This window comes from Acidovorax lacteus, from assembly GCF_039540375.1.
GTDB lineage: Bacteria > Pseudomonadota > Gammaproteobacteria > Burkholderiales > Burkholderiaceae_C > Acidovorax_G > Acidovorax_G lacteus.
In genome coordinates this window covers 231,336-282,551 of record NZ_BAABEX010000013.1, presented here as the reverse complement: position 1 = coordinate 282,551, position 51,216 = coordinate 231,336, and the positions used below count along the sequence as shown (strand labels likewise).

51 protein-coding genes and 3 pseudogenes are annotated in these 51,216 nt (G+C 68.8%); 31 read left to right on the top strand and 23 right to left on the bottom strand.

Features of this window, described 5'->3' with window-relative positions:
* Positions 1-950 precede the first annotated feature (950 nt).
* Positions 951-2,933 carry a transglycosylase SLT domain-containing protein gene (locus ABD866_RS10675; RefSeq protein ID WP_345064464.1) on the bottom strand — a complete coding sequence of 661 codons (1,983 nt, stop codon included), beginning with the start codon at positions 2,931-2,933 and terminating at the stop codon, positions 951-953.
* A gap of 14 nt (positions 2,934-2,947) precedes the next feature.
* Between ABD866_RS10675 and ABD866_RS10670 the strand changes: the two genes are divergently transcribed.
* The 3 genes from ABD866_RS10670 to ABD866_RS10660 all read left to right on the top strand — a co-directional run bounded on the left by ABD866_RS10670 (position 2,948) and on the right by ABD866_RS10660 (position 4,690).
* Positions 2,948-3,520 (top strand): 5-formyltetrahydrofolate cyclo-ligase, encoded by a 573-nt coding sequence (locus ABD866_RS10670; RefSeq protein WP_345064461.1) that lies wholly within the window; start codon positions 2,948-2,950, stop codon positions 3,518-3,520.
* 167 nt (positions 3,521-3,687) lie between these two features.
* Positions 3,688-4,374 (top strand): glutathione S-transferase family protein, encoded by a 687-nt coding sequence (locus tag ABD866_RS10665; RefSeq protein ID WP_345064459.1) that lies wholly within the window; start codon positions 3,688-3,690, stop codon positions 4,372-4,374.
* Between the two features lie 7 nt (positions 4,375-4,381).
* A complete protein-coding gene (locus ABD866_RS10660; RefSeq protein ID WP_345064456.1) occupies positions 4,382-4,690 on the top strand; it encodes an NIPSNAP family protein in 309 nt (102 codons plus the stop codon).
* Between the two features lie 13 nt (positions 4,691-4,703).
* On the opposite strand, the gene ABD866_RS10655 is transcribed toward ABD866_RS10660, so the two are convergent.
* Positions 4,704-5,231 (bottom strand): hypothetical protein, encoded by a 528-nt coding sequence (locus ABD866_RS10655; RefSeq protein WP_345064453.1) that lies wholly within the window; start codon positions 5,229-5,231, stop codon positions 4,704-4,706.
* Between the two features lie 100 nt (positions 5,232-5,331).
* Here ABD866_RS10655 and ABD866_RS10650 point away from each other — a divergent pair, with 100 nt between their 5' ends.
* Complete coding sequence (locus ABD866_RS10650; RefSeq protein ID WP_345064450.1) at positions 5,332-6,582, top strand: multifunctional CCA addition/repair protein; 1,251 nt, start codon at positions 5,332-5,334, stop codon at positions 6,580-6,582.
* Between the two features lie 52 nt (positions 6,583-6,634).
* Here ABD866_RS10650 and ABD866_RS10645 read toward each other — a convergent pair whose 3' ends face one another.
* Positions 6,635-7,276, bottom strand: a complete 642-nt coding sequence (locus ABD866_RS10645) for an NrsF family protein (protein WP_345064447.1) — start codon at positions 7,274-7,276, stop codon at positions 6,635-6,637.
* The gene (locus tag ABD866_RS10640) at positions 7,273-7,815 is read right to left on the bottom strand and encodes a sigma-70 family RNA polymerase sigma factor (protein WP_345064445.1); all 543 of its coding nucleotides are present in this window, start codon (positions 7,813-7,815) and stop codon (positions 7,273-7,275) included. Before ABD866_RS10640 ends, ABD866_RS10645 begins: the two co-directional genes overlap by 4 nt.
* Before the next feature lie 185 nt (positions 7,816-8,000).
* Here ABD866_RS10640 and ABD866_RS10635 point away from each other — a divergent pair, with 185 nt between their 5' ends.
* Genes ABD866_RS10635 through ABD866_RS10620 form a run of 4 tightly spaced genes read left to right on the top strand, consistent with a single transcriptional unit; the run spans position 8,001 to position 10,410 of the window.
* Complete coding sequence (locus ABD866_RS10635; RefSeq protein ID WP_345064443.1) at positions 8,001-8,291, top strand: BufA1 family periplasmic bufferin-type metallophore; 291 nt, start codon at positions 8,001-8,003, stop codon at positions 8,289-8,291.
* Between the two features lie 4 nt (positions 8,292-8,295).
* A complete protein-coding gene (gene bufB, locus ABD866_RS10630; RefSeq protein WP_345064440.1) occupies positions 8,296-9,186 on the top strand; it encodes an MNIO family bufferin maturase in 891 nt (296 codons plus the stop codon).
* Positions 9,177-9,941, top strand: a complete 765-nt coding sequence (locus ABD866_RS10625) for an HvfC/BufC N-terminal domain-containing protein (RefSeq protein WP_345064437.1) — start codon at positions 9,177-9,179, stop codon at positions 9,939-9,941. The genes bufB and ABD866_RS10625 overlap by 10 nt, the downstream gene beginning before the upstream one ends.
* A gap of 22 nt (positions 9,942-9,963) precedes the next feature.
* Positions 9,964-10,410 (top strand): DoxX family protein, encoded by a 447-nt coding sequence (locus ABD866_RS10620; protein WP_345064434.1) that lies wholly within the window; start codon positions 9,964-9,966, stop codon positions 10,408-10,410.
* A 21-nt stretch (positions 10,411-10,431) separates the two neighbouring features.
* Here ABD866_RS10620 and ABD866_RS10615 read toward each other — a convergent pair whose 3' ends face one another.
* From ABD866_RS10615 to ABD866_RS10600, 4 genes are all read right to left on the bottom strand, one after another.
* Positions 10,432-11,268: a MipA/OmpV family protein gene (locus ABD866_RS10615; protein ID WP_345064431.1), complete on the bottom strand. Its 837-nt coding sequence runs from the start codon at positions 11,266-11,268 to the stop codon at positions 10,432-10,434.
* Positions 11,269-11,378: 110 nt separating this feature from the next.
* On the bottom strand, positions 11,379-11,813 hold the full coding sequence (gene trxC / locus ABD866_RS10610; RefSeq protein WP_345064428.1) for a thioredoxin TrxC: 435 nt from the start codon (positions 11,811-11,813) through the stop codon (positions 11,379-11,381).
* 230 nt (positions 11,814-12,043) lie between these two features.
* Positions 12,044-12,238, bottom strand: a complete 195-nt coding sequence (locus ABD866_RS10605) for a DUF2905 family protein (RefSeq protein ID WP_345064425.1) — start codon at positions 12,236-12,238, stop codon at positions 12,044-12,046.
* A gap of 11 nt (positions 12,239-12,249) precedes the next feature.
* Positions 12,250-13,368, bottom strand: a complete 1,119-nt coding sequence (locus ABD866_RS10600) for a class I SAM-dependent methyltransferase (RefSeq protein ID WP_345064422.1) — start codon at positions 13,366-13,368, stop codon at positions 12,250-12,252.
* Between ABD866_RS10600 and ABD866_RS10595 the strand changes: the two genes are divergently transcribed.
* From ABD866_RS10595 to ABD866_RS10565, 7 genes are all read left to right on the top strand, one after another.
* Positions 13,367-14,149, top strand: a complete 783-nt coding sequence (locus ABD866_RS10595; protein WP_345064419.1) for an SDR family oxidoreductase — start codon at positions 13,367-13,369, stop codon at positions 14,147-14,149. The genes ABD866_RS10600 and ABD866_RS10595 overlap by 2 nt on opposite strands.
* Positions 14,150-14,178: 29 nt before the next feature.
* Entirely contained in the window at positions 14,179-14,550 is a 372-nt protein-coding gene (locus tag ABD866_RS10590; protein ID WP_345064417.1) for a dihydroneopterin aldolase, read from the top strand.
* 73 nt (positions 14,551-14,623) lie between these two features.
* A complete protein-coding gene (gene ttcA / locus ABD866_RS10585) occupies positions 14,624-15,553 on the top strand; it encodes a tRNA 2-thiocytidine(32) synthetase TtcA (protein WP_345064414.1) in 930 nt (309 codons plus the stop codon).
* A gap of 60 nt (positions 15,554-15,613) precedes the next feature.
* Positions 15,614-16,300, top strand: coding sequence for a DUF4136 domain-containing protein (locus ABD866_RS10580; protein ID WP_425549580.1), 687 nt, complete (start codon positions 15,614-15,616; stop codon positions 16,298-16,300).
* Positions 16,301-16,315: 15 nt separating this feature from the next.
* A complete protein-coding gene (locus ABD866_RS10575; RefSeq protein ID WP_345064408.1) occupies positions 16,316-16,954 on the top strand; it encodes a histidine phosphatase family protein in 639 nt (212 codons plus the stop codon).
* On the top strand, positions 16,938-18,107 hold the full coding sequence (locus ABD866_RS10570; protein WP_345064406.1) for a DSD1 family PLP-dependent enzyme: 1,170 nt from the start codon (positions 16,938-16,940) through the stop codon (positions 18,105-18,107). The genes ABD866_RS10575 and ABD866_RS10570 overlap by 17 nt, the downstream gene beginning before the upstream one ends.
* Positions 18,108-18,188: 81 nt before the next feature.
* Positions 18,189-19,988, top strand: coding sequence for a lysoplasmalogenase family protein (locus tag ABD866_RS10565; RefSeq protein ID WP_345064403.1), 1,800 nt, complete (start codon positions 18,189-18,191; stop codon positions 19,986-19,988).
* Here the strand turns inward: ABD866_RS10565 and ABD866_RS10560 are convergent.
* The 6 genes from ABD866_RS10560 to ruvA all read right to left on the bottom strand — a co-directional run bounded on the left by ABD866_RS10560 (position 19,963) and on the right by ruvA (position 26,977).
* Positions 19,963-20,670 (bottom strand): ABC transporter ATP-binding protein, encoded by a 708-nt coding sequence (locus ABD866_RS10560; RefSeq protein ID WP_345064400.1) that lies wholly within the window; start codon positions 20,668-20,670, stop codon positions 19,963-19,965. The genes ABD866_RS10565 and ABD866_RS10560 overlap by 26 nt on opposite strands.
* Before the next feature lie 100 nt (positions 20,671-20,770).
* Positions 20,771-21,997 (bottom strand): ABC transporter permease, encoded by a 1,227-nt coding sequence (locus tag ABD866_RS10555; protein ID WP_345064397.1) that lies wholly within the window; start codon positions 21,995-21,997, stop codon positions 20,771-20,773.
* A 14-nt stretch (positions 21,998-22,011) separates the two neighbouring features.
* Complete coding sequence (locus ABD866_RS10550) at positions 22,012-23,319, bottom strand: efflux RND transporter periplasmic adaptor subunit (RefSeq protein WP_345064394.1); 1,308 nt, start codon at positions 23,317-23,319, stop codon at positions 22,012-22,014.
* An 8-nt stretch (positions 23,320-23,327) separates the two neighbouring features.
* On the bottom strand, positions 23,328-24,386 hold the full coding sequence (gene ruvB, locus ABD866_RS10545) for a Holliday junction branch migration DNA helicase RuvB (protein ID WP_345064391.1): 1,059 nt from the start codon (positions 24,384-24,386) through the stop codon (positions 23,328-23,330).
* Positions 24,387-24,411: 25 nt separating this feature from the next.
* Positions 24,412-26,328: a trypsin-like peptidase domain-containing protein gene (locus ABD866_RS10540; protein ID WP_345064388.1), complete on the bottom strand. Its 1,917-nt coding sequence runs from the start codon at positions 26,326-26,328 to the stop codon at positions 24,412-24,414.
* A 76-nt stretch (positions 26,329-26,404) separates the two neighbouring features.
* Entirely contained in the window at positions 26,405-26,977 is a 573-nt protein-coding gene (ruvA, locus tag ABD866_RS10535; RefSeq protein ID WP_345064385.1) for a Holliday junction branch migration protein RuvA, read from the bottom strand.
* 75 nt (positions 26,978-27,052) lie between these two features.
* On the opposite strand from ruvA, the gene ABD866_RS10530 reads away from it, so the two are divergent.
* The 3 genes from ABD866_RS10530 to ABD866_RS10520 all read left to right on the top strand — a co-directional run bounded on the left by ABD866_RS10530 (position 27,053) and on the right by ABD866_RS10520 (position 29,549).
* Positions 27,053-27,994 (top strand): PhoH family protein, encoded by a 942-nt coding sequence (locus ABD866_RS10530; RefSeq protein ID WP_345064383.1) that lies wholly within the window; start codon positions 27,053-27,055, stop codon positions 27,992-27,994.
* 202 nt (positions 27,995-28,196) lie between these two features.
* Positions 28,197-28,667 (top strand): rRNA maturation RNase YbeY, encoded by a 471-nt coding sequence (gene ybeY / locus ABD866_RS10525; RefSeq protein ID WP_345064380.1) that lies wholly within the window; start codon positions 28,197-28,199, stop codon positions 28,665-28,667.
* Between the two features lie 138 nt (positions 28,668-28,805).
* Positions 28,806-29,549 carry a sulfite exporter TauE/SafE family protein gene (locus ABD866_RS10520; RefSeq protein ID WP_345064375.1) on the top strand — a complete coding sequence of 248 codons (744 nt, stop codon included), beginning with the start codon at positions 28,806-28,808 and terminating at the stop codon, positions 29,547-29,549.
* An 82-nt stretch (positions 29,550-29,631) separates the two neighbouring features.
* On the opposite strand, the gene dtd is transcribed toward ABD866_RS10520, so the two are convergent.
* Together dtd and ABD866_RS10510 are read right to left on the bottom strand one after the other, a co-directional pair.
* Positions 29,632-30,099, bottom strand: coding sequence for a D-aminoacyl-tRNA deacylase (gene dtd / locus ABD866_RS10515; RefSeq protein WP_345064372.1), 468 nt, complete (start codon positions 30,097-30,099; stop codon positions 29,632-29,634).
* Positions 30,096-31,049 carry a cation diffusion facilitator family transporter gene (locus ABD866_RS10510; protein ID WP_345064369.1) on the bottom strand — a complete coding sequence of 318 codons (954 nt, stop codon included), beginning with the start codon at positions 31,047-31,049 and terminating at the stop codon, positions 30,096-30,098. The genes dtd and ABD866_RS10510 overlap by 4 nt, the downstream gene beginning before the upstream one ends.
* 74 nt (positions 31,050-31,123) lie before the next feature.
* Here ABD866_RS10510 and ABD866_RS10505 point away from each other — a divergent pair, with 74 nt between their 5' ends.
* The 9 genes and pseudogenes from ABD866_RS10505 (at position 31,124) to ABD866_RS10465 (ending at position 40,988) form a co-directional block, all read left to right on the top strand.
* Positions 31,124-32,644, top strand: a complete 1,521-nt coding sequence (locus ABD866_RS10505) for a sensor histidine kinase (protein ID WP_345064364.1) — start codon at positions 31,124-31,126, stop codon at positions 32,642-32,644.
* Positions 32,645-32,661: 17 nt separating this feature from the next.
* Positions 32,662-33,306, top strand: coding sequence for a response regulator transcription factor (locus tag ABD866_RS10500; protein ID WP_345064361.1), 645 nt, complete (start codon positions 32,662-32,664; stop codon positions 33,304-33,306).
* A gap of 150 nt (positions 33,307-33,456) precedes the next feature.
* Positions 33,457-33,960, top strand: coding sequence for a GlcG/HbpS family heme-binding protein (locus tag ABD866_RS10495; RefSeq protein WP_345064358.1), 504 nt, complete (start codon positions 33,457-33,459; stop codon positions 33,958-33,960).
* Positions 33,961-33,988: 28 nt separating this feature from the next.
* Positions 33,989-34,507 (top strand): annotated as a pseudogene (locus ABD866_RS10490) (ankyrin repeat domain-containing protein); the annotation flags it as partial.
* A gap of 234 nt (positions 34,508-34,741) precedes the next feature.
* Positions 34,742-34,957, top strand: a pseudogene (locus ABD866_RS10485) (ankyrin repeat domain-containing protein); the annotation flags it as partial.
* A gap of 233 nt (positions 34,958-35,190) precedes the next feature.
* Positions 35,191-37,338: a putative bifunctional diguanylate cyclase/phosphodiesterase gene (locus ABD866_RS10480; RefSeq protein WP_345064356.1), complete on the top strand. Its 2,148-nt coding sequence runs from the start codon at positions 35,191-35,193 to the stop codon at positions 37,336-37,338.
* 4 nt (positions 37,339-37,342) lie between these two features.
* The gene (locus ABD866_RS10475; RefSeq protein WP_345064353.1) at positions 37,343-38,824 is read left to right on the top strand and encodes an AMP nucleosidase; all 1,482 of its coding nucleotides are present in this window, start codon (positions 37,343-37,345) and stop codon (positions 38,822-38,824) included.
* A gap of 37 nt (positions 38,825-38,861) precedes the next feature.
* Positions 38,862-39,995: a GGDEF domain-containing protein gene (locus tag ABD866_RS10470; protein WP_345064351.1), complete on the top strand. Its 1,134-nt coding sequence runs from the start codon at positions 38,862-38,864 to the stop codon at positions 39,993-39,995.
* Between the two features lie 51 nt (positions 39,996-40,046).
* A complete protein-coding gene (locus ABD866_RS10465; RefSeq protein WP_345064349.1) occupies positions 40,047-40,988 on the top strand; it encodes an ATP-binding cassette domain-containing protein in 942 nt (313 codons plus the stop codon).
* A 19-nt stretch (positions 40,989-41,007) separates the two neighbouring features.
* Here the strand turns inward: ABD866_RS10465 and cynS are convergent, their stop codons facing one another.
* From cynS to ABD866_RS10435, 6 genes are all read right to left on the bottom strand, one after another.
* Positions 41,008-41,451 (bottom strand): cyanase, encoded by a 444-nt coding sequence (gene cynS, locus ABD866_RS10460; RefSeq protein ID WP_345064346.1) that lies wholly within the window; start codon positions 41,449-41,451, stop codon positions 41,008-41,010.
* 102 nt (positions 41,452-41,553) lie between these two features.
* On the bottom strand, positions 41,554-42,417 hold the full coding sequence (locus ABD866_RS10455) for an ABC transporter ATP-binding protein (RefSeq protein ID WP_425549576.1): 864 nt from the start codon (positions 42,415-42,417) through the stop codon (positions 41,554-41,556).
* On the bottom strand, positions 42,407-43,270 hold the full coding sequence (gene ntrB / locus ABD866_RS10450) for a nitrate ABC transporter permease (protein ID WP_345064340.1): 864 nt from the start codon (positions 43,268-43,270) through the stop codon (positions 42,407-42,409). Before ntrB ends, ABD866_RS10455 begins: the two co-directional genes overlap by 11 nt.
* 3 nt (positions 43,271-43,273) lie before the next feature.
* On the bottom strand, positions 43,274-44,698 hold the full coding sequence (locus tag ABD866_RS10445; protein WP_345064337.1) for a CmpA/NrtA family ABC transporter substrate-binding protein: 1,425 nt from the start codon (positions 44,696-44,698) through the stop codon (positions 43,274-43,276).
* Positions 44,699-44,835: 137 nt separating this feature from the next.
* Entirely contained in the window at positions 44,836-45,522 is a 687-nt protein-coding gene (locus ABD866_RS10440) for a response regulator (protein ID WP_345064334.1), read from the bottom strand.
* A gap of 10 nt (positions 45,523-45,532) precedes the next feature.
* Positions 45,533-46,741: a sensor histidine kinase gene (locus ABD866_RS10435; protein ID WP_345064331.1), complete on the bottom strand. Its 1,209-nt coding sequence runs from the start codon at positions 46,739-46,741 to the stop codon at positions 45,533-45,535.
* Positions 46,742-46,826: 85 nt separating this feature from the next.
* Here ABD866_RS10435 and ABD866_RS10430 point away from each other — a divergent pair, with 85 nt between their 5' ends.
* Positions 46,827-47,657, top strand: coding sequence for an ABC transporter permease (locus ABD866_RS10430; RefSeq protein WP_345064328.1), 831 nt, complete (start codon positions 46,827-46,829; stop codon positions 47,655-47,657).
* Here the strand turns inward: ABD866_RS10430 and ABD866_RS10425 are convergent, their stop codons facing one another.
* Positions 47,658-49,271: a GMC family oxidoreductase gene (locus ABD866_RS10425; protein WP_345064325.1), complete on the bottom strand. Its 1,614-nt coding sequence runs from the start codon at positions 49,269-49,271 to the stop codon at positions 47,658-47,660. It lies immediately after the preceding gene.
* A 115-nt stretch (positions 49,272-49,386) separates the two neighbouring features.
* Between ABD866_RS10425 and ABD866_RS10420 the strand changes: the two genes are divergently transcribed.
* From ABD866_RS10420 to ABD866_RS10410, 3 genes and pseudogenes are all read left to right on the top strand, one after another.
* Entirely contained in the window at positions 49,387-50,235 is an 849-nt protein-coding gene (locus ABD866_RS10420) for a 3-hydroxybutyryl-CoA dehydrogenase (RefSeq protein ID WP_345064322.1), read from the top strand.
* A 321-nt stretch (positions 50,236-50,556) separates the two neighbouring features.
* Positions 50,557-51,084 (top strand): MarR family winged helix-turn-helix transcriptional regulator, encoded by a 528-nt coding sequence (locus tag ABD866_RS10415; protein WP_345064318.1) that lies wholly within the window; start codon positions 50,557-50,559, stop codon positions 51,082-51,084.
* Between the two features lie 11 nt (positions 51,085-51,095).
* A pseudogene (locus tag ABD866_RS10410) lies at positions 51,096-51,216 on the top strand (organic hydroperoxide resistance protein); the annotation flags it as partial.

Genomic DNA, 51,216 nt, shown 5'->3' with positions numbered 1-51,216 from the left:
GGGATGACTGGGGGGCGGCCTGTCTTGGCCATGGCTTTGCTCCTGCTGCGGGGATGCAGCAGGAGCAAAGTTTATTTCTTCTACACCCTCCAAAAGAAAGAAGGCAAAGAAAAGGCGACCCCACGTCTGCGTCCCTGCGCTTCGCTTCGGGCACCCTGCGGTGCTCGGGCGCGGGGCGTGCTGCGGAACTCGCTGCGCGCTTGCAGCGCTCCACTCGGACAACCGCAGCAAGCATGAGCACGATGCGGGTGTGTCCTGCGGCACACCCGCTCGCCCCGCGCCCTGTGCTCCTCGTCGCAGCCGAGGGGAGCGAGCCCAGTCGGCTGCTGCTGCGCAGTGACGCCGACTCCCTGGCGGCACTGCCGCCCACGCCAGTGGAACCGCTCGAGGCGGTGGTGGCCCACGCCGGGCCGAGCGCAGCGATGGCCCGTCCCCACCCCCTTCAGGATGCGCCGAGGAGCGCAGCGACTGGGGTGGCCTGCGTGCCGTAGGACACGCAGGCTTCGTCCTCTAGCTCGCCGCATTTGTCCGAACGCAGCGCCGCAGGCGCGAAGTGAGTTATGCGGCGCACCCCAGGCGCGAGCACCGCAGGTTGCCCCAGGCGCACGTCAGTGCGCGTGGGGACGCAGCCTGTAGGGGCGCCTTTCTTTTGCCTCCTTTTCTTTGGCGACGCAAAGAAAAGGAGGTCGGCCGCCGGGCCGAGACCCGGCCCCGGAACACAACACACCCCAGCGGCACACTACCGCCAAACACAGAATGCTATGAATTCCATAGCTGCTCGTGCTTAACAAACAAGCACGAGCAGCTCAAAACACGCCAAACCGCCGGCACCCACGCAACGATCACAGCATGCACCCGTGGGTCACCATCCCGCACCAAAAATCACCAAAACCACCCGCCCGGGCTTACCAATCAAGCACGAGCAGCTACCAAATCCATAGCAAACCAGATCAAGGCAAATCCCGGTTCGGCTCCGGCGCCGCCGCATCGCGCGGCCCCACGGTGCCCAGCCGGGCCTTGAGCGACTGCGGTTGCCCCGTGAGGATGGCCGCGTAGTTGGTGGTGTTGGCCAGCACCTTCTTCACGTAGTCGCGCGTTTCAGAAAACGGCACGTTCTCGGCCCAGATCGCGCCTTCGAGCACCGGGCCGTTGCGCCAGTTGCGCGGGCGGCCCGGGCCAGCGTTGTAAGCCGCAGCGGCCAGCGGCATCGAGCCCGCAAAGTCGTCCAGCGCGAGCTTGAGGTAGGCCGTGCCGATGGCGATGTTGGTATCGCGGTCGTTGATCTGGTCGGGCGTGAAGTTGGTCAGGCCGATCTTCTTGGCCGTCCAGCGCGCGGTGGCGGGCATCACCTGCATGAGGCCCGAGGCGCCGACGTGCGAGCGCGCATCCATGATGAAGCGGCTCTCCTGGCGGATCAGGCCGTACACGTAGGCCGGGTCGAGCCCGATGGCCTGCGAGCGCTCGACCACCGCGGCGCGGAAGGGCATGGGAAAGCGCTGGGTCACGTCGATCACGCCGCGCGTGCGCTCGCTGGTGTTGATGCAGCGGTCCCACACCTCGCGCTGGCAGGCGAAGTCGGCCGCGGCCAGCAGTTCACGGTCGGCCATGCCGCCGGGCGTGTGCAGGTTGGTGCTGTAGTTCCATTCGCGCACGCCCTCGGCGCGCAGGCCCATGAGGATGGCGTACAGCCCGCGGTTGAGCCCCGGGTTGGCGCGCGCGGCGGCCTTTTCTTCGGCCGTGAGCGGCGCGGGCGCGGGCGGCGTGCTGATGCGCTGGCCCAGCTCTTCGAGCGCGAGCTGTTCGTAAAAACCGCGCGTGCCCGCAATCGATTCAAACGCCTGCTGCGCCTGGGCGCGGTCGGCTTCGGTGGGCCGGCCGGCCAGCAGCGCGCGGGCGCGCCAGTACACCCAGGTGGGGTCGTTGCGGGCTTCGTCGCTCATGGCCTCGACCGCGCGGCGCACCACGCGCCACTGCCCCGCGCGCAGCGCGGCGCGCACCTGCCAGGCCAGCAGGTCGTCGCTGAGGTCGGCCTCGCGCGTCACGTTGCCGTAGTAGCTGAGCGCATCGGGCGACAGGCGCTGCGCGGCCTGCTTGCCGATCACGCCCCAGACCCAGTTGCGCTCCTCCACCGACAGGTGCACGCCCCATTTGCCGTCGAGCTGCGCGGCCGCGGCGTCGGCGTCGGTGGCGGCCATGCGGATGAGCGCCAGCACCACCAGCTCCTGCCGCGCCTTGCCGCGCGCGCTTGAATGTGCGGCCAGGTGTTTGGCCGGGCTGTCGAGCACTTCGCGCAGCCTGCCCAGGGCGTCGGGCGCGACGATTTCCACCGCGTTGCGCACCACGCGCGGGCGGTTGGCCTCGGCCCCCATGCGCGCCTTGCGCCAGATGTCGAGCGCCGTGAGCTTGCGGCTGGCGAACAGCTCAGACGCAGCGTGTGTGCAGCCGTCGTCGGCCTCGCGCTGGGCGTACCACTGGCGGCGCACGTCGTCGGCCAGCGCACTGCTGCCCGTGCCCTTGATGTCCTCGATCAGCGCGGCGTAGCAACGCACCTCGCGGTCGTCGCCCATGCGGTAGGCGGGGTGCGCCTCGGCAAAGCGCGCCCAGTCGCGCCGCTGGCCCAGCAGCAGCAGCCAGTCGTTGCGCAGCCGGTCTTCGTAGTAGCTGCCCGCGTAGCGCTGCAAAAAGGCCTGCACCTCGGCCGGCGAGGCCTCGGCCAGGCGGGCGCGCAGCTCCCAGTAGGCGGCCAGGGGCTCCAGCGCGTGGCCGCGCGCCTGGGGCAGCAGTTGCTCCAGCCGTTTGCGGTCGCCCTTGCGGAAGGCCTGCTGCATCTCGAGCAGCACGTCATCGCCACGGGGCTGGGCCTGAACGGCCGGGGCCGCCAGGGCGATCATCAGGCTGCCGAGCAGCGGTGTCAGAATCTTGTGCCATTGCATGGGGGAATTATCAGATGGACAAAGCAGCCCTTCGGCGAGCCCTGATTGACCAACGCCTGAACCTGCCCGACCGCCTGCAGCGCGCAGCGGCCCTGCAGCAGGTGATGCGGATCTGGCTCGTGGACCGCGAGGACACCGTGATTGGCGCGTACTGGCCCATCAAGGGCGAATTCGACCCCCTGCCCGCGCTGCACCGCTGGAAGGAAGACGGCGAACTCATCGACCAGCCCCTGCGCCGCCGCATCGGGCTGCCCGTGGTGAACAAGGCGCACAAGACCCTGACCTTCCACGCCTGGTATCCGGGCTGCCCCATGGAAGAAGACGCCTACGGCATTCCCAAGCCCAAGGACACCGAGGTCATCGTGCCCACGCTGCTGTTTGTGCCCTGCGTGGGCTACGGCCCCGGCGGCTACCGCCTGGGCTACGGCGGCGGCTTTTACGACCGTACGCTGGCCACCCTGCAGCCCCGGCCCTTCACCGTGGGCCTGGGCTTCACGAACGGCTTTATCGAGGACTTCGAGCCCGAGTCCTTCGACGAACCGCTGGACGCCATCCTCAACGACAACGGCGTGGTCTGGCCGGTGTGAGGCCGCCGGGCGCAGCGCGCGCCTGGCGCCATTGATGCGCAACACGCATCATTCGCCACCACCGATGGCAACGATCGCGCGCAGCCGCCGCGCTATCGTGGCACCTGCGCTGGCCGCCACCAGGCGCGCCGCCCGCATCGCCTGTTCACCGCACAAGGAAGCGTTCCATGCTCAAGCTCTACATCGGTAACAAGAATTACTCGTCCTGGTCCATGCGCCCCTGGGTGCTCTTGCGCCAGGCGGGCATCGCGTTTGAAGAAGTCATGGTCCGCTTTGACAGCTTCGACGCCCAATCAGACTTCAAGCGCACGCTGGGCCCGGTCAGCCCCACCGGCAAGGTGCCAGTGCTGGTGGACGGCGACCTGGTCGTCTGGGACACGCTGGCCATTGCCGAATACGTGGCCGAGCAACACCCTGAACACCGCCTGTGGCCCGCAGACCGCGCCGCCCGCGCCCGTGCGCGCAGCGTGTGCGCCGAAATGCACAGCGGCTTCACGGCCCTGCGCAGCCACTGCCCCATGAACATCGAGGCCCACCTGCCCGACACGGGCGCGCTGATCTGGCGCGACAAGCCCGCCGTGCGCGCCGACGTGGCACGCCTGGTGGCCATGTGGAGCGAACTGCTGCAGGCCCACGGCGGCCCGCTGCTGTTTGGCGACTTCAGCGTGGCCGACGCCTACTACGCGCCGGTGTGCATGCGCCTGGCCACCTATGGCCTGCCGGTGCCCCCGCACATTGCCGAGTACGTGCAGCGCGTGCAGCAACTGCCCAGCGTCAAGGCCTGGATCGACGGCGCGCTGGCCGAGCAGGACTTCCTCGACTTCGAGGAGCCCTACCGCCTGCACCGCGGCTGAGACGACCATGGCTGTCACCGTCACGCTGCGCTACGTGCTCAACCCGCGCAAGCTCGTCGAATTCGAGCACTACGCCCGCCTGTGGATCCCGCTCGTCGAAAAATTCGGCGGCCGGCACCACGGCTACTTTCTTCCCAGCGAAGGCGCCAACAATATCGCGCTGGCGCTGTTCAGCTTTGACAGCCTGGCCGCCTACGAGGTGTACCGCCAGCGGTCGCTGCAAGACCCCGACTGCCTGGCGGCCTTCCGATACGCCGACGAGACCGACTGCATCGTGAGCTACGAGCGCAGCTTCTTCCGCCCGGTGTTCGGCTGAGGCGCGCGCCGACTCAACCCTGGCGGAACTGCTTGCGCAGCGCGGCCTTGTGCCGCGCGATGTGCGCCAGCTGCGCTTTAGAGACCGAACCGCCCAGGTCTTCGTCCTCTACATTGAGCACACGGTTCGCGTACTCCATCGCACGCCGCACCACCTCGGCCTCGCTCACGCCCTGTTGTGCGGCCAGGTCCATGGCCACGCGGCGCATGGCCCGCTGCGACAGCACCCACATCGCGCCGAACGCATCCCAGGCCTTGGCCGCGTCGCGGAAGCGGTCGCGCTCGTCGAGGATCTCGGACAGCGGGCGGTTGAGCACTTCCTGCAGCGCATCGAGCTGTTCCTTGAGCGCCTCGACCCGCGCCTCCAGTGCCGCCACCTCGGGGCCGGGCGCCTGCTCGGCCTGCAGCGCCGCCACCGCCGCGGCCACCGGGTCGGCCGCGGGGGGCGCGGGCACGGCGATGCTGCCGTCGGCCTGCGGCTGCACGATGAGCAGCGAGGCCGCGAGTGGGGACGACGGGGCAGGAGCGGGCGGACGGTTCATGGCGGTTCCAGCAGCAGGACAGCGGCCACCAGGGCCGTGTGGGGGCGCACTATAAGCCCGGCACGCCCAACCAGCCAGCGCCCTCCCCTACACTGCCCGCATGCAGATCTACATGGTGGGGGGTGCCGTGCGCGACCAGTTGCTCGGCCGCCCCGTGAACGACCACGACTGGGTGGTGGTGGGCGCCACGCCCGAGCAGATGGAGGCCGCCGGGTACCTGCCCGTGGGGCGGGATTTCCCGGTCTTTTTGCACCCCGACACGCGCGAGGAGTACGCCCTGGCCCGTACCGAGCGCAAAAGCGGCCGCGGCTACCGCGGCTTTGTGGTGCAAAGCAGCCCCGACGTGACGCTGGAGCAAGACTTGGCCCGCCGCGATCTCACTATCAATTCGATAGCTGCTCCTTCAGCCTGGACAAGCACAACCGAGCTTTTTGATCCCTATGGCGGGGTGCGAGATCTGCAGGCCCGCATGCTGCGCCACGTGACCGACGCCTTCCGCGAAGACCCGGTGCGCATCCTGCGCGTGGCCCGCTTTGCCGCGCGCTTCACCGACTTTGCCGTAGCCCCCGAGACCCTGGCGCTGATGCGCGAGATGGTGGCGCACGGCGAAGCCGACCACCTGGTGCCAGAGCGCGTGTGGCAAGAGCTTGCCCGCGGGCTGATGGAGGCGCAGCCCTCGCGCATGTTCGAGGTGCTGCGCGCCTGCGGCGCCCTGCGTGTGCTACTGCCCGAGGTGGACCGGCTCTGGGGCGTGCCCCAGCGCGCCGAGTACCACCCCGAGGTGGACACCGGCGTACACCTGATGATGGTGCTGGACATGGCGGCGCAGCTAGAGGCGCCGCTGGCGGTGCGTTTTGCCTGCCTCACGCACGACCTGGGCAAGGGCACCACCCCGGCCGACGTGCTGCCGCGCCACATTGGCCACGAGCAGCGCAGCGCGCGCCTGCTGCAGGGCGTGTGCGAACGCCTGCGCATACCGGTGGACTGCCGCGAACTGGCCGACGTGGTGGCGCGCGAGCACGGCAACATCCACCGCAGCGCCGAGCTGTCGGCCGCCGCGCTGGTGCGGCTGCTCGAGCGCTGCGACGCGCTGCGCAAACCCGCACGCTTTGCCGACGTGCTGCTCGCCTGCGAATGCGACGCCCGCGGCCGCCTGGGCTTTGAAGACCGCCCCTACCCGCAGCGCCCCCGGCTGTGGGCTGCGCTGCAGGCTGCGCTGGCCGTGGCCACGGCCCCGATTGCGGCCGAAGCCGCCGCGCAGGGCCTGCGTGGGCCGCAGGTGGGCGAGCGCGTCCACGCCGCACGTGTGGCTGCGATTGCGCAGGCCCTGCCCACGCTGCCACCGGCCTGAACCGACTGAAGCGCTGCGGCCCGCCGCGCGCCACCCGCGCAGCCGCCGCGCCTTACCAGCGCAGCAGCCGCGGCCCCAGCCAGCCACCCAGCACCGTGGGCACGGCCATGCCCATGAGGTACCACACGAGCAGGAACGGCGCCTGCAGCTCCGGGCAGTGCAGCGCATAGGCCAGCGCCCCCAGCGCCCCGGCCAGCAGACCCGCCGCCGCCCCGGCTGCCGCCAGGCGCGTGGGCGCCGCGCCGCGCAAAGCCCACAGCGCCGCGCCCAGCGCCGGCAGCGACAACAGGGCGATGTTGAACGGACAGGTGCGCCAGGTGCTGCCCAGCACCAGCGCCATGCGCTCGCCCGGAAGGGCCTGCCACAGCGTGGCAAGCGCCGCCAAGGCCATCAGGCCCACCGGCAGCACCAGCGCCCACGGCACCGAGCCCACGCGCGCACCCGGGCGACCGAGCCGCCACAGCAGCGCCACGCCCACCGCGGCCACCGCGGCCGCATAGGCCAGCTTGCCCCAGAACATGGGCTCGGCGGCCATGCGGGCCAGCTCGGGCCGCAGGCCGAACACGGCGGCCATCAGCGCGGCCGCGCCCGCAAGCCCAAGCGCCACGCCCGCCCCCAGGCGGCGCGGCACGGCGCTCCGCGGCACGGGCGGTGCGTCGTGGGCCAGCAGGTCGATCAGGTCATCGGTTTTCATCGCATCCCCTGGATCCGGGCGCTCAAGGCCTTGAGCCCCCGGTGTATGCCCACCTTCACGGCGGACTCGGTCATGCCCGTTCGCTGGGCGGTTTCGGCCACCGACAGCCCTTCGAGCTTCACGTGCACGATGGGCAGCCGCTGGCGCTCGGGCAGCGTTTGCAGCAGTTGCGCCAGATCCCGCTGGGCCTCGCGCGCCTCGGTGTCGGTGGCGGCAAACAGCTCCTGCACGTCGTCCAGCGGCACATGCAGCGCCTGCTTGCCCGCATGGGCCCGCCACCAATCCACCAGCTTGTAGCGGGCGATCGCATGGGCCCAGGCGGTCACGGGCAGGGCCGGGTCGTAGGTGTGCCGCTGGTGGTGCACGGCCAGCAACACCTCCTGCACCAGGTCTTCCGCCACATCGGGCCATTGCGCCAGCCGCCGCCGCACAAAGGCGCGCAAGTGGGCGCTCAGCAGCTTCAGAAACTGCTGGTACGCCGCCGCTTCGCCGGCCAGCCCGCGCTGCATCAGGTCCTTGAGCCGCTCTTCGGTCTCCATGCACTCTCCACGCCAGCTAGTTCGGCACAGGGGGCGTACGGGTTACAGCCACCACCCAAAAAAATTTTCTGCGCACACCGTAACCGGCGGCGTTCCCGCAGCGAATTACACCCCAGACGCGGCGCATGGGGTGCCGCTGTCATCCCCCTGGCGCCAGTTGTGCGCCGCCTTACAGGAGTTTCACCATGACCACCACCACTGCTTCGCTCGGCGCCCTGGCCCTGGCAGCCCTGGCTTCGGCCGCCGTCTTCACCCCCAGCGCACATGCCCAGGACGCGGCCAAGCCTGCGATGGAGAAGTGCTACGGCGTCTCGCTGGCCGGCAAGAACGACTGCGCCGCCGGCCCGGGCACCACCTGCGCGGGCACCTCGAAGGTGGACTACCAGGGCAACGCCTGGAAGTACGTGCCCGCCGGCACCTGCGCGAGCATCAAGACGCCCAAGGGCACAGGCTCGCTCTCGCCCATCAAGGCCTGAGCCCATGCACGCCCACCCCCCGCACGGGCCTGCAGCCCCGCACCGCCTGGCCCAGGCCACGGCGGGGTTGTCGCTCAAGCCCCAGCACTATGCCGAGGCCCTGGCCTGCAACGCCCCGGGCCTGTGGTGGGAAGTGCACCCCGAAAACTATCTGGCCGATGGCGGACCGCGCCTCGCATGGCTCGAAGCCATCCGGACGCGCCATCCGGTGTCGCTGCACGGGGTGTCGCTGTCCCTCGGCGCCGATGCGCCGGTGGACGCCGCGCACCTCGCGCGCCTGGCGGCGCTGGTCCGCCGCATCGAACCGATGTGCGTGTCGGAGCATCTGGCCTGGTCGGCATGGCGGGGCGTGTACCACCCCGACCTGCTGCCGCTGCCCCGCACGCATGCAGCGCTGCAGCGCGTGGCCGACAACATCGACCGCACGCAGACCGCGCTGGGCCGCACCATCGCCATTGAGAACCCGGCCCACTACCTGCCGCTTGAAGGGCACGACTGGAGCGAGCCCGACTTCCTGGCCGAACTGGTGCGCCGCACGGGTTGCACCTTGCTGCTGGATTTGAACAACGTGGCCGTGGCCAGCCACAACCTGGGCACCAGCGCGCAGGCCTATCTGGAGGCGTATCCGCTGCAGGCCGTGAGCGAGCTCCACCTGGCTGGCCACCATGCCGACCCGGCGCTGGGCGAGGCGCTGTGGATCGACAGCCACGATGCGCCGGTGAGCGCCGCCGTATGGGCGCTGCTGGCCGAGGTGCTGGCCCGTACGGGCCCGGTGCCCGTGCTGATCGAACGCGACGAGAACATACCGCCGCTGCTCGACCTGCTACAGGAACGCGAACCTGCCCACCGCCTGCTGCAAAGCGCACGTACCGAGGAGACCGCCGCATGCACCTGAGCGCCTTTCAAGACGCCTGGGCGGCCGCCCTGCGGCCCGAACCGCCGCTACCCGCCGCCACGCCCGAGGCCGCACTGGTGGAGTACCTGCGGCAACACCCGGGCTTTGCCGTGTACCGCAACACCGTGCTCAAGGGCTGCAGCGATGCGCTGGTGGCCCAGTACCCGACCGTGGCGCAGATGGTGGGCGACGACTGGCTGCGCGCCGCTGCGCTGGTGTTCGTGCAGACGCATCCGCCCCGCGACGGTCGGCTCATGGCGTACGGCGCGGGCTTTGCCGACTTTCTGGACGGCTTTGCGCCCGCCCAAGACCTGCCCTACCTGAGCGCTGTGGCACGGTGGGACCGGTGCTGGACCGAATCGCACCTGGCAGCCGATGCCACACCCGTGCCGGCCGACTGGCTGGCCCGGCAACCGGCCGGACAGTGGGCGGGGTTGCACCTGCGGCCCCATCCGGCGGCGCGCTGGGGGGCCTGCGCCGACCTCCCGGCCTTTGCGCTGTGGCGCTGCCACCGGGAGGGCCATGCATGGAGCGACCAGCACCCATGGCACGGCGACGCCGGGCTGTTGACGCGCCCCGCAGATGCCGTGGTCTGGCAGGCCTTACCGCTGGCCGGTTGTGCGCTGCTCGACCGCTGCGCCGCTGGCGACCCGCTGGAGTCAGCGGTCACCGCCGCGCTGCAGGCCGACCCTGCGGTGGACTTTTTGGCGCTTTGGCACAGCCTGGTCGGCGCCGGAGCCCTGTGCGAACCCTGAACCCCGAGACTGGAGTGCTTTCATGCCTGTGAGCCTGTCATCCCCATTGTTGGCCTGGGCCGCGCGGCTGACCCCGCACGCGCTGCTGGCGCTGGTCCACCGCATCGCCGTGGCTGCCATCTTCTGGCAATCGGGCCGCACCAAGGTCGAGGGTGCGTTCCACATCACCGACGGCACCTACCAGCTGTTCCGCGAGGAATACCGGGTGCCGCTGCTGTCGCCTGAACTGGCCGCACAGATGGCCACGGTGGCCGAGCATGTGTTCCCGGTGCTGCTGGTGCTGGGGCTGGCCACGCGGCTGTCGGCGCTGGCGCTGCTGGGCATGACGGCCGTGATCCAGCTGTTTGTGTACCCGGACGCCTGGCCCACCCACTTGGCGTGGGCGGGGCTGCTGCTGTACCTGGTGGGGCGCGGCGCGGGCCCGGTGTCACTGGACCATGCCTGGGCGCGTGCCACGCACCCGCACTGAAGCACCGCGCCGCGCGCCGCCTTAGAAGCGGTAACTCACGGCCACCACGCCGCCCAGCGAACCGGCCTCCCGCACGATGGGGCTGCGCGCGGCATCGCCCTGCAGACGGCTGTACGACAGCGCGGCCGTGACCGCCGCCTTGGGGTGGAAGCTGTAGGTGGCCGACACCGAGGCGCGCACATCGCGCACGCCGCTGCCCATGCTGGTGCGGGCCAGCCCGCTGCGCGCGGCCTGCGCCGCATCCACGCCAAAGTACGACTGCTGGTAAGCGGCGTTGGCCCAGGTGGCGGCCACGCCGGCCCCGAGGCGCCAGGCGGGCGCAGGCTGCCAGGCCATGCCGGCGCCCACATCGAACAGCAGGCCGTCGCGTCCGTTGCCGCTGCCGTAGCGCAGCGAGGTTGTCACAAAGGTGTTGCGGCTGGGCAGCAGGTTGAAGAACGCACCGAGTTCGGGGCGCGCTTCCACGTCGCCCAACCCGCGCAACACGCGGGAGCGGTCTTCGTCGCGGCCGAAATCGGCAGTCAGGCGCAGGCCGTACTGCAGCGCCGGATCGCGCGAGAAGTTGTAGCCAATGCCGTTGGTGGTGCCCGCAAACCAGCCGTTGGCCCAGCGGTAGTCGATAGCGGGCAGCAGGCGCGTGCGACGCTCGTCCGAGCCCGCGTATTCGCGGCCCGCCACCACGGCCAGGCCGATGGTGCCGCCGTTCTGGTCGGGCGCTGCGCCGTACAGGCGCACTGCGTCAAACGCCTGCGCGCTGGCCCATCCGGGCACCAGGACGGCACAGGCCGCAACAGCGGCCGTTGCGGCCGTGCGGGCCAGGGGCGCGTGGATCCGGATCGTCTGGTGGAAAGAGCGCATGAGGCCTCCTGAATGCCTGGGGTTAAAAAGTGACCAAATAGTATTGTCTGCATACGATTCAGTCAAAACCCACAGAGACCCACGGCCCATTGGCCCAACCACGACCAGGCTTACAGCACTGAGCGCACCCAGCGCACGATGTCGGCCGCCCCGAGCGCGCCCGATATGCGCGCGACCTCCTGCCCCTGGCGGAACGCGATCATGGTCGGGATGCTGCGAATGCCCAGCCCCGCTCCAACCGCCGGGTACGCCTCGGTGTCCAGCTTGGCCAGCCGCACCATGGGCTCCAGCTGTGCAGCAGCCTGCGCGAAGGCTGGCGCCATCTGCCGACACGGGCCGCACCAGGGGGCCCAGAAATCCACCACCACCGGCACATGGCTGCGCCGGACATGGCGCTCCAGGCTCTGGGCATCCAGCGCCACGGGCGCTCCGGTGAACAAGGGCTTGTGGCACTGCCCGCAGTCGGGCGCACTGCGCAGGTGTTCGGAAGCCACGCGGTTGGTGGTGTGGCAGTGGGGGCAGACGATGTGCAGCGCTTCGGACATGGCAGGTTCCACAGTTCAACAAGGGGCGCACCGCCGCAAAGCCGAGCGGTGCGGGCCCAAGGAGGATGCGGCCGGGAAACGGGGTTTCAAGACGCTGTGGCAGGGCGCCCCCGGCAGCGCGGGTGCGGCATTGCACGGTGCAACGCCCCTCTAAAGCGGGCACCACCGCAACCAGCGCGGGCTTGCGCGCACGCAGCCGGCAGATCCCGCAGGCCCGCACACGCAAGCATTCAAAGCCCGCGCACGACCAGGCTGAGCACAAAGCTCAGCAGCAGGGTGGAGGTCAGGGGAATGTCCCATTCGCGGCCGCGCCAGCGAAAGCGGAAATCACCGGGCAGACGCCCCAAGCCCAGGCGCAGCAGCCAGGGCTTGATCCAGCTGATGAACAGCAGCGCCAGAAAGACGACGATGAGCCAGCGCAGCATGGGCCGTGGCCTTAGAGCCGGTGCGTGCGGTCGCCCTGCACGAAGCCGCAGGCCGGCCAGGCGGGCACACCGCGCACGAGACCGATCACCTTGAACAACTCGCCCATCTCGTGCTCCATCACCAGCTTGGCAGCCTGGCTGCGCTGGGCGGGCTCCAGCGTGTCCAGCACCGCAGCCAGCCCGCAGTTGATGAGGAAGTGTGCCTGCGTGGTGTAGCCCAGCAGCTCCCAGCCGCTGTCCTGCGCGGCCACGCCGATGCCGGTGAAATTCACATGCGCGGTGATGTCCTTGAGCCCCACATCGGTCAGTGGGTTGTCGTCGGCGCGGTGCGCGCGGTGGCACACCAGCGTACCCATGTGGCGCTCGGGGTGGTAGTACTCCCGCTCGCCAAAGCCGTAGTCGATGAAGAACGCCGCACCGCGCTCCAGGCGCGCACCCAGGGTGTGCACAAAGGCCTCGGCCTGCGGGTGGATCTCGGTCAGGTAGTCGTGCGTGCCGTCGATGTCCATCGGCGGGCGCAGGTCGGTCGGTCGGTCGCTCCAGGCCCAGCCGTCTGCGTGCGCCGCCACACCGCGCTCGTGCCAGACCTGGCCGTGCCGGGCGAGCAGTTGCACCGGCATGGCATCGAGCACCTCGTTGCCCACCACGACACCCGCCATGCGCTCGGGCAGCTGGTCCACCCAGCGCACGCGATCGCCCCAGGCCGCCAGGCGCTCCTGCTGGCGTGCCCGCAGGCTGCCCGACAGATCGACGATGGTGTAGCGCTGTACACGCTCGCCCAGGGCACCGAGCAGCTGTGCCGCCAGCGCGCCCGAGCCGGCGCCAAACTCCCAGACTTCGTCGGTGGCGGTGGCGTCCAGCGCTTCGCGCACCTGCACGGCCAGCAGGCGACCAAACGCAGGCGACAGCTCGGGCGCGGTCACGAAATCGCTGCCGCTGGCGGCCAGCAGGCCGAACTTGGTCAGACCGTTCGCGTAGTACCCCAGTCCGGGGGTGTAGAGCGCCAGCGCCATGAAGCGGTCAAAGCCGACCCAGCCTCCGGCCTGGGCCAAAACCTTGGCCATGTGCGCCTGCAGGGCGCTCGTTAAACTGTCGTGTTCCGTGGTTGTCACGCCCTGATTGTCCTCCATGACCGAATCCCGCCGCCCCCGCACCGTGCTGGTCACCGGCGCTGCGCGCCGCCTGGGCCGCAGCATTGCGCTGGCCCTGGCCGACAGCGGCTGGCAGGTGGCGGTGCACTACCGCAGCTCGGCCGCCGATGCGGCCGAGACGGTGCAGGACTGCGCCGCGCGCTCGGGCCGCTGCGAAGGCTTTGCCGCTGATTTCGACCGCGAGGACGAGGTGCGCAGCCTGGTGCCGCGCGTGGTACAGGCCTTTGGACACCTGGACGCGGTGGTCAACAGCGCCTCCCTGTTCGAGCACGACACCCACCAAAGTTTTGGCTACGAACTGCTGCAACGCCACTTGCGCAGCAACACGGGCGCGCCGCTGCTGCTGGCCGATGCGCTGCACCGCCATGTGCAGCATCGCGCGCTGACCGAGCCGGGCGTGCAGGGTGCGGTGGTCAACCTGCTGGACCAGAAGCTCTGGAACCAGAACCCCGATTTTGTGAGCTACACGCTGTCCAAGGCCGCGCTGGAAGCTGCGGGCACCATGATGGCCCTGGCGCTGGCGCCCCGGGTGCGCGTGGTCGGCGTGGCGCCGGGCCTCACGCTCACGAGCCACATGCTCAGCGACGAGAAGTTCCAGGCGCTGCACGCGCTGAGTCCGCTGGGTCGCTCGTCCACCCCCGAGGACGTGGCCGCCACGGTGCGCTTTGCGCTGGAGAACCGCTCGATCACCGGCACGACGCTGCTGGTGGACGGTGGCCAGCACCTGATGAAATTCGAGCGCGACTTCTCGCTGATGTAAGCCCGGCTCGCGCTCCAGGACTTTTGCCCATGTACAACGCCGCCGGCACCCAGATCCTCACCCTCACCGGGCTGCGCTTTGCAGCCAACCTGGGCATTCTTGCGCACGAAAAAACCGCGCCACAGCCCATCCAGGTCGATGCCGAACTGAACCTCGGCACCCAGCCCCTGTCGCCGCGCGACGACGACATCGGCCACGTGCTCGACTACCGGCGTGTGCGGCAGATCATCATCGACGAGTGCACGGCCGAGCATGTGAACCTGCTGGAAAGCCTGATCGGCAAGCTCGCACACCGGCTGATGCAACTGCCCGGCGTGCTGGGGGTGCGCGTGAAGATTGCCAAACTGGAGATCTTTGACGACTGTGAAGTCGCGATCCGGGTGGAAACCGGTCAGTGGTGAGCGCGCGATCGCCCGCGCGCGCAATGCACCCTCCGTGGCAGGCTGCAGCACCCCGGTGAGACAATACGGCCCCATGAACGCCACCTGGATTGAACCTCAGGCCCCAGCCGCCGATGCACAGAAAGAGCTGAAGATCGAACGCGAAGCGCACAAGCTGGAAAAACGCCTGTGCCGCGAAGTCGGCCGCGCGATCGTGGACTATCACATGATCGAAGAAGGCGACAAGGTGATGGTGTGCATGTCGGGCGGCAAAGACAGCTACACCCTGCTCGACATCCTGATCAAGCTGCAGCGCCGCGCGCCCGTGCGCTTTGAACTGGTGGCTGTGAACCTCGACCAGAAGCAGCCCGGCTTTCCCGAGCATGTGCTGCCCGAGTACCTCAAGACCACCGGGGTGCCGTTCCACATCGAGAACCAGGACACCTACAGCATCGTCAAGCGCGTGGTGCCGGAAGGCAAGACCACCTGCGGCCTGTGCAGCCGCCTGCGCCGCGGCATTCTGTACCGCGTGGCCGACGAGCTGGGCGCCACCAAGATCGCGCTGGGCCACCACCGCGACGACATCGTGCAGACGCTGCTGCTCAACATGTTCTTCGGGGGCCGCCTCAAGGCCATGCCGCCCAAGCTGGTGAGCGACGACGGCCGCCATGTGGTGATCCGCCCGCTGGCCTACGTGCCCGAAAAGGACACCACACGCTGGGCGCAATACCGCGAGTTTCCGATCATTCCTTGCAACCTCTGCGGCAGCCAGGAGAACCTGCAGCGCAAGCAGGTCGGCGAAATGCTGCGCGAATGGGAACGCAAGTACCCGGGCCGGGTCGAAAACATGTTCCATTCGCTGCAGAACGTGGTGACCACCCACCTGCTGGACGGCAAACTGCACGACTTCCAGAACGCGCGGGCCACAGGCGTCGCCAGCGAAGACGGCGACCGCGCGTTCGACCCGGAGGAGTTCACAGCGCCGTCGGCCTTGCCTTCGCTGCAGGTGGTGTCCATCGGCTGATGCGCGCCGGGCGGTGCGGCAGCGGTTGGCACGCCGATTGCACAGGAGCCCACCATGACCATGTCCCGCACTTTTCTGCGCCCCGCCGCGCGCGCAGCCCGCAGCCCGCGCGCGGTGCTGTGGGCGCTGCTGCTGACCACCGCAGTTCTTGCGGGCTGCAGCACCACGCGCACGGTCGAGGGGGACGTCCAGACCCATACCCGCCTGGCGGCGGCCACCCTGCCGCTGGGCTACCGCATCGAACGACTGCCCTCGCAGCAGGGCACTGATTTCGAGCCCATCGCCCGGCTGGCCGCGCAGGCCCTGGAGCGCGCCGGCCTGCGGCCCGAGGGGGCGCAGGCACCGCTGGTGGTGCAGATCGGCGTGCAGGCCTCCAGTGTGCAGCGGGTAGACCCCTGGGGGCCGTCACCCTGGGGATGGGGTGGCTGGGCTGGCACCGGGGGTTGGGGCGTGCGGGGCATCTGGCGCATGGGCGAACCCACCCCCTTGTATCGCCGCGCGGTGAGCCTGCTGATCCGCGACGCTCGCACCCAGGAGGTCGTGTACGAAACCTCGGCCGTGCATGAAGACGTATGGACGGTCGACCCGGCCCTCTACGGCGTGCTGTTCGACGCCGCGCTCGCCGGGTTTCCGAACCCACCCGCAGGCCGCCGCCAGGTGCGTCTGCCCTACCCGCCGCCCGCTGCGGCCGCTGCCAGCCCCGCGGCAGTGCAACCGGCGGTGGTGCTGCCCGCAGCGACGCGCTGACCTCTCGACTTCGGCATGCAGATCACCCGCATCATCGCCGTGCGCCACGGCGAGACCGCCTGGAATGTGGATACCCGCATCCAGGGCCACCTTGATATTCCGCTCAATGAACGCGGCCACTGGCAGGCCCGTCAGCTGGCGAACAGCCTGGCCGGGGAACCCGTCAGCGCCGTGTATGCGAGCGACCTGCAGCGCGCGCTGGCCACCGCGCGCGCCGTGGCCGACGCCACGGGCGCGCCGCTGCACACCGAGCCCGGGCTGCGCGAACGCTGCTTTGGGGCGCTGGAAGGCAAAACGTTTGCCGAGATCGAGCAGGAACACCCCGAGCAGGCGCTGCGCTGGCGCCGCCGCGACCCGGACTACGCGCCAGCGGGCGGCGAGTCGCTGCTGGCGCTGCGCGCGCGTGTGACCGAGGCCGCGCATCGGCTTGCGGCGCAGCACCCGGGCGGCCTGGTGGTGCTGGTGGCGCATGGCGGACCGCTGGATGTGCTGTACCGCGCAGCCACGGGACAGGACATACAGGCGCCGCGCACCTGGCAACTGGCCAATGCGGCCATCAACCGCTTGCTCTGGACGCCCGAGGGCCTGACACTGGTCGGATGGGCCGATACCCAGCACCTGGAAGCAAGCAGCCGCGATGAAACCTCTACCTGAACCCCTGCAGGCCTGCCTGGGCCAGCGGGTGGACCTGATCGACACCCCGGCGCTGGTGGTGGACCTGGACGCGATGGACCGCAACCTGCAGCGCATGGCCGAGTTTGCGCGCAAGCACCAGATCCGCTGGCGGCCACACGCCAAGCTGCACAAAAGCGCCGAAATCGCGCTGCTGCAGCAGCAGGCCGGTGCCAGCGGCGTGTGCGTGCAAAAAGTGTCCGAAGCCGAGGCCCTGGTGGCCGGCGGCGTGCTGGACGTCTACATCAGCAACCAGGTGATTGCCCTGCCCAAGCTGCTGCGCCTGGCGCGGCTGGCCGCCCAGCTGGCCCCGCGCGGTGGGCGCATGGCCTTGGCGGTGGACCATGCCGAAGGCGTGCAACGCCTGGCCGAAGCCATGATGGTGGCCGGCCAGGGCGCGACGGTAGACGTGTTCATCGAAATCGACGTGGGCCAGGGCCGCTGCGGCCTGCCGCCCGGGCCTGCGGCGGTGGCCCTGGCCGAAGACATTGCGCGCCACCCGATGCTGCGCTTTGCCGGCCTGCAGGCCTACCACGGACGCGCCCAGCACCTGCGCAGTGCCGCCGAGCGGCGCGAGGCCATTGCGGGTGCGGTCCGCGCCGCAGCCCGCACCCGCGCCGCGCTGGAAGGCGCTGGCCACACCGTGCCCCTGATCACCGGTGCGGGCACGGGCACCATGGTGCACGAGACGGCCAGCGGCGTGTACGGCGAACTGCAGCCCGGCTCTTTCCTGTTCATGGACGCCGACTACGCCCGCAACGAACGCGAGGCTGCGCAGCCTGCCTTCGAGCATGCGCTGTTCGTCAAGACGCAGGTGATCTCGGTGCAGGGCGGTCATGCCGTGTGCGACGCGGGGCACAAGAGCCACGCCATCGACTCCGGCCTGCCGGTGGTGGCCTTCCTGCCGCCCGAGCGTGCGCTGCGCTACGCCAACGGGGGCGACGAGCATGGCGTGCTGCACCCCGAAGGCCCCGAGGCCCGGCTGCCTGCGCTGGGCCGTATGCTGTGGCTGATTCCCGGCCACTGCGACCCCACGGTGAACCTGTACGACCACCTGATCGGCGTGCGTGGCGGTCTCACGCGCGGGGTGGTGGAGCGCATCATCAGGGTTGATGCCAGAGGTGCGGTGGGCTGATCCAGCCCACAATCGGCGCCACACCCCGCAGGGGCGCGGCGCACGGCGGCCGGTCTCATGCGGCCTTCAGGAGACACGCGCATGACACCGAGCCAGATCATCGTCCTGGCCACCCCGGTTTTTTTTCTGCTGATCGCGGTGGAGTGGTGGGTCGCCCAGCGACGCCGCCAGCCGGTGTACCGCCTTGCAGATGCCGTGAGCAGCATCAGCCTGGGCATGCTCAGCCAGACCAGTGCCGTGTTCACCCGCCTGCTGCGCATCGGCCTCTACACCCTGGTGTTCGAACATGTGGCGCTGTGGCGCAACGACGCCTTCTGGACCAGCCTGCCCGGCTGGGTGCTGGCGCTGCTGTTCTACGACTTCTGCTACTACTGGCTGCACCGCATGGGGCACGAATCGGCCGTGCTGTGGGCCGCGCATGCCGTGCACCACCAGAGCCAGGACTACAACCTCTCGACCGCACTGCGCCAGACCAGCTCGGGCGCCCTGCTGGGCTGGGTGTTCTACCTGCCCATGGCGCTGGCGGGCGTGCCGCCGCTGGTGTTTGCCGTGGTGGGGCTGATCGATCTGCTGTATCAGTTCTGGGTGCACACCGAACTGGTGCCGCGCCAGACCGGCCGCTGGGCCTGGTTTGACCGCTGGTTCTGCAGCCCCTCCAACCACCGGGTGCACCATGCGGTGAACGACCCCTACCTCGACAAGAACTACGGCGGCGTCCTGATCGTCTGGGACCGGCTGTTCGGCACCTTCAAGGACGAAGACCCGCAGGAGAAGTGCGTGTACGGCACGCGGGGGCTGCTCAACAGCTGGGACCCGCTGTGGGCCAACACCCAGGTGTACGCGGGGCTGCTGCACGACAGCTGGCATGCGCGCCGCTGGACCGACAAGCTGCGCGTATGGCTCAAGCCGCCGGGCTGGCGGCCGGCCGACGTCGCCGAGCGCTTTCCCAAACCCGCGTTCTCGCTGGCCGCCGTGCAGCGCTTTGATCCGCCCATGACGCCCGGCATTCGCCGCTTTGCGGCCGTGCAGTTCGTGCTGCTGCTGGCCGGAGTGGCGGCCTTCCTGTGGCAGGCCGACAGCGCCGGGCTGGGCGTCAATCTGGTGGGCTTTGCCGTGCTGCTGGTGTGGCAATGGGCGCTGGGCGCGCTCATGCAAGGGCGCATCCACTGGCTGGAGATGCTCACCCTGCAGTGCGGCGCGCTGGCCATGGCTACCAGCGCCTGGGGCTGGGTGGAGGCCCACCGCGTCTTCAAGCCGTTGACGATGGTGATTGCTATGATTTTTGTAGCGGCTTGTGCTTGGTATTCAAGCACGAGCAGCCATTTTGACTCCAAGCCTTCCGCAGCGCACACGGCACGGGGCGGCGTGGTCTGGCTGCTCGCAGCGCTGGCCGCGTCACTCGCGGGCGATGCGTTCCTGATGTTCGAGGGCTTCTTCGTGCCGGGCCTGGCGAGCTTTCTGCTCGCGCACTTGGCGTACATCGTGCTCCTGCGGCGCGACACGCCCTGGTTCGCATCGCGCGCTGCGCTGGCGGTGCCGCTGGCCGTGGGGGCTGTGATGTACGCCGTGCTCTGGACGGGCGGCCTGCCCGCAGGCCTGCGCGCACCCGTGGCGGTGTATGTGCTTGTGATCGCCCTGATGGCCGCACAGGCCCTCGGCCGCGCGCTGCACCTGCGCACCCGGGCCGCCTGGCTGGTGGCGGCCGGGGCGGTGTGCTTCATGGTCAGCGACGCAGTGCTCGCCATCAACCGCTTCGTGCAGCCGCTGCCGCTGTCGGCGCTGTGGGTGCTAGGCACCTACTACGCCGCACAGGCGCTCATCGTCGGCGGCTGGGTGCGGCAGGCACTGCCGCCCCTCACGCCGGTGGCGCCGCGCGGGTAACGGGCTCGTCGCGCGCGATTCGCCCGTCCACCAGTTCCACCAGACGGTCGCACTGCGCGCCCAGTCGCGGGTCGTGCGTGACCAGCACGAAGCTGGTGCCCCGCTCGGCATGGATGCGGCGCAGCAGGCCGAACACCTCGGCCGAAGACGCGGTGTCGAGGTTGCCCGTGGGCTCGTCGGCCAGCACCAGCGGCGGGTTCATCACCAGCGCCCGCGCAATGGCCACGCGCTGCTGCATGCCGCCAGAGAGTTCGCCCGGTCGCTTGTCCATGGCCTGGGCCAGCCCCACGGCGGCCAGCAGTTCGCGCGCATGGTCGCGCTGCGCGCGGCGCACGACTCCCTCGGCCATCAGCGCGGGCAGCGTCACGTTCTCCAGCGCCGAGAAGGCCGGGAGCAGATGGTGGAACTGGAACACGAAGCCCAACATGCGCCGCCTGCGCAAGGTCAGCTCCGTGTCGGACAAGTCCTGCACGGCCTCCTCGCCCAGCCGGTAGTGGCCAGTGGTCATGCGCTCGAGCAAGCCCAGAATGTTGAGCAAGGTGCTCTTGCCCGACCCCGAGGGCCCCATGAGCGCCACGAACTCGCCCTGACGCACCTGCAGATCGATGCCGTGCAGCACCTCGGCCTCGGTTGGCCGGCCGATGTTGTAGCGCTTGCGCACGTCGCGCAGCTCGATCAGCATGCGGCCCCCCCATGGCGCTTTAGGCACCCCACGGCCTGCCGTGCGCAACACTGCAAGCGCGGGGGGAGGCGGCGCAGCCGCGCAGGGGGGTGTCTCATCCCTACAGCCGAATCGCCTGCGCCGGGTCCAGCGCCGCCGCGCGGCGGGCTGGCGCCACCGCAGCCAGCACGCCGCACACCGTGGCCACCAGCGCCACCTGCAGCGCCAGCCGCGGCGGCAGCGCAATGGAGAACAGCGGCAGTCCGTCCGAGCCGCGCACGAAGTGTGTGAACGCCGCAATCAGGCCGACCGCCAGCAGCACCCCCAGCACCGACCCCAGGGCCCCCACCACCGCCCCCTGTACCAAAAACACGCGCAACACCTGCCCACGGGTGGCCCCCATGGCGCGCAGAATGCCGATCTCACGGCGCTTTTGCACCACGGACACCACCAGCACGCTGGCAATGCCCAGCACCACCACGGCCAGCACCACGCCCCGGATGATGGTGGTGCTGATGGACTGGGCGTTCAGCGCCGACACCAGCTGGGCGTTCGTTTCCTGCCAGCTCTCCACCTTGTAGGCAAAGCGCTGCTGCAGCGCCTGCGCCAGGGCCTGCGCCGTCCATACGTCGCGCAGCGTCAGGTCGAGGTGGGTCGCACCGCCGGGCAGGGCCAGCAGGTTCTGCGCTGCGCGCAGCGGGACGATGACCGTGCGGCGGTTCAGATCTTTCACGCCCAGATCGACCAGCGCCGTCACGCGCACTGCGTCGCTCACACTGCCGGTCTGCACCGTGAAGCGGTCGCCCACGCGCACGCCCAGGTCGCGGGCCAGTTCCTGGCCCACAATGGCTTCGCCCGGCCCCAGGCGCGCCGTGCCACTGACCACCTTGGAGCGCAGGCCCACCATGCGGTCGTAGCGGTCCAGTTCCACCCCCATGAGCGCAATCGACTGCGCCGCCTCGCCGCGCAGGGCCAGGCCGCTGCCGGACACCATGGGCGAAACGCCGGCCACCTCGGGCAGGGCCTCCAGCACTGGCACCAGGGCCTGCCAGTTGACCACGGCACGCAGGCGCTGCGCGCGCGGCTGCGCTTCGGTCAGCACCGCGGCACCGGGCGTCGGCACGGCCGCGGGCACCACCAGGTCTTCGGGTGCACGCAAGGTCACATGGGCCTGTGCGCCCAAGGTTTTGGCCAGGGTGTTGGCCTGCAGGCCGCTGATCAGCGCCGAGATGTAGGCGATGACCGCCACCCCAGCCGCCACCCCACCGATGATGAGCACGCTCTGCATGCGCCCTTCGCGCAGAAAGCGCAGCGCCACACGCATCTCGAATCCGAGCCAGAACGCCATGGCAGTGGGCCGCTTCAGCGCCCCATGGCGTTGGTCAGCGCGGCCCCGGCATCGGGGCTGCGCGCAGGCGCAGATGGCGCTGCGCCTGCACCCGGGGCGGTGCGGGGCCGCACGCGGTCTCCGGGCTGCACGGCGGCACCGGCCAGCACGGCCTCGCCTTCGGCCAGCCCCTCCAGCACTTCGGCGGCGTCCAGGGAGCGCAAGCCCAGGCGCACACGGCGCTCCTGCGCCCGGCCGTCTTGCACCACCAGTACGCTCGCGGTGTCGGCGGCCGGGCCGGCCCCACGCACCACGGCCAGCGGCAGCACCAGGGCGCGGTCGCGGCGGGCGGTTTCGACTTCCACCGACAAGGTCATGTCTTCCCGCAGGAATTCGGGCACCTGCTGCGCCAGGGCCAGCTTGACTTCAATGGCGCCGCGCTGCGCGTTCACCGCCGGGGCCAACGACAGCACGCGGGCGGCAAACCGCTGGCCCGGGAAGGCATCGGCCACCACGGCGGCGGGCTGACCGGGCTGCAACTGCTCCAGGAAGCGCTCGTCCACCTGGGCGACGAGCTGTGTGGGCCCAGCGAGCGCCAGGCTGAGCAAGGCCTTACCCGGCTGCACGATCTGCCCGGGCTCGACAGACCGCTGGAGCACGCGCGCATCGGCCGGGGCGCGCACCTGCGCTTGCGCCAGGCGGGCGCGGGCGGCCGCCGTGGCCGCCTGGGCGAGCGCGAGCTGGGCCTGGGCTTGGGCGATGTCGGTGCCCTGGTCGGCATTGGCCTCGGCCTGGGCCTGGGCCCCCTGCTGCTGGGCCCGAGCGACGTCGGCGGCACGGCGGGCCTCGTCGAGCTGGGCCGGGCTGTAGAAGCCCTGCGCCACCAGTTGCCGGGCGCGCTCTAGCTGGGCGGTGGCGGTCTGCAGCGTGGCCTGGGTCTGCGCCAGTTGGGCCTGTGCAGCGCTGCGCCCACTGCTGCGCAGCCCCGCGAGCCGCGAGGCAGCCTGCTGCTGCGCTGCAATCGCCTGGTCCAGCGCGGCCTGCAGTTCGGCGGTTTCGAGCAGCACCAAAAGATCCCCCTCACGCACCTGCGCGCCCTCGGCCGCCGCCACCTGCGCCACGCGGCCGGTGACGGTGCTGCCCACATCGACGCGGGACACCGTGGCCACGCGGGCCGAAAACTGCAGCGTGCGCACCAGCGGAGCCGCCTGCACGGGCACGATCTCGACCGGCGTGCCCCGCAACGCCACGGCGGTAGCGCCCCCCGCCAGTGCCAGCGCCACGGCACCGGCCACGGCCCACCCGGCGTAACGGCGGTACGGCAAAGCGGCCGGCTGTGCCATGGCCGCCCCTACTCCGCAAACAGGCCGCCAGCGGCCTGCGGAGGCGTGACGCCCAGGTGCCGGTAGGCTGCCAGCGTGGCAATGCGCCCGCGTGGGGTGCGCTGCAGGTAGCCCTGCTGGATCAGGTAGGGCTCGATCACGTCTTCGATGGTGCCCGACTCCTCGCCGATGCTCGCGGCAATGTTGTCCAGGCCAACGGGGCCACCGTCAAAGCGGTGGATCACGGCTTCGAGCAGTTTGCGGTCCATCACGTCAAAACCCTGCGGGTCCACGTCGAGCATGGCCAGCGCACGCCCGGCGATGTCCACCGTGATGCGGCCGTTGCCCTTGACCTCGGCGTAGTCGCGCACGCGGCGCAGCAGGCGGTTGGCAATGCGCGGCGTGCCGCGCGAGCGGCGCGCGATCTCGAACGCACCGTCGGCGTCGATGGGCGCCTGCAGCAGCCCGGCGCTGCGCGTGACGATCAGCGCCAGCTCGTCGGGTGTGTAGAACTCCAGCCGCGCCACGATGCCGAAACGGTCGCGCAACGGGTTGGTGAGCATGCCCGCACGCGTGGTGGCCCCCACCAGCGTGAAGGGTTGCAGGTCGAGCTTGATGCTGCGCGCCGCCGGGCCTTCGCCGATCATGATGTCGATCTGGTAGTCCTCGAGCGCCGGGTAGAGGATTTCCTCGACCACGGGCGACAGGCGGTGGATCTCGTCGATGAACAGAACGTCGTTCTTCTCGAGGTTGGTGAGCAGCGCCGCCAGATCCTTGGGCTTTTCCAGCACCGGCCCGCTGGTTTGGCGCAGGTTCACGCCCAGCTCGGCCGCGATGATGTGCGACAGCGTGGTCTTGCCCAGGCCCGGCGGGCCGAACAGCAGCACATGGTCGAGCGCCTCGCCGCGCTTGTTGGCCGCACCGATGAAGATCTCAAGCTGCTCGCGCGCCTTGGCCTGGCCCACGTAGTCGCGCAGCACCTTGGGGCGCAGGGCGCGCTCCAGGGCTTCCTCCTGCGGCGAAGCCGGGGCGGCAGACACCACACGCTTGGGCGGTGGCGGGGCGAAATCGTCGGTCTGGATCGTCATGCGGTGCGTAGCGCGGAGCCAGGGCTTACTGGGCGGTCCACGCGTAGTAGGCCACGTCTTCGAACTGGTAGTCCTTGTAGTTCTGGATCACGAAGTCGCGCTCCAGAGGATTGATCGTGTAGAAGTGCGTGCCCGACTTCGGGCGGTAGAAGCGGTAGATGGGAACGGCCCCATTACCCGCGGCGGTCTGCGCGTACCAGATCGGGCCTTCGTACTTGAACACCGGGTAGTTCTGGATCACGAAATCGCGCTCCAGCGGGTTGATGGTGTAGAAGTGCGCACCATTGCCCGTGTTGAAGAAACGGAACACCGTGCTCTGCCCTGCCGTGGGGTTGGCATAGGCATAGAACGCGATGTTTTCGTAGGCAAACTGCGGATACGTCTGGATCACGAAGTCGCGCTCGGCTGCGTTGGTGGTGAAGAAGTGCGCACCCGTGCTGCTGTTGTAGAAGCGATAGACCGGGCTGCGGCCACTGCCACCGCTGCTCGCCCCCAGCCACTGCTTGAGCGCCGCGTTGTAGGCCACGTCGAAGCGGCCATAGAACTCGGGCGAGCCAATGGCCGTGCAGGTGGACGAGCCTCCGTACAACGTGCCCACCACGTGCGTGCCGTCCTTGAAGATCGACGAGCCGCTGCTGCCGCCTTCGGTGGTGCCCTGGGTCCAGGTCACGCGGTGGAAGTTGCCGGTGGTGCCCACACACTGGAACTGCGTGCCGCCCGAAGACGCGCACGACGACTGGCCGCTGATGCTGCCAAAAGTGGCCTTCAGCAAGTCACCGCGCGGGTGGTGCAGGCCCACGATGCTGGTGCCCAGGCCTTGCGCATTGGCGTCCCAGCCCGCGAAGAAGGCGCCCGGCGGCGGCGTGTCGTTCAGGCGCAGCAGCGTCATGTCGGTGCTGTCGCTCGCATACAGCAGCGCGGCACCGCCCATGCGGCGCGTGGTGGCGGTGCTCAGGGTGCGGCTGTTGCAGGTGGGCGCGCGGTAGAACCAGTCGGTGATCAGGCTCGACGCCGACGCCTGCGTGGAAATGCAGTGGTTGGCCGTGAGGAAGTACGGTGTGCCCGAGGCATTGGCGTCGTTGAGCAGCGTGCCTGTGCACAGATAGGTCAGGCCGTCGCGGGTGTAGATCATGCGGGCCATGGCATTGCGCTGGTTGGCGTAGGTGTCGTAGCAGGTCGCATCCAGGTGGCAGGAAGCCGACTCGTTGATCTTGGCAAGCAGCGCTTCTTCCTGCGCGGTGGGCAGACTCAGGTCTTCAAAGATGTGCGACAGGCGCGGCACGGCGACGCGCACCGCGGCCACCGGCGTACCGGCGGGCAGCTCGATCTCGACCGTGGCTTCCTCGCCCGCGATGTCGGGCGTCCACCAGAGGCGGGCTTCGGCCTCGGGCGTGCCTGCATCCAGGTTGGTCTGCACACGCTGCAGCACCTCTTGACCAGAGATTTGATACACCTGCGACGGATGCGCCTGGCTGTACACGCGCAGCACGGCACTGCCGGGCAGGGCCTCCACCGACACCCCCAGGCGCAAGGCCTTGGCGTCACGGGCGGTGAAGCTCAGGGCCGCCACGGCGCCACCGGCGGCGGTGGGCTTCCAGGCCCACTGGCTGCGCGTGGCCTCGGCCGAGCGGGTGGCCGCCACGTCGCGCGCCAGGCCGATCAGCTGGGGCCCGGGGCCGCTGGCGATGGCCGTCTTTTCGGCTGCGAGTGCGGGCAGCACGATGCGCACGGCCACAGGACGGGCGTCGAGCGCGCGGGACTTGATGGTGCCCACCGAAGCCGTGTTGTAGGCCGGCTGCGTCCAGCCGTCCACACGCAGCACGGGCGCGGCCGCCGTCTGGGCCTGGGTGGCCTGGGGTGCGCCCCCGCCGCCACAGGCGGAAAGGGCCAGAGTGAGGGCCGCCAACGCGGGCGCCCAGATGCGGTGCACAAAGGTGGTCATGACAATGCTTCCCTGAGAGGTGGCCGCGCGTGCGGCCGTCGGCAGGCTGGCGCCGCATGGGCGCACCCGCCCGATGCTACTTGGCGAGCGTCTTGAGCGCCAGCTTAATCCCGTCGCTCACGCCCACATCGGCGGGCAGCGCCTTGAGCGCGGCCGCAGCTTCCTTGTCGTTGTAGCCCAGGGCCAGCAGCGCCTGCAGAATGTCGGCCTGCGCGTCGGTGGTGGCATGGGCACGCGCGCCCATGTCGGCCCCGAGCTTGCCCTTGAGTTCGAGCAGCAGGCGCTCGGCCGTCTTCTTGCCGATGCCCGGTACCTTGACCAGTCGCCCGGCCTCTTGCAGCGACACGGCCTGGGCCAGATCGTTCACGCCCATGCCGCTCAGGATGGACAGCGCCGTGCGCGGCCCCACGCCGCTGATCTTGATGAGCTCGCGAAAGGCCTGGCGCTCGGCGGCGGTGCCAAAGCCGTAGAGCAGTTGCGCGTCTTCGCGCACCACAAAGTGGGTGAGCAGGGCCACACGCTCACCCGCAGCCGGCAGGTTGTAGAAGGTGCTCATGGGCACCTGCACCTCGTAGCCCACGCCGTGGCAGTCGACCACGACCTCGGGCGGATTCTTCTCCAGCAGCGTGCCGGTCAATTTGCCTATCATTGGTGTCCTTTGCGGGGCCCGGGCGCATGCTGCGCCGCGCCGCCCGGCGTTTCCCGTCCGACTGGAATTATCCGCGTGATCCTGCGCCACACCTTCACCCCCCACAACAACCTGCGGCTGTCTCACCTGTGCGGCCCGGCAGACGCGCACATGCGCCAGATCGAGGCGGCGCTGAACGTGCGCATCGCGCACCGGCACGAGCAGTTCAAGGTGGACGGTCCCAAGGCCGGCGCACAGCAGGCCATGGAGCTGCTGCAGGCGCTGTACGAGATGGCGGACGATCCGATCTCCGAGCAGCAGATCCAGCTCATGCTCGCGGGCGACGAAGCCTTGATCACCGCCCCCGAAGACGCCGTGGTGCTCAACACCCGCCGCGCCGACCTGCGCGGCCGCACCGCGACGCAGAACCTGTACCTGCAGAACATTGCCACGCACGACATCACCTTCGGCATCGGCCCCGCGGGCACGGGCAAAACCTACCTGGCCGTGGCCAGCGCGGTGGACGCGCTCGAGCGCAGCAGCGTGCAGCGCATCGTGCTCACCCGCCCGGCGGTCGAGGCCGGTGAGCGCCTGGGCTTTCTGCCCGGCGACCTGGCCCAGAAGGTGGACCCCTACCTGCGCCCGCTGTACGACGCGCTGTACGAGCTGATGGGCTACGACAAGGTGCAAAAAGCCTTCGAGCGCAACGCGCTGGAGATCGCACCGCTGGCCTTCATGCGCGGCCGCACGCTGAACAACGCCTTCGTGATCCTGGACGAAGCCCAGAACACCACCCCCGAGCAGATGAAGATGTTCCTCACCCGCATCGGCTTCGGGGCCAAGGCCGTGGTCACGGGCGACGTAAGCCAGATCGACCTGCCCAAGGGCGCGATGAGCGGCCTGATCGACGCCGAGCGCGTGCTCAAGCGCGTCAAGGGCATTGCCGTCACGCGCTTTACCAGCGCCGACGTGGTGCGCCACCCGCTGGTGGCCCGCATCGTCGACGCCTACGACGCGAAGAAAGGGACACCCCCCTGAGGCCCTGCGGGCCTTCCCCCTTCTCTCGAATCGCTGCGCGATTCGGGAAGGGGGACGACGCCAGCGCGGCGGGGCGGCCCTTGCGCGGCGTCTGCGGGCCTGGGGCGCGCCAGTTTCCAGGGCCAGGGGCGGTGCGCAGCGCCATAAAACACTATCAATTCAATAGCTGCTTGTGCTTTTCTGACAAGCACCGGAGGCCAAAATGGCTTTAAACCAACTCACCCTGTCGCTGCAATTTGCGCGCTTTGACGGCGTGGCTGCGCACCGCGCCGCCCTGCCCCGCCACAAGGTGGCGCGCTGGATCCGCCATGCGCTGGCGGTGGACGCCGAGATCACTGTGCGCATCGTCGATGCCGAGGAAGGCCAGTCGCTCAACCGGACCTACCGGCACAAGGACTACGCCACCAACGTGCTCACCTTCGACTACCAGCAGGAGCCCGTGGCCGTGGCCGACCTCGTGCTGTGCGCCCCGGTGGTGGCGCAAGAAGCCGCCGCGCTGGGCAAGACGCTCGAAGCCCACTACGCCCACCTGCTGGTGCACGGCACGCTGCATGCGCAGGGCTGGGACCACGAAACCAGCGACGAAGACGCACGCGAGATGGAGGCCTACGAAACCGACATCCTGTGCGAACTGGGCTACGACGACCCGTACGCGGACGCCAACGCGGCCTGACGGGCCGCCCGCCCGCGTGCGCAGCGCTGCGCCACCGGCAGGGCTTGCCGGCTGCCCCACCGAGGTGCAAAAGACCTGTGCCCCAAAGGCGCGCAATCGCGCCGCCGCCACCGACTAGCATCGGGTGCAGGAGATGCCATGTTCGATACCGCTGTGCTGCTGTCGGCCGCCTTCGTGGCCGGCGCCCTCAATGCCGTTGCCGGGGGCGGCAGTTTTCTGACCCTGCCCGCGCTCGTGTATGCGGGCGTGCCGCCCGTGGCGGCCAATGCCACGGGCACGGTGGCGCTGCTGCCCGGGTACATCGCCGGGGCCTGGGGCTTTCGGGAAGACACCGCCCCGCCGCCTGGGCTGAGCATGCGGCTGATCGTCGCGCTCTCGCTCGTGGGGGGCGCAGCCGGTGCGGCCCTGCTGCTGCTCACGCCCGACGCCACCTTCCGCCGTGTGGTGCCCTGGCTGCTGCTGGCGGCCACGGCGCTGTTCGCCTTCGGGCCGCAACTGCGTGCGCGCCTGGCGGGCACGGGCGCTCCGTCGCGCACGCGCGCGGTCGTGGGCGTGCTGGCCGTGGCGGGGTACGGCGGGTATTTCAATGGCGGCCTGGGCATCCTGCTGCTCGCGCTGTTCGGGCTGCTGGGACAGACGCAGCTCAACGCCATGAACGGGCTCAAGAACTGGGTGTCGGCCCTGCTCACGGCCATTGCCGTGGCCATCTACGCGGCCGGGGGGCTGGTGCACTGGCCCGAGGCGCTGATGATGATGGTGGCCGCCACCCTGGGCGGCTACGGCGGCGCGCGCGTGGCGCGGCGCATTCCGGCCCAATGGCTGCGCGCGGGCATCGTGGCCACGGGCCTGACCATGGCGGCGCTCTTTTTTGCCCGGGGTTGAGCGGCAGCGACCTTGGGGTGTTTTTGGCCGCTCGTGCTTATTAATCAAGCACGAGCAGCTACCTAATCAATAGCAAACACACTCAGGCAGCAGCGGGTGCCATGCGCATCGGGATCGTCACCGGCCCGTCGTTGACCAGGTGCACCTGCATGTCAGCCGCGAACTGACCCGTGGCCACTTCGGGGTGCTGCACGCGGGCGCGGGCCACGAAGTGTTCGTACAGGCGGCGGCCGTCGTCTGGCGCTGCGGCCTGGGTGAAGCTGGGCCGGTTGCCGCCTGCGGTGTCGGCCGCCAGCGTGAACTGGCTCACCACCAGCAGGCCGCCGCAGCGGCCCTGGCCATCCAGGTCTTGCACGCTGCGGTTCATCTTGCCGGCCTCGTCGCTGAAGATGCGCAGCTTCAGGATCTTGGCCAGCAGGCGCTCAGCCTCGGCCTCGGTGTCTCCGCGCTCGGCGCACACCAGCACCAGCAGGCCCGGGCCGATGGCCCCGACCACGTGGCCCGACACTTCCACACGGGCCTGGGCCACGCGCTGCAACACGGCGATCATGCGGGCTCCTTCATGTTGGGACGATCGTCAAAATGCGCCTCCACATCGGTGGGCAGCAGTTCAATGGTGGCGCGCAGGCCGGGCACGGCGGCCATCAGGGCGCGCTCCACCTCGCCGCGCAGCGCCGCCGCGCCGTGCAGCGTCCAGTGGCCAGGCATGTGCATGTGCAGGTCGACAAAGCGCCGCTGGCCCGCACGCCGCGTGACCACATGGTCAAAGCGCAGCGCACCGGGCGCGGCCCGCTGCACGAAGCCTTGCAGGGTTTGGTCGATGGAGGTCTGCACCTCGGGCTCCACAGCCTCGTCCATCAGCCCCTGTACCGAGCGCCAGGCCAGCGCCGCGCCTTCGCGCAGGATGTTCAGCGCCACGCCAATGGCGGCCAGCGCATCCAGCCACAGCCAGCCCGTGAGCGCCGCACCGACCAGGCCCACGAGCACGCCGGCAGACGTCCACACGTCGGTCAGCAGGTGGCGCGCATCGGCCTCCAGCGCAATCGAGCGCACCTGCCGCGCGGTGCGCAGCATGGCCCAGGCCAGCGCGCCGTTGAGGGCCGAACTCACAATCGACAGCCCCAGACCCCAGCCCAGCGATTCGAGCGGCTGCGGATCGAACAGCCGGTGCACCGCCGCCCACAGAATGGCCAGCGCCACGCCCACGATGAGCACGCCCTCGAAACCCGACGAGAAGTATTCGGCCTTGTGGTGGCCGTAGGGGTGGTCGTCGTCGGCCGGGCGCTGCGCAATGGTCACCATGGCCAGCGCAAACACGGCGGCTGCCAGGTTCACGAACGATTCCATCGCGTCCGACAACAGGCCCACCGAGCCCGTGACCCACCAGGCCAGGGTTTTGAGGGCAATCGTGGCCAACGCCACGCCCACCGAAGCCCAGAGCAGGGTGCGGGGGGGGAGGTGGCCGGGGAGGTCAGCCGTGGGGGCAGCGGGGTTGGACATGGGGAGTCGGTGTGCCGGACATGCCCCGGATTACACCAGACGCTTGTGGGGTTTTGGCATGCCAGAATCGCCGCATGCCGCCCCTGCGCCACCCTCTTCCCGGACTGCTGGCCGCGCTGGCGGTGGCCCTGGCCGGGGCCGCCTGGCTGGCCGTGGCGCGGGTGAACGCGCTGCACGCCGCGTTTGAGACCGACGCGCGCATCGTGCACCGGCTGCTGAGCCAGCGCGTGGTGCAGCACGATGCGATCCTGGCCACGCTGGTGCTGCTGCAGCCCGCCCCGGCCGATGCGCCTGGGGCGGCGCTCGCGCGCCTGCCCTCGGTGTACCCGCAGATCCTGGCCGTGCGTGCGCGCAACGCAGACGCCGACTGGGACGGCCCCGATGCGGCCGCACTGGTCGCAGCCGAGACCGCCTCGCGCAGTGCGCAGCGCCCTGTGATGGTGAACGCCGACCTGGACCGTGGCCGCTACGGCCTGCTGATGGCGGGCGCGCCGGCCAGCTACCTGTTGCAGATCGACCTGCAGGCCGCCGTGCCCTGGGACGAATGGCCCATGGACCGCGCCGCCCACCGCGGACGCTTTGTGCTCGAAGCCGATGGCCGGCAATGGCCGCTGCAGCCGGGCCAGGCGTCCGGTGCGGGCTGGACGGCGCGCTTTCACAAGACGCTGGCCGCCGCCAGCCAACCGCTGGCCGTGGTGGCCGAGCGCCGCGTGGGCTGGGACGAGCTGCCCTGGGCGCGCATGGCCCTGTGGTGCGCAGCCACGGCCGCGGGCTGGGCGCTGCTGGCCGCGCTGGGCCGCCAGCGCGCCGCCCGCCGCCGGGCCGAAGACCTGCTGCGCATGGGCCAGGCGGCGCGGCTCAACACCCTGGGCGAACTGGCCGCGGGCATGGCGCATGAGCTGAACCAGCCGCTCACCGCGCTGCTGGCCAGCACGCAGGCCGCGCGCCGCCTGCTGGCCGAGCCGGCGCCCGACTGGGACACGGCGCGCGACGCACTCGACCGCGCGGTGGACCAGGCGCGCCGCGCCTCGGCCGTGGTGGGCCGGCTGCGCCGACTGGTGGAGCGGCCCGACCTGGCCGCCCACCCGCAGGCCCTGCCTGCCGAAGCCGCCGTGGCCGAAGCGCTGCACCTGCTGGCCCCGGAATGCGCGCAGCGCCAGGTGCGCTGCGAGGTGCAGGCCGCCCCCGCCCTGCCCGCGGTGCTGGCCGACCCGGTGGCGCTGCAGCAGATCCTGCACAACCTGCTGACCAACGCGCTGCAGGCCCTGGAGGCGGTGCCGCCCGCGCAGCGCCGCATCGACGTACACCTGCACACCGCGCCCGGCCCGGTTGTGGCCATCACCGTGCGCGACCACGGCCCGGGCGTGCCGCCCGAAGCGCGTGGCCGCCTGTTCGAGCCCTTTTATTCGACCCGCCCGGGCGGCCTGGGCCTGGGACTGAGCCTGTGCGAGAGCCTGGCCCAGGCGCAGGGCGGCCGCCTGGAGCTGGCCCCGGCCGACGGCCCGGGCGCGGCCTTCGTGCTCACGCTGCCTGCCGCCGCTGCTGCCGTGCCCTCCCCCACGACGCCTGCCACCGCCGCGCCCCCGCTGCCCTGACGCTCCCGCGCCCCGCCATGACCGCCACCGCCGATTCCCCCTCGCTCTCGCCCGTGATCCACCTGGTGGACGACGATGCGGCCGTGCGCGAGAGCCTGGCGCTCCTGATCGGCACGGTGGGCCTGCGCGTACAGACCTGGGCCGAGCCCGAGGCTTTTCTGGCGGGGCTGGACCGCAGCAACATTGGCGCCATCGTGCTCGATGTGCGCATGCCGGGCACGAGCGGCCTCACGGTGCTCGACCGGCTGGTGGCGCTGGGGGTGGACCAGCCCGTGGTCATGCTCACCGGCCACGGCACGGTCGAGATGTGCCGCCGCGCCTTCAAGGCCGGGGCGGCGGAGTTTCTCGAAAAGCCGGTAGACGACGAGGTGCTGATCGAGGCGCTGCAGGCCGCCGTGCGCCAGCATGTGCGCTCGCGCGAGCGCCAGCAGGCCGACCAGCAGGCGCGCGAACGCTTTGCGCTGCTGTCGGCGCGGGAGCGCGAGGTGCTGGGCCTGATCGTCGAGGGCCTGACGAACAAGGAAATCGGCCGCGCGCTGGAGCTCTCACCGCGCACCGTGGAAACCCACCGCGCGCACCTGTTTGCCAAGCTCGGGGCCGAGTCGCTGGCGCAACTGATCCGGCGCTACGCGGCGCTGATCGACGCCCCGCCCGGCGCGTGAAGCGCCCGGGGCTGCGGGTGTGGCGCCGCGCTCCGTAGTTCTACGGAGGGCCGCGCGTAACCGTGCGAATGGTCGCCTGGGGGCGAAATTTCTACAGTGCTCTCCAGGGCAGCCGGACGGTCCGGCCGCCTGCACACACCGGAGAACACCATGACCCTCGCCCGCCGCCTGCCCCCCGCCGCCGCTCTCGCCGCCCTGCTGCTGACCGCTGCCAGCGCGCACGCCGATGCCGTGCGCACCGAACGCAACATGTCGCTGGAGCTGGCCAACCAAATCGCCGCGCACACCGTGGCCGCCTGCACCGCCGGGGGCTACGCCGTCACCGCCACCGTGGTGGACCGCGCAGGCACCGTGCGCGCCGTGCAGCGCGCCGACAACGCCGGACCGCACACCCTGGAGGCCAGCCGCCTCAAGGCCTACACCTCGGCATCGGCCAAGAACGCCACCCTGGCCATGATGGAAGGCGCGCAGAAGAACCCCGCCGCCGCCAACCTGGTGCACATTCCGGGCTACCTGCTGCTGGGCGGTGGCGTGCCGGTGCGCGTGGGCACCGAAGTGATCGGCGCCGTGGGCGTGGGCGGTGCGCCCGGCGGCCACCTGGACGAACAATGCGCGCTCGCCGCCCTGGCCAAGGTGCAGGATCTGCTCAAGTAAACACTCCCACACCACCGACGAGGCCCCCATGTCCCTGCGCCCTGCCCTGGCCTTCGCCGCCGCAATCGTCTGCGCCGCTGCCACCACCGCACCGCCCGCCGCGGCCCAGGTGCCGCCCAGCGCCCAGGAAGCCGCGGCCTACCAGGGCCTGCATGCGGCCGCGCTGCAGGGCGACACGGCGGCGCTGACGCGGCTGCTGGCCGCCCGCGCCGACGTGCATGCGCGCGACGCGCACGGCCGCACGCCGCTGCACGTGGCCACGTTTGCGCGCCAGCATGAGGCCATCCGCCAGCTCGCACGGGCCGGGGCCGACCTGAACGCGCTCGAAGCCGACCGCTACGACGCCGTGACCATTGCCGCCGTGGCCGACGATGAGGCCACCCTGCGCCTGCTGCTGCAACTGGGCGCAAGCGCCCGGCAGGTGACCAGCCGCTACGACGGCACGGCCCTGATTGCCGCCGCCCACCTGGGACACGACGGCGTGGTGCGCCAGCTCATTGCCGCAGGCGCGCCGCAAGGGCCTGTTCACACTGTTTTTGCCAGTGCGAAGGCCATGGAAACGGCGCCAATCTAGGCGCGTGACGACGCCAAGGCCGAGGCCTTGGCTAGAAACGCAACGACGAGTGGCGCCGTTTTCATGGCCTTCCCTTCGGGTTGCAACCCCAAAGAGCCATCCGCGGCGTTGCCAAGCCTCGCTGGGGCCACACCCCAGCTTCGTTTGGCGCCTAGCGCCTGGCTCTTTGGATTGCAACGCATCTGGCAAAAACAGTGTGAACAGGCCCTAGACCATGTGAACAACCTGCACTGGACGGCACTGATCGAATCCATCGTGCTGGGCGACGGCGGCCCGCGCCACCAAGCCACGCTGCAGGCGTTGCTGGACGCCGGCGCAAGCCACCGGCTGACCGACCGACAGGGCAACACGCCGCTGCACCTGGCCCGCCAGCGCGGCTATGCCGACATGGTGCGGCGGCTGGAGGAGGCCGGGGCGCGTTGAAACGACGACGGCCCCTTCGGGCCGCATGATCGCTATCATTTTGATAGCTGATCGTGCCCCGAGAACAAGCACAAGCGCCTCGTTTTGCTCCAACTTTTGCGCCCCCCTTGCACAGCTGCTGCGGCGAGGGCGCGCCTTTTGAGCCGCGCTTGAGGCAGGTCATGCACCCGTGTCTGCCCGATGGTCGCCGCCGTTCTGATCGGCTATAACCAGAGCTCGACAAGAGCGGGGATATGCCAGACACCAGCAGCGCCTTGAGCGCCAGCACTCCGGGGAACGATCTCCATCACACCCTGCTACGCCTGGTCGCCGAGTCCGATCCTGGGCTGCTCGCCTATTTCGGGGGGGCTGAATTGCGCTGCGCGTTTGCCAATGCGCGCTACGCCAGCTTTGCGGGCCACACGGTGGATTCCATTGTCGGCCTGACGCCGCCCGAGGCGCTGGGGCAGGAAGCCTGGACGCGTGTGCAGCCCCATGTCGAGCGATGCCTGCAAGGCCACACGGTGCGCTACCTGCGCGAACACCCCCTGCCCCGGGGCGGTCACCGTGTGGTGGAAGTGCAGCTCATTCCCCACCAGGCCACGCTGCAGACACCACCTGTGGGTCTGATGGTCCGCATCGACGACATCACCGAGCAGTGGCAGGCCGAGCGCGCAGTGCGCGAGAGCAACGAGCGTATCCGCAAGTTCACCGAGGCCACCGAAGAGGCGGTGGTGTTCCACCAGCAGGGTCGGATCGTGGACGGCAATCTGGCGCTCGAGCGCCTGACTGGCTATGCGCTCGACGAACTGCGCGGACATCCAACACTGGATTTTGTTGCGCCCGCCTACCGCGCCGCGGCCGAGGCCTATGTGCAGGCCGGGCGCGAAGATCCGTACGAGGCCGCCATCACCCACCGCGACGGCCGCACCATTCCGGTGGAAATCGTCGGCAAGACCATGCCGCTGCACGGCACCAGCTACCGCGTGGCCATCCTGCGCGACATTTCGCTGCGCAAGCAGGCGCAGGAACGCAGCGCGTTCATGGCGCTGCACGACGTGCTGACGCAACTGCCCAACCGGCGCAGCCTGCTGGAGCAACTGGCCCAGCGCATCACGCGCGCACGCCGCCAGGGCCGCCAGATCGCCGTGCTGCTGCTGGACCTCGACCACTTCCGCACCGTCAACGAATCGCTGGGCCACCTGGCAGGCGACCACCTGCTGTGCGGCGTGGCGGGCCGCTTGCTGGCCGCGCTGGGGGCCGACGATCTGCTGGCCCGACTGGGCGGCGACCAGTTCGTGGCGGTGCTAGACCCGCTGGAACCCCCGGGCGATGCCACCGCCACCGCCGCCGCCGAGCGGCTGCGCGATGCGCTGCGGACTCCCTTCGAGCTGGCAGGCATGCCGGTCACGGTCACGTCCAGCGTAGGCATCGGGCTGTTTCCGGTGCATGCGGGCACAGGCGATGCCCTGCTGCGCTGCGCGGATGCGGCGCTGCACCATGCGCGCCGCATCGGCCCCGGCATGGTGCAGTGCTACGACCCTGCGATGGACAGCCGCGCCCTGGAAATCCTGCAGCGCGAGCGCCTGCTGCGCGAGGCGATCGCCACCGGTGCGTTCGTGCTGCACTTTCAGCCGCAGACCGATCTGCGCACCGGCGAGCTGTGCGGCCTGGAAGCGCTGGTGCGCTGGCGGCACCCCCACCGCGGCATCGTGGGACCGCAGGAATTCATTGGCTTCTGTGAGGCGCGCGGCCTGATCTCGCCCATTGGCCGTTGGGTGCTGCGCGAGGCTTGCCGCCAGATGAAGGCCTGGCTGGATGCCGGCTGGCCGCAGGTGCCGGTGGCTGTCAACCTCTCGGCGCTGGAGTTCCGCCAGCGCGACATGGTGGCCGAGGTGGCCGAGGTGCTGCAGAGCACCGGGCTGCCGCCGTCGTGCCTGGAGATCGAACTCACTGAGAGCGTGCTCATGCACCCGGAAGACGGTGCGCAGGACACGCTCAACGCCCTCAAAGCGCTGGGCGTGCGCATTGCGATCGACGACTTTGGCACTGGCTATTCGTCGCTGGCGTACCTCAAGCGCTACCCGCTGGACCAGATCAAGATCGACCGCTCTTTCGTCATGGACACGCCGGACAACGCCGACGACGTGGCCATCGTCACCGCCATCGTGCAGATGGCCCGCAGCCTGCAGCTGCAGACCGTGGCCGAAGGGGTGGAAACCCAGGCCCAGGTGGAGCTGCTGCGCGCGCTGGGCTGCGACATCTGCCAGGGTCACGTGGTGGCGGCCCCGATGGAGGCCGCAGCCCTGGCCGCGTGGTGGGAGGCCTGGCAGGCGGGTGGCATGGCCCGTGCGCGGCGCAGCAGCCCTCCACCGCCTAGTGCGCTGGGCAGGCCACAATAGCGCGATGGCACTGATCCCCGAGTTCATTCCCCCCTCCCGCCACGCCGACCCTGACGAAGCACTGCGCCAGGTCCAGCGGATCTACCAACAGCAGATCGGGCACCTGCGCGAGGCCATGCAACGTTTCGTCGCGGGCGACACGCCCAACGCCCCGGTGCGCGCCTTCTACCCCTACGTTCGGGTGCACACCAGCACCGTGGCGCGCACCGACACCAAACTGGCCTACGGCTTTGTCGAAGGCCCGGGGCGGTACGAAACCACGCTCACGCGGCCCGACCTGTTTGCCGACTACTACGCCGAGCAATTCCGCCTGCTGCGCGTCAGCCACGGCGTGGACCTGGAGGTGGGCACCAGCACCCATCCCATCCCCATCCACTTCTCGTTTGCCGAGCACGACCACATCGAAGGCACGCTGACGCCCGAGCGGCGCATGCTCATGCGCGATCTGTTCGACCTGCCCGACCTGTCGGCCATGGACGACGGCATTGCCAACGGCACCTGGGAGCCCCGTGCAGACGAGCCTCTGCCACTGTCGCTCTTCACCGCCCCGCGCGTGGACTATTCGCTGCACCGGCTGCGCCACTACACCGGCACAGCGCCCGAGTGGTTCCAGAACTTCGTGCTGTTCACCAACTACCAGTTCTACATCGACGAATTCGTGCGGCTGGGCCACGCCGAAATGGCGCGAGAAGACAGCCCCTATGTGGCCTTTGTGGAGCCCGGCAATGTGGTCACCCGCCGCCGCGGCCTGCCTGCCGAGGCGGGCGACGCGCTGGGCAGCCCGCCGCCGCGCCTGCCGCAGATGCCCGCTTACCACCTGATGCGCGCCGACCGCACGGGCATCACCATGGTCAACATCGGCGTGGGCCCAGCCAATGCCAAGACCATCACCGACCACATCGCTGTGCTGCGCCCGCACGCCTGGATGATGCTGGGCCACTGCGCCGGCCTGCGCAACAGCCAGCAACTGGGCGACTACGTGCTGGCCCACGCCTATGTGCGCGAAGACCATGTGCTCGACGAAGACCTTCCGCTGTGGGTGCCGATTCCAGCCCTTGCCGAGATCCAGCTCGCGCTGCAGCAGGCGGTGGCCGATGTCACGCAGATCGGAGCGGCCGACCTCAAGCGCGTGATGCGCACCGGCACCGTGGCCAGCACCGACAACCGCAACTGGGAACTGCTGCCCGACAACAAGCCGCAGCGCCGCTTCAGCCAGAGCCGCGCCGTGGCGCTGGACATGGAAAGCGCGACCATTGCCGCCAACGGCTTCCGCTTCCGCGTGCCCTACGGCACGCTGCTGTGCGTGTCCGACAAGCCGCTGCATGGCGAGATCAAGCTGCCCGGCATGGCCAACCATTTCTATCGCGAGCGCGTGGACCAGCACCTGCGCATCGGCATGCGCGCCATCGACATCCTGCGCGAAGGCGGGGTACACCGCCTGCACAGCCGCAAGCTGCGCAGCTTTGCCGAAGTGGCGTTCCAGTAAGCTGCCACCAGCCAGACTGCCGCAGCCCTCGCACGTGATGCAACTGGACTTCCTCACCCTGATGGTCGTGATGGCCGTCAACCTGCTGATGATCTCGGCCACGCTGCCGATGATCATGGGGCAGGGCATCAGCCGCGCGGCACGGTTTGCGCAAAAGAGCCTGCTGCTGCAAGCCGGTGCCTGGGTGGCGATCATCCTGTCGGCCTCGTTCTGGGACCAGGCCCTGTCCACGGTGTCGGTGGCGGCCAATGCGCTTGCGCAGTGGATGATCTTCCGCGCGCTGCACGAATGGCTGGGCCCGCGCCCGCTGGAAAAACCGCTGCTGGCGCTGGTCATCCTGACGCCGCTGGGCTACACGCTGGGCTTTGAGCATTACGCCTGGCGCGTAGGCTGGGCCAATCTGCTGATGGGCGCGAGCATGCTGATCGTCGCGCGCGCTGCGCTGTACCCGGCACTCGAAGCCGACCGCCGCTGGCGCTACTTGCTGATGGCCTGCCTGACGACCTCGGCCATCTTCACCATCGCCCGCGGCCTGCTGGGCGCCTTCACCGACCAGTACCCCAGCTTTCGCACGCCGCACCCGGTCAATCTCATGGCGGCCGTTGCCACCAATGTCAGTCTGGTGCTGGGCACTGTGGCCCTGCTGGTGGCCTGGCGCGACGAGACCGAGCTCAAGCTGCGCACGCTGGCCATGACGGACAGCCTGACCGGCCTGCTCAACCGGCGCGGGTTCATGGCGCAGGGCGAGAACATGCTCGCCCATGCATGGCGGCACCGGCTGCCGATGACGGCCCTGATGCTGGACTTGGACGATTTCAAAGGTATCAACGACCGTCACGGGCACGACGTGGGCGATCAGGCGCTCAAGCTGTTTGCGCGCCTGCTGGAAGAAACCTGCCGCAACGGTGACTTGGTGGGCCGCCTGGGGGGCGAGGAGTTTTGCGTGCTGCTGCTGCACAACAGCGCGCCGGCTGGAACCGCTTTTGACCGGCGCCTGCGCGAGCGCCTGCACGACGCCAGCGCTGCCGAACTGGGCTTCGTACTGGACTACAGCGGTGGACTTGCGCTCCTGGCACCCGGGGAGGCCAGTCTGGCGGGCCTGCTCTCGCGCGCAGATGCTGCGCTGTACCAGGCCAAGGCGGCTGGTCGTGGCCGCCTGGTCACGGCCTGATCCACCCGCCGCGGCAACAGGCCTGCCGACCCGCCGGGTATGCTTGCTGGCATGACCGCCCTGTTCGACGTTCAGGCGCTGCGCAAGCGCTTTGCCGACACCACCGTGGTGGACGGCGTCTCCTTCTCCATCGCGCCGGGTGAATGCCTGGGCGTAATCGGCCCCAACGGGGCCGGAAAGACCACCACCATCCGCATGTGCCTGGGCCTCACTGTGCCAGACGAAGGGCGTGTGCGCTTCTTCCCCACCCCGGACCACGGTGGCTGGGAAATGCCCTCTGACGCGCTTCAGATCAAGTCGCGTCTGGGCGTGGTGTCGCAGTTTGACACCCTGGACCCGGACTTCACCTGCGCCGAGAACCTGCTGGTGTATGCCCGCTACTTTGGCATCGGAGCGGCTCGCATGCGCGAGCGCATACCGGCCTTGCTTGAGTTTGCCGCCTTGAACCACAAGGCCGATGCCAAACCGGGCGAGCTGTCGGGCGGCATGAAACGGCGGCTGTCGCTAGCGCGCGCGCTGGTGAACGATCCGCAACTGCTTCTGCTCGACGAGCCCACCACGGGACTGGACCCTCAGGCCCGCCACCTGATGTGGGAGCGACTGCAACTGCTGCTCCAGCAGGGCAAGTCCATTCTGCTGACCACGCACTTCATGGACGAGGCCGAGCGCCTGTGCTCGCGCCTGCTGGTGCTGGACCACGGCCGCAAGATCGCCGAAGGCCGCCCACGCGAGCTGATTGCCCAGCATCTGGAGCCCGAGGTGGTCGAGGTCTATGGCCAGGGTGCCCTGGCCCTGGCCGACGATGCGACCCTGCGCAACGTGGCGGCGCGCGTCGAAGTGAGCGGCGAGACTGTGTTCTTCTACGTACAGGAGGCTCGCCCGCTGCTGCTCGCGCTGGAGCAGCACCCCCACCTGCGCACACTGCACCGCCCGGCCAACTTGGAGGACCTGTTCCTCAAGCTGACGGGGCGGCAGATCCGCGAAGGTGGCTGACCGTGCGCGATTGCGCCGCTCAGTACTGCTTGTAGGGCAGGAACTTGCCCGAGAGCACCACATTCACGCGGTCGCCCTTGGGATCGGCTTCGCGCGTGATGTCCATGCTGAAGTCGATGGCGCTCATGATGCCGTCGCCAAATTCCTCGTGGATCAGTTCCTTGATGGTGGTGCCGTACACGCTGACGATCTCGTACCAGCGATAGATCAGCGGGTCGGTGGGCACGGGCGTGGGCAGCGAGCCCTTGTAGGGCACGACCTGCAGCCACTTCTGCTCTTCGGCCGTGAGGCCGAAGATCTTGCCCAGCACCTTGGCCTGCTCGGGTGTGGCGGTCATCTGGCCCAGGCACAGGGCCGTGGTCCACTCCTTGGACTGGCCGACTTTCTTGGCAATGTCGGCCCACTGCAGGCCCTTGGCCACCTTGGTGCTGATGATCTTTTCGGTCACGTCGTTGCGGTTCATGGGGTGCTCCTTCAATGGATGGGGTGAAAAAACGCGGGTGGCGGGCAGGCTTCGCCCCACGGCCCTCAGGCGGCGCGGGGTACAGGCCAGCAATGGGGGGTCTCAGTGCGCCCGGGCGCGTGAGACGAGGAAGTCCACGATGTGGTTGCGCAAGGGGTAGTAGCCCTCGAGGTGGTGCAGGCTGGTGCGCGTGCGATCGCGCGGCAGGGGGTTCACCACCACTTCGGCGATGCCGCCGGGGCGGTAGCCCTCGGCCGTTTCGTTGCCGTTGCTCATGAGCAGGATGCGGTCGGCCAGCAGGATGGCTTCGTCCACGTCGTGCGTGATCATGAACACCGTCTGCTGCGTCTGCCGCACGATGGCCATGAGCTCGTCCTGGATGGTGCCGCGCGTGAGCGCATCGAGCGCGCCGAAGGGCTCGTCGAGCAGCAGCATCTTGGGCTGGATGGCAAAGGCGCGCGCGATGCCCACACGCTGCTTCATGCCGCCCGAAAGCTCCGAGGGCTTTTTGTCGATGGCATGCGACAGGCCCACGAGTGCGACGAACTTCTCGACGTGGGTGCGCACCTGCGTGGCCTTCCAGTCGGGCCAGCGCGACTTCACGGCAAACGCGATGTTCTGCCGTACCGTCAGCCAGGGCATGAGCGCATGCCCCTGAAAGACCACGCCGCGGTCCAGGCTCGGGCCCACAACCTCGCGGCCGTCCATGATGACGTGGCCGCCAGTGGCCACGTCCAGCCCTGCGAGCACATTGAGCACGGTGGTCTTGCCACAGCCCGAGTGGCCGATGATGCAGACGAACTCGCCGCGCTGCAGCTCAAACGACACGTCATCGAACACCGGCTTGCCCGGCACATAGGACTTGCTGAGCTTTTCGACAGAGATCAGGGCTTGCATGGCAGGGCTCGTACGGTCGGCAGACAAGGGGCGGGTTGCGCCAGGGCGCAGGGCGAGGTCACTCCACATAGGTCACCCATTTCTGCAGCCGGCCAAAAGCCAGGTCCAGCAGCATGCCGACCACGCCAATCACCAGGATGGCGAAGATCACATTGGTGAGCGAGAGGTTGTTCCACTCGTTCCAGACGAAGTAGCCGATACCCGTACCACCCACCAGCATTTCGGCCGCCACAATCACCAGCCACGCAATGCCCATGCTGATGCGCATGCCCGTGAGGATGGTGGGCGCAGCGGCGGGCAGGATCACGAGGAAAGCCTTGCGCAGGGGGTTGACCTCCAGCGTGCGGGCCACGTTGAGCCACTCGCGCTTGACCGACGCGACGCCGAAGGCCGTGTTGACCAACATCGGCCAGACCGAGCAGATGAAGATCACAAAAATGCCCGAGGCCGACGAATCCTTGATGGTGTAGAGCGCCAGCGGCATCCACGCGAGCGGGCTGATGGGCTTGAGCACCTGGATGAAGGGGTCGAGCGCACGGTGCAGCAGCGGCGACATGCCAATCACGAACCCCAGCGGGATTGCGAGCAGGCAGGCCAGGCCAAAGCCCATGGCCACGCGGCCCAGCGAATGGGCGAGCTGAATGGCAATGCCCTTGTCGTTGGGCCCGTTGTCATAGAACGGGTTGGACAGGTGCCCCGCCACGGTCTTGCCCATATCGACCAGCGTGGGAAAGCCGCCGCTCTTGGCGCCCCCCGGATCCTTGCCCATCATGCGGGCGTATTCCAGTTCCTGCGGGCTGAGTGTGGCCGCCGCACCACCGGCCGCTGGCGCGGTTGCGGCATACCACGCGCCGAGCACCAGGACCAGCAGCAGCAGCGAGAGCACGCCTGCGCGCAGCGACAAAGAGGCCTGGGTGCGCATGGCTCAGCCCTCCTTGGCGATCGGGAAACCGCGCGCGTACTCGGCCGCCTTGGCTGGGTCGAACTCGCGCCCCATGATCTTGAACTTGGGGTAGGCCGTGGTCTCGGGCACGGACTCACCGATGGCCTTCATCTGCTTGCGTGCATCGGTCAGCAGGAAGACCTTCTCGGCAATCTGGCGGTAGTTGACGTCGCCCTTGATGTAACCCCAGCGCTGCATCTGCGTGAGCATCCACACGGCCATGCTTTGCCACGGCATCGGGTCAAAGTCGGCGCGCGCCGGCACGTTGTGGATCTTCCCCAATCCATCGGCAAACTTGCCCGTGAGCACCTGGGCCACCACGATCTCGGGCTGGTTGAGATAGGCCTGCGGCGAGATCACCTTGGCGATCAGCTCGCGGTTCTCGGGCTTGCGCGCCATGGCGGCAGCCGTCAGCACTGCGCGGTACAGGGCCGCAAAGGTGTTGGGATGCTTCTGGATGAATTCGGTGCTGGTGCCGAACGCGCAGCAGGGGTGGCCGTCCCACAGCTCCTTGGTCAGCAGGTGGATGAAGCCCACCTCTTCGTACACCGCACGCTGGTTGAACGGGTCGGGGCCCAGGAAGCCGTCGATGTTGCCCGAGCGCAGGTTGGCCACCATCTCTGGCGGCGGCACCACACGGATCTGTACGTCGGTGTCGGGGTTGATGCCCGCCTCGGCCAGGTAGTAGCGCAACAGGAAGTTGTGCATGCTGTACTCGAAGGGCACCGCGAACTTGAAACCCTTCCAGCCCTTGGGGTCGCGGTTGTTGCGGTGCTTCAGCGCCAGCGTGATGGCCTGGCCATTGACGTTCTGGATCGTGGCCACGTTCATGGGCGTGGCCGTCGAGCCCAGCCCCAGGCTGATGGCCAGCGGCATGGGCGACAGGAAGTGCGTGGCGTCGTACTCCTTGTTGATCATCTTGTCGCGGATCAGCGCCCAGCCGGCCGTCTTGGTGACCTCCACGTTCAGGCCCTGCTTGCCGTAGAAGCCCAGCGGGTGGGCCATGATCAGCGGCGTGGCACAGGTGATCGGAATGAAGCCCACCTTGAGGTCTTTCTTCTCCAGGTTGGCGCCGCCCTTGCCGGCCTCCTGCGCCATGGCCTGCAGGCTGGCGATGGGCAGCACGCTGCCGATGGCAGCCATGGCCGTGGTGCGGCCCACCGCGCGCAGGAAGCGGCGGCGCATGGCGTCCTGCGGGAACAGCGCCTTGACCAGCGTAGCCTCAATGAAGGCGTTGCTGTAGGCCTGGAAGTCGGCCTCCTCGCTGCGGGCCCGCAGCGTGCGGGTGGCGTCTGCACGGGCCTGTGCGGCCTCGGCTTCGTGTTCAGCCACCGTGTGGTCGCGGCCGCAGCTGCACTTGAGCATCAGCGGGCGGTCGGCATCGTAGGGCGAGAAGTAGTCGGACATGGCACACCTCACAACATGGGATGTGCGGCACATCGCAAACCGCGGGCCAGTTCGTGCCCGTCTGGCCGTGGGCGCTGCAGATCGTGGTGTCGTTGTCGACAGTCTGTAGGGGCAGCCCTACAACAGAGGCCTGTAGGTCAATCCGTGGCTGGACCGCGAGCCAGCAACGCCAGTTCTACATCGTTGCGCGCGCCGGTTTTCTCGAGAATGCGCGCCCGATAGGTGCTGACGGTATTGGGTGCCAGCCCCAGTTGCGCACCAATTTCGCTCACGGTCTGCCCCGTCATGAGCAATCGAAAGACCTGGTGCTCGCGGTATGACAACGCTTCCAGCCCATGACTTTTGCGCTCGGCCAGGCCGCGCACTGGGCTGGTGCGGGCCACAGCCTGCGCCAGCGCCTGGGCGGTGGCGTCAGACACATACCGCTGGCCCGCCGCCACCCGACGCACCGCAGCCACCATGGCATCTGGATCGGCGCTTTTGTGAAGGTAACCGGCGGCCCCCATCTGGAGGCAGCGCACAGCGTACTGCCGTTCGGGATAGGTGCTGAGCATCAGCACCGGCAGCGTCGGCCAATCACGCCGCAGCTGCTGCAACACCTCCAAACCGTCGAGCTCGGGCAACGCAATGTCAAGCAACACCATGTCCAGGCCTGCCGGTCCATGCAGACCGGTCACACGCTCAAGCACCTGAGGGCCATCGGCCGCCTCGGCCACCACGCGGATCTCAGGCAGCCCATTGACCGGGTCGCACAGCACCAGCTTCAGGCCCTCACGCACAACGCGGTGGTCGTCACCAATACAGACACGGATGCTGTCACTCATAGGTCCTCGCTCATGGAAGCTGCAAGGGAATATCGAGCGTGAGGCATGTGCCCTGGCCCGGCGCGCTGTCGATGGACAGACTACCGCCCATCTGGCGGGCGCGCTCGCGCATGCCCAGCACGCCGTAAGCGGTCGGGGCCTCCAGCGACTGGGCCGCCGCCCCCACCCCGTTGTCGCGAACAACCAGCAACAGCCGGGCGTGTGCCAGCCTGATGGCCACCGACAGGCGGGTGGCGCGGGCATGGCGCCCCACGTTGCTGAGCACCTCCTGGAAGATGCGAAACACCGCCATGGCAGTAGGCTCAGGAAGCGACAGCCCCGGAGCCACCTGCATGTCGAAGTCGAGGGAGATTTCCGCAGCCTGCGCGAACTCCTGTGCCTGCCATTCCAGGGCCGCCCACAGGCCCTGGTGGTCAAGGATGCTGGGACGAAGGTCGGTGATGATGCGCCCGACATTCTCCACTGCCGTTTCAATCAGCCGTCCCATGTTTTGGCATTTGCAGCGCATCTGAAGACGCAACGCGTCCCCCGCCCCGCTCTCGACGGGAGGCACCTCCCCAAGACGGCGCTGGAGCCAGTTGACATCCATCTTGAGACCGACGAGCAGACTGCCGAGTTCGTCGTGCACTTCGCGTGCGATGCGCGTGCGCTCGTCCTCGCGCACCTGATTGAAGTGGGCCGACAACTCGCGCAGCTGGGAAAGGGCGTCTGTCAGTGCCCGCGTCCGTTCCGCGACGCGGCGCTCCAGCTCGTCATTGGCTTTCGCGAGCTGGTCGTGGGCCAGACGCAGCGCATCGGCTGCACGGCGGCGCTCGCTGATGTCGATGAAGGTGATCACGGCGCCACGTACCTGGCCGTCTTCCAGGATGGGATGGCTCGAATACTCGACGGCAAAAGGACTCCCGTTGCTGCGCCAGAACACCTCGGTGTCGACGCGACACGAGTGCCCATTGCGAAAGGCATTGAAGATCGGACATTCCTCGTCTGCGTATGGCCGCCCGTCGACATGGGAGTGGTGGGTCAGCTGGTGCATGTTGCGCCCGAGCACGGCTGCGGCGTCCATCCCGATCATTTCTGCGCCTGCACGGTTGATGAAGACGCAATGGCCGTGCAAATCAACAACGAAAACGCCCTCGCCGGTGGATTCGAGCAACAGATCCAACCGGCGGTGCCACAGAGACTGGTCAGTGGCCTGCAGAGCAATCAGCGATGCGGTCATGCAGCGACCGGACGCAATGCGCGTGCCAGCCCAGGTGTCTTGCCCGACCGTACGGACGAGGCGGACTTTTGTTCACAATGCAGGCATGAACTCCGCACCCTCCTCTGCCTCCACCAGACCTGTGCCTTCGGTGTGGCGCGCACCTCAGCTGTCCCGTCGCTGGTGGCCCGTGTTCCTGCGCAATCTGCTGGTGTGGCGCAAGCTCGCCATTCCCAGTCTGGTCGGCAACATCGCGGAGCCACTGATGTGGCTTGTGGCCTTCGGTTACGGCATGGGTGCGCTGGTCGGACAGGTCAGCGCCGGCGAGCAGCAGGTCCCGTACATCCTGTTTCTGGCCAGCGGCTCCATCTGCATGAGTGCCATGAACGCCGCCAGCTTCGAGGCGCTGTACTCGGCGTTCTCGCGCATGCATGTGCAAAAGACCTGGGATGGCATCATGAATGCCCCGGTCACGCTCGACGACGTGGTGCTGGCCGAAATGCTGTGGGCGGCTTTCAAGGCGCTGTTCACGGTCACCGCCATCCTGGGCGTGATGCTGGCGCTGGGCATCAGCCACAGCCCCAAACTGCTGGTGGCATGGCCCGTGCTATTGGGCGTAGGCATCATGTTCTCGAGCATCGCGCTGATCTTCAACGCGCTGGCCAAGGGCTACGACTTCTTCACTTACTACTTCACGCTCGTACTGACGCCCATGATGTTCCTCTCGGGCGTGTTTTTTCCGCGCGAACAGTTGCCTGACTGGGTGCGCGGCGTGTCGGACTGGTTACCGCTGACCAATGCGGTCGAATTGGTCAGACCAATGTTCATGGACACCTGGCCAGCCCACCCGCTTCGCCACGGGCTGGTCCTGGCATGCACCACGGTGCTGGCATTCTGGCTGGCGCTGGCACTCACGCGCCGACGGTTCGGCGCCTGATCAGGCCACGGCCCCTGCCCGGGCACTCGCCCGGATCATGTCCACGGCTTTTTCGGCAATCATCACCGTGGGCGCGTTGGTGTTGCCGCTCACGATGCGCGGCATGATCGACGCATCGACCACGCGCAGGCCTTGCAGGCCATGCACACGCAGTTCGGCATCCACCACGTCCCGAGGCCCCGGGCCCATGCGACAACTGCCCACCGGGTGGTAGATGGTGTCGGCGTAGTTGCGAATGAACTGCTCGATCTCAGCATCGCTTTGCGCACTGGCCGAGGCCGCCAGTTCCTTGGCACCGTACTGGGCCAGGGCCGGCTGCTGCAGGATCTCGCGCGTGCGCTTGAAGCCACGCACCATGCGCTGCATGTCGTCGGGGTCGGCGAAAAACGCTGGATCGACCAGCGGCAGGGCGTGCGGATCGGGGCTTGCCAGCGTCACGCTGCCGCGGCTGCGCGGTTGCAGCAGGCACACGTGGGCCGAGTAGCCGTGGCCGAGCACGGTCTTGCGGCCATGGTCTACCAGTTTGCCCACCACAAAATGCAGTTGCAGATCCGGCACCGGCTCAGAAGGGGCGCTCTTGATGAAGCCCCCGGCTTCGGCGAAGTTGGTGGTCAGCAGGCCCGTGCGGCTGCGCCGCCATTCCTGGATACCCCGCAGCGCCGACACCATGCCGGACAGCGAGAGGCCAAAAAGGTCGCGCAACTGGGGCGCGTCGAGCACTTGCACCACATCCGGATGGTCGTGCAAATGCTGGCCCACGCCAGGCAGGTCGTGCGCAACGGGGATGCCGTGCTGCTGCAGGTGTGCACCAGGCCCCACGCCTGACAGCATCAACAATTGCGGCGACAGCAAAGCGCCAGCGCTCAGCAGCACCTCGCGCTGCGCGCGCACCTGCTGCAGCGGCCCCTGGCTGCCGATACGGTATTCCACTCCTACAGCACGCCGCCCTTCGAAGAGGATGCGGGTGGCCCGTGCGCCGGTCACCACCTGCAGATTGGGCCGGCTCAGGTGCGGCGTCAGGTAGCCTTTGGCAGCGCTGTGGCGTTCGCCGTTCTTGTGCGTGACTTGGTACAGGCCCACGCCTTCCTGGTCGGCACCGTTGAAGTCCCGGTTGTGGGGATGGCCCGCTTGTACCCCGGCCTCGACAAACGCATGGCTGAAGCGATTGGGCGATCGCAGGTCGGCCACGTTGAACGGTCCCCCCTGGCTGTGCCAGTCGTCGCCACCGCGCTCGTTGTGTTCGGCACGCAGGAAGTAAGGCTTGACGTCGTTCCAACCCCAGCCCGCATTGCCTTGTGAAGCCCAGTGGTCGTAGTCGGCATGCTGGCCGCGGATGTAGACCATGGCATTGATGGAACTGGATCCGCCCAGCACTTTGCCCCGCGGCTGGAAGCCCTTGCGGCCATTGAGACCAGGCTGGGGGGTGGTGTATTGGCCCCAGCCATTGAGCTCAAACTTGGCCATTACGGCGATACCCGCCGGACAGTGAATGAACACGCTCTGGTCGGCTGGCCCGGCCTCAAGCAGGCACACGCGCACGGCCGGGTCTTCCGACAGGCGGCCAGCCAGCACCGAGCCGGCGGAGCCTCCGCCGATCACGACATAGTCAAACATGGGTCCCCTTCACCGCTTCTGGATGTGTTGTTGTGCCGGGCCACGATAACCGAACGACCGTGCGATTGCGCGTACCATCTTCGGCGTCGTTTTCACTTTGAAGAGAGCTCTCTATATGCAGATTCGTACGGTTGGCATCATCGGCGCAGGCACCATGGGCAACGGCATCGCACAGGCATGCGCGGTGGCAGGCATTCCTGTGGTCATGGTGGACATCTCGGATGCTGCGGTGCAAAAAGGCATCGCCACCGTGGCCGGCAGCCTAGACCGGCTGATCAAGAAAGAGAAGATCACCGCCGCCGACAAGGATGCAGCGCTGGCGCGCATCCAGGGCTCCACGCGCTACGAGGATCTGCAGTCGGCCGACCTGATCATTGAGGCGGCCACAGAGAACCACGAACTCAAGGTCAAGATCCTCAAGCAGGTGGATGCGCTGGCCCGACCCGAGGTGATCATCGCCTCCAACACCTCGTCGATCTCGATCACGCAACTGGCCGCCGCCACAGGCCGTGCCGACCGCTTCATTGGCATGCACTTCTTCAACCCCGTGCCCATGATGGCGCTGGTGGAGATCATCCGCGGCCTGCAGACCAGCGACGCCACGCACGACGCGGTGCACGCACTGGCCGTGGCCTTGGGCAAGACGCCGATCACGGTCAAGAACGCACCGGGCTTCGTGGTCAACCGCATCCTTGTGCCCATGATCAACGAGGCCTTCTTTGTGCTGGCCGAGGGTCTGGCCACGCCCGAAGACATCGACGCGGGCATGAAGCTGGGCTGCAACCAGCCCATTGGCCCGCTGGCACTGGCCGACATGATCGGCCTGGACGTGTGCCTGGCGGTGATGGAGGTCTACCTGAAAGAGTTTGGCGACAGCAAGTACCGCCCCTGCCCGCTGCTCAAGGAAATGGTGGCTGCAGGGCGCCTGGGCCGTAAGACCGGGCGCGGCGTCTACGCCTATTGAAACGGCCCGCTGCGTGCCACAGCGCCGTGTGCGCCTGTGGCCCCGTGGCAGGCGCCCGCCCGGGCAGGCCTGGGGCGTTGATAGTGCTGTGGCGCCCCGCTGCTTGCGCAGGCAAAGGCCGCGCCACTGCGGCGTACAGCACCAGCTTTGACAAAATGCTATTGATTTAATAGCTACTCGTGCTTGCCAGACAAGCACGAGCCCCTGAAAACTCTCTCAACCATCGCCCGAGGCGGCTTGCGGCGATGCGTCGACCCTGGGGCCGAAAGGGATATTGCCAATTAGATTGCGTGCAATTTAATTGCACATCACAATTACGCCATGCCGTCACCCGCCGCCTCCATCCCTGCCGTGCCGCCCCGCGCGCCCAGCCCGCCGGAGTTGCTGCTGGACCACCAGGTGTGCTTTGCGCTGTATTCGGCGTCACTGGCCATGACCAAGCTCTACAAGCCGTTGCTCGACACGCTGGGCCTGACCTACCCGCAGTACCTCGTCATGCTGGCCCTGTGGCAGGCCGACGGCGTGACGGTGGGCGAGCTGGGCGAACGGCTGTTTCTCGACTCCGGCACGCTGACGCCCTTGCTCAAGCGGCTGGAAGCCGCCGGCCTGCTGCAGCGGCAGCGCGACGCGGCCGACGAACGGCGCGTGCGCGTGGCCCTGACCGACGCCGGCTGGGCCCTGCGCGACCCGGCGCGCGAGATTCCGCATTGCGTGCTCCAGCAATCGCAATGCACGTTGCCCGAACTGGCGGCGCTCACCGCCCAGCTCCAATCCCTGCGGTCGCGCCTGCATGGCACGGCATCGGCCGCTTCGTGTGTCCCGTCCCCCGCTTCGGCGGATCTCTCTTGAAGGAAATCACCATGGCATCGCTCGACCAAGTTCTGTACACCGCCCGCGCCCACACCACGGGCGGCCGCGATGGCGCCTCGCGCACCGACGACGGTCGCCTGGACGTCAAGCTCTCGCCTCCCGGCGGCGCTG

Excerpts from the sequence above, each read along its gene's own strand:
- ABD866_RS10675 (WP_345064464.1), bottom strand. The coding sequence starts at position 2,933 with ATGCAATGGCACAAGATTCTGACACCGCTGCTCGGCAGCCTGATGATC.
- ABD866_RS10670 (WP_345064461.1), top strand. The coding sequence starts at position 2,948 with ATGGACAAAGCAGCCCTTCGGCGAGCCCTGATTGACCAACGCCTGAAC.
- ABD866_RS10665 (WP_345064459.1), top strand. The coding sequence starts at position 3,688 with ATGCTCAAGCTCTACATCGGTAACAAGAATTACTCGTCCTGGTCCATG.
- ABD866_RS10660 (WP_345064456.1), top strand. The coding sequence starts at position 4,382 with ATGGCTGTCACCGTCACGCTGCGCTACGTGCTCAACCCGCGCAAGCTC.
- ABD866_RS10655 (WP_345064453.1), bottom strand. The coding sequence starts at position 5,231 with ATGAACCGTCCGCCCGCTCCTGCCCCGTCGTCCCCACTCGCGGCCTCG.
- ABD866_RS10650 (WP_345064450.1), top strand. The coding sequence starts at position 5,332 with ATGCAGATCTACATGGTGGGGGGTGCCGTGCGCGACCAGTTGCTCGGC.
- ABD866_RS10645 (WP_345064447.1), bottom strand. The coding sequence starts at position 7,276 with ATGAAAACCGATGACCTGATCGACCTGCTGGCCCACGACGCACCGCCC.
- ABD866_RS10640 (WP_345064445.1), bottom strand. The coding sequence starts at position 7,815 with ATGGAGACCGAAGAGCGGCTCAAGGACCTGATGCAGCGCGGGCTGGCC.
- ABD866_RS10635 (WP_345064443.1), top strand. The coding sequence starts at position 8,001 with ATGACCACCACCACTGCTTCGCTCGGCGCCCTGGCCCTGGCAGCCCTG.
- bufB (WP_345064440.1), top strand. The coding sequence starts at position 8,296 with ATGCACGCCCACCCCCCGCACGGGCCTGCAGCCCCGCACCGCCTGGCC.
- ABD866_RS10625 (WP_345064437.1), top strand. The coding sequence starts at position 9,177 with ATGCACCTGAGCGCCTTTCAAGACGCCTGGGCGGCCGCCCTGCGGCCC.
- ABD866_RS10620 (WP_345064434.1), top strand. The coding sequence starts at position 9,964 with ATGCCTGTGAGCCTGTCATCCCCATTGTTGGCCTGGGCCGCGCGGCTG.
- ABD866_RS10615 (WP_345064431.1), bottom strand. The coding sequence starts at position 11,268 with ATGCGCTCTTTCCACCAGACGATCCGGATCCACGCGCCCCTGGCCCGC.
- trxC (WP_345064428.1), bottom strand. The coding sequence starts at position 11,813 with ATGTCCGAAGCGCTGCACATCGTCTGCCCCCACTGCCACACCACCAAC.
- ABD866_RS10605 (WP_345064425.1), bottom strand. The coding sequence starts at position 12,238 with ATGCTGCGCTGGCTCATCGTCGTCTTTCTGGCGCTGCTGTTCATCAGC.
- ABD866_RS10595 (WP_345064419.1), top strand. The coding sequence starts at position 13,367 with ATGACCGAATCCCGCCGCCCCCGCACCGTGCTGGTCACCGGCGCTGCG.
- ABD866_RS10600 (WP_345064422.1), bottom strand. The coding sequence starts at position 13,368 with ATGGAGGACAATCAGGGCGTGACAACCACGGAACACGACAGTTTAACG.
- ABD866_RS10590 (WP_345064417.1), top strand. The coding sequence starts at position 14,179 with ATGTACAACGCCGCCGGCACCCAGATCCTCACCCTCACCGGGCTGCGC.
- ttcA (WP_345064414.1), top strand. The coding sequence starts at position 14,624 with ATGAACGCCACCTGGATTGAACCTCAGGCCCCAGCCGCCGATGCACAG.
- ABD866_RS10580 (WP_425549580.1), top strand. The coding sequence starts at position 15,614 with ATGTCCCGCACTTTTCTGCGCCCCGCCGCGCGCGCAGCCCGCAGCCCG.
- ABD866_RS10575 (WP_345064408.1), top strand. The coding sequence starts at position 16,316 with ATGCAGATCACCCGCATCATCGCCGTGCGCCACGGCGAGACCGCCTGG.
- ABD866_RS10570 (WP_345064406.1), top strand. The coding sequence starts at position 16,938 with ATGAAACCTCTACCTGAACCCCTGCAGGCCTGCCTGGGCCAGCGGGTG.
- ABD866_RS10565 (WP_345064403.1), top strand. The coding sequence starts at position 18,189 with ATGACACCGAGCCAGATCATCGTCCTGGCCACCCCGGTTTTTTTTCTG.
- ABD866_RS10560 (WP_345064400.1), bottom strand. The coding sequence starts at position 20,670 with ATGCTGATCGAGCTGCGCGACGTGCGCAAGCGCTACAACATCGGCCGG.
- ABD866_RS10555 (WP_345064397.1), bottom strand. The coding sequence starts at position 21,997 with ATGGCGTTCTGGCTCGGATTCGAGATGCGTGTGGCGCTGCGCTTTCTG.
- ABD866_RS10550 (WP_345064394.1), bottom strand. The coding sequence starts at position 23,319 with ATGGCACAGCCGGCCGCTTTGCCGTACCGCCGTTACGCCGGGTGGGCC.
- ruvB (WP_345064391.1), bottom strand. The coding sequence starts at position 24,386 with ATGACGATCCAGACCGACGATTTCGCCCCGCCACCGCCCAAGCGTGTG.
- ABD866_RS10540 (WP_345064388.1), bottom strand. The coding sequence starts at position 26,328 with ATGACCACCTTTGTGCACCGCATCTGGGCGCCCGCGTTGGCGGCCCTC.
- ruvA (WP_345064385.1), bottom strand. The coding sequence starts at position 26,977 with ATGATAGGCAAATTGACCGGCACGCTGCTGGAGAAGAATCCGCCCGAG.
- ybeY (WP_345064380.1), top strand. The coding sequence starts at position 28,197 with ATGGCTTTAAACCAACTCACCCTGTCGCTGCAATTTGCGCGCTTTGAC.
- ABD866_RS10520 (WP_345064375.1), top strand. The coding sequence starts at position 28,806 with ATGTTCGATACCGCTGTGCTGCTGTCGGCCGCCTTCGTGGCCGGCGCC.
- dtd (WP_345064372.1), bottom strand. The coding sequence starts at position 30,099 with ATGATCGCCGTGTTGCAGCGCGTGGCCCAGGCCCGTGTGGAAGTGTCG.
- ABD866_RS10510 (WP_345064369.1), bottom strand. The coding sequence starts at position 31,049 with ATGTCCAACCCCGCTGCCCCCACGGCTGACCTCCCCGGCCACCTCCCC.
- ABD866_RS10505 (WP_345064364.1), top strand. The coding sequence starts at position 31,124 with ATGCCGCCCCTGCGCCACCCTCTTCCCGGACTGCTGGCCGCGCTGGCG.
- ABD866_RS10500 (WP_345064361.1), top strand. The coding sequence starts at position 32,662 with ATGACCGCCACCGCCGATTCCCCCTCGCTCTCGCCCGTGATCCACCTG.
- ABD866_RS10495 (WP_345064358.1), top strand. The coding sequence starts at position 33,457 with ATGACCCTCGCCCGCCGCCTGCCCCCCGCCGCCGCTCTCGCCGCCCTG.
- ABD866_RS10480 (WP_345064356.1), top strand. The coding sequence starts at position 35,191 with ATGCCAGACACCAGCAGCGCCTTGAGCGCCAGCACTCCGGGGAACGAT.
- ABD866_RS10475 (WP_345064353.1), top strand. The coding sequence starts at position 37,343 with ATGGCACTGATCCCCGAGTTCATTCCCCCCTCCCGCCACGCCGACCCT.
- ABD866_RS10470 (WP_345064351.1), top strand. The coding sequence starts at position 38,862 with ATGCAACTGGACTTCCTCACCCTGATGGTCGTGATGGCCGTCAACCTG.
- ABD866_RS10465 (WP_345064349.1), top strand. The coding sequence starts at position 40,047 with ATGACCGCCCTGTTCGACGTTCAGGCGCTGCGCAAGCGCTTTGCCGAC.
- cynS (WP_345064346.1), bottom strand. The coding sequence starts at position 41,451 with ATGAACCGCAACGACGTGACCGAAAAGATCATCAGCACCAAGGTGGCC.
- ABD866_RS10455 (WP_425549576.1), bottom strand. The coding sequence starts at position 42,417 with ATGTGGAGTGACCTCGCCCTGCGCCCTGGCGCAACCCGCCCCTTGTCT.
- ntrB (WP_345064340.1), bottom strand. The coding sequence starts at position 43,270 with ATGCGCACCCAGGCCTCTTTGTCGCTGCGCGCAGGCGTGCTCTCGCTG.
- ABD866_RS10445 (WP_345064337.1), bottom strand. The coding sequence starts at position 44,698 with ATGTCCGACTACTTCTCGCCCTACGATGCCGACCGCCCGCTGATGCTC.
- ABD866_RS10440 (WP_345064334.1), bottom strand. The coding sequence starts at position 45,522 with ATGAGTGACAGCATCCGTGTCTGTATTGGTGACGACCACCGCGTTGTG.
- ABD866_RS10435 (WP_345064331.1), bottom strand. The coding sequence starts at position 46,741 with ATGACCGCATCGCTGATTGCTCTGCAGGCCACTGACCAGTCTCTGTGG.
- ABD866_RS10430 (WP_345064328.1), top strand. The coding sequence starts at position 46,827 with ATGAACTCCGCACCCTCCTCTGCCTCCACCAGACCTGTGCCTTCGGTG.
- ABD866_RS10425 (WP_345064325.1), bottom strand. The coding sequence starts at position 49,271 with ATGTTTGACTATGTCGTGATCGGCGGAGGCTCCGCCGGCTCGGTGCTG.
- ABD866_RS10420 (WP_345064322.1), top strand. The coding sequence starts at position 49,387 with ATGCAGATTCGTACGGTTGGCATCATCGGCGCAGGCACCATGGGCAAC.
- ABD866_RS10415 (WP_345064318.1), top strand. The coding sequence starts at position 50,557 with ATGCCGTCACCCGCCGCCTCCATCCCTGCCGTGCCGCCCCGCGCGCCC.